General features: G+C 59.7%; 58 protein-coding genes (1 of these 58 only partly in view). 38 read left to right on the top strand and 20 right to left on the bottom strand.

Features of this window, described 5'->3' with window-relative positions; translation table 11 throughout:
- Window positions 1-11 precede the first annotated feature (11 nt).
- The 3 genes from JJD66_RS03980 (at window position 12) to zapE (ending at window position 3,187) form a co-directional block, all read left to right on the top strand.
- Complete coding sequence (locus JJD66_RS03980; RefSeq protein ID WP_073843252.1) at window positions 12-641, top strand: alpha/beta hydrolase; 630 nt, start codon at window positions 12-14, stop codon at window positions 639-641.
- A 16-nt stretch (window positions 642-657) separates the two neighbouring features.
- Window positions 658-2,013 (top strand): tryptophan--tRNA ligase, encoded by a 1,356-nt coding sequence (locus tag JJD66_RS03975; protein ID WP_198861699.1) that lies wholly within the window; start codon window positions 658-660, stop codon window positions 2,011-2,013.
- A gap of 79 nt (window positions 2,014-2,092) precedes the next feature.
- Window positions 2,093-3,187 (top strand): cell division protein ZapE, encoded by a 1,095-nt coding sequence (gene zapE / locus JJD66_RS03970; RefSeq protein ID WP_003188500.1) that lies wholly within the window; start codon window positions 2,093-2,095, stop codon window positions 3,185-3,187.
- Between the two features lie 138 nt (window positions 3,188-3,325).
- Here the strand turns inward: zapE and JJD66_RS03965 are convergent, their stop codons facing one another.
- Window positions 3,326-4,246: a GlxA family transcriptional regulator gene (locus tag JJD66_RS03965; RefSeq protein ID WP_169918830.1), complete on the bottom strand. Its 921-nt coding sequence runs from the start codon at window positions 4,244-4,246 to the stop codon at window positions 3,326-3,328.
- Window positions 4,247-4,466: 220 nt separating this feature from the next.
- On the opposite strand from JJD66_RS03965, the gene JJD66_RS03960 reads away from it, so the two are divergent.
- Window positions 4,467-5,603: an acyl-CoA dehydrogenase family protein gene (locus tag JJD66_RS03960; RefSeq protein WP_200647612.1), complete on the top strand. Its 1,137-nt coding sequence runs from the start codon at window positions 4,467-4,469 to the stop codon at window positions 5,601-5,603.
- 113 nt (window positions 5,604-5,716) lie between these two features.
- On the opposite strand, the gene JJD66_RS03955 is transcribed toward JJD66_RS03960, so the two are convergent.
- Window positions 5,717-6,757 (bottom strand): NADP(H)-dependent aldo-keto reductase, encoded by a 1,041-nt coding sequence (locus tag JJD66_RS03955; protein ID WP_200647611.1) that lies wholly within the window; start codon window positions 6,755-6,757, stop codon window positions 5,717-5,719.
- Window positions 6,758-7,007: 250 nt separating this feature from the next.
- On the opposite strand from JJD66_RS03955, the gene rplM reads away from it, so the two are divergent.
- The 8 genes from rplM (at window position 7,008) to JJD66_RS03915 (ending at window position 12,805) form a co-directional block, all read left to right on the top strand.
- A complete protein-coding gene (gene rplM, locus JJD66_RS03950) occupies window positions 7,008-7,436 on the top strand; it encodes a 50S ribosomal protein L13 (RefSeq protein WP_003188508.1) in 429 nt (142 codons plus the stop codon).
- A 14-nt stretch (window positions 7,437-7,450) separates the two neighbouring features.
- Window positions 7,451-7,843 carry a 30S ribosomal protein S9 gene (gene rpsI, locus JJD66_RS03945; protein WP_002555064.1) on the top strand — a complete coding sequence of 131 codons (393 nt, stop codon included), beginning with the start codon at window positions 7,451-7,453 and terminating at the stop codon, window positions 7,841-7,843.
- 266 nt (window positions 7,844-8,109) lie between these two features.
- Window positions 8,110-8,703 (top strand): ubiquinol-cytochrome c reductase iron-sulfur subunit, encoded by a 594-nt coding sequence (gene petA, locus JJD66_RS03940; RefSeq protein WP_003188524.1) that lies wholly within the window; start codon window positions 8,110-8,112, stop codon window positions 8,701-8,703.
- The gene (locus JJD66_RS03935; RefSeq protein WP_003188526.1) at window positions 8,703-9,914 is read left to right on the top strand and encodes a cytochrome b; all 1,212 of its coding nucleotides are present in this window, start codon (window positions 8,703-8,705) and stop codon (window positions 9,912-9,914) included. The genes petA and JJD66_RS03935 overlap by 1 nt, the downstream gene beginning before the upstream one ends.
- Window positions 9,914-10,693, top strand: coding sequence for a cytochrome c1 (locus tag JJD66_RS03930; protein WP_200647610.1), 780 nt, complete (start codon window positions 9,914-9,916; stop codon window positions 10,691-10,693). The genes JJD66_RS03935 and JJD66_RS03930 overlap by 1 nt, the downstream gene beginning before the upstream one ends.
- Window positions 10,694-10,841: 148 nt before the next feature.
- Window positions 10,842-11,459, top strand: a complete 618-nt coding sequence (locus JJD66_RS03925; RefSeq protein WP_003188529.1) for a glutathione S-transferase N-terminal domain-containing protein — start codon at window positions 10,842-10,844, stop codon at window positions 11,457-11,459.
- 17 nt (window positions 11,460-11,476) lie between these two features.
- Complete coding sequence (locus JJD66_RS03920) at window positions 11,477-11,896, top strand: ClpXP protease specificity-enhancing factor (RefSeq protein ID WP_014716912.1); 420 nt, start codon at window positions 11,477-11,479, stop codon at window positions 11,894-11,896.
- Window positions 11,897-12,055: 159 nt separating this feature from the next.
- Window positions 12,056-12,805 carry a FadR/GntR family transcriptional regulator gene (locus JJD66_RS03915; protein WP_034126291.1) on the top strand — a complete coding sequence of 250 codons (750 nt, stop codon included), beginning with the start codon at window positions 12,056-12,058 and terminating at the stop codon, window positions 12,803-12,805.
- Window positions 12,806-12,943: 138 nt separating this feature from the next.
- Here JJD66_RS03915 and JJD66_RS03910 read toward each other — a convergent pair whose 3' ends face one another.
- Window positions 12,944-14,101, bottom strand: a complete 1,158-nt coding sequence (locus tag JJD66_RS03910) for a phospholipase (protein ID WP_200647609.1) — start codon at window positions 14,099-14,101, stop codon at window positions 12,944-12,946.
- Window positions 14,102-14,334: 233 nt separating this feature from the next.
- Between JJD66_RS03910 and kdgD the strand changes: the two genes are divergently transcribed.
- From kdgD to JJD66_RS03885, 5 genes are all read left to right on the top strand, one after another.
- Complete coding sequence (gene kdgD / locus JJD66_RS03905; protein WP_003188537.1) at window positions 14,335-15,246, top strand: 5-dehydro-4-deoxyglucarate dehydratase; 912 nt, start codon at window positions 14,335-14,337, stop codon at window positions 15,244-15,246.
- Between the two features lie 54 nt (window positions 15,247-15,300).
- Complete coding sequence (locus JJD66_RS03900; RefSeq protein ID WP_200647608.1) at window positions 15,301-16,746, top strand: aldehyde dehydrogenase family protein; 1,446 nt, start codon at window positions 15,301-15,303, stop codon at window positions 16,744-16,746.
- Window positions 16,747-16,929: 183 nt separating this feature from the next.
- Window positions 16,930-18,294, top strand: coding sequence for an MFS transporter (locus JJD66_RS03895; protein ID WP_014716915.1), 1,365 nt, complete (start codon window positions 16,930-16,932; stop codon window positions 18,292-18,294).
- A gap of 10 nt (window positions 18,295-18,304) precedes the next feature.
- Complete coding sequence (garD, locus tag JJD66_RS03890) at window positions 18,305-19,858, top strand: galactarate dehydratase (protein ID WP_200647607.1); 1,554 nt, start codon at window positions 18,305-18,307, stop codon at window positions 19,856-19,858.
- Window positions 19,859-20,077: 219 nt separating this feature from the next.
- A complete protein-coding gene (locus JJD66_RS03885) occupies window positions 20,078-21,019 on the top strand; it encodes an AEC family transporter (RefSeq protein ID WP_034126295.1) in 942 nt (313 codons plus the stop codon).
- A gap of 109 nt (window positions 21,020-21,128) precedes the next feature.
- Here the strand turns inward: JJD66_RS03885 and JJD66_RS03880 are convergent, their stop codons facing one another.
- The 6 genes from JJD66_RS03880 to gatC all read right to left on the bottom strand — a co-directional run bounded on the left by JJD66_RS03880 (window position 21,129) and on the right by gatC (window position 26,355).
- Window positions 21,129-21,512: a carboxymuconolactone decarboxylase family protein gene (locus tag JJD66_RS03880; protein ID WP_200647606.1), complete on the bottom strand. Its 384-nt coding sequence runs from the start codon at window positions 21,510-21,512 to the stop codon at window positions 21,129-21,131.
- Window positions 21,509-22,588 carry a calcium/sodium antiporter gene (locus JJD66_RS03875; RefSeq protein ID WP_200647672.1) on the bottom strand — a complete coding sequence of 360 codons (1,080 nt, stop codon included), beginning with the start codon at window positions 22,586-22,588 and terminating at the stop codon, window positions 21,509-21,511. The genes JJD66_RS03880 and JJD66_RS03875 overlap by 4 nt, the downstream gene beginning before the upstream one ends.
- 26 nt (window positions 22,589-22,614) lie before the next feature.
- On the bottom strand, window positions 22,615-22,986 hold the full coding sequence (locus tag JJD66_RS03870) for a septal ring lytic transglycosylase RlpA family protein (protein ID WP_054897024.1): 372 nt from the start codon (window positions 22,984-22,986) through the stop codon (window positions 22,615-22,617).
- Between the two features lie 157 nt (window positions 22,987-23,143).
- Window positions 23,144-24,589, bottom strand: coding sequence for an Asp-tRNA(Asn)/Glu-tRNA(Gln) amidotransferase subunit GatB (gatB, locus tag JJD66_RS03865; RefSeq protein WP_105225777.1), 1,446 nt, complete (start codon window positions 24,587-24,589; stop codon window positions 23,144-23,146).
- 10 nt (window positions 24,590-24,599) lie between these two features.
- Window positions 24,600-26,051 (bottom strand): Asp-tRNA(Asn)/Glu-tRNA(Gln) amidotransferase subunit GatA, encoded by a 1,452-nt coding sequence (gene gatA, locus JJD66_RS03860; RefSeq protein ID WP_200647605.1) that lies wholly within the window; start codon window positions 26,049-26,051, stop codon window positions 24,600-24,602.
- 16 nt (window positions 26,052-26,067) lie between these two features.
- Window positions 26,068-26,355, bottom strand: coding sequence for an Asp-tRNA(Asn)/Glu-tRNA(Gln) amidotransferase subunit GatC (gene gatC, locus JJD66_RS03855; RefSeq protein WP_003188556.1), 288 nt, complete (start codon window positions 26,353-26,355; stop codon window positions 26,068-26,070).
- 210 nt (window positions 26,356-26,565) lie between these two features.
- Between gatC and mreB the strand changes: the two genes are divergently transcribed.
- The 8 genes from mreB to tldD all read left to right on the top strand — a co-directional run bounded on the left by mreB (window position 26,566) and on the right by tldD (window position 37,724).
- Window positions 26,566-27,603, top strand: coding sequence for a rod shape-determining protein MreB (gene mreB / locus JJD66_RS03850; protein WP_002555108.1), 1,038 nt, complete (start codon window positions 26,566-26,568; stop codon window positions 27,601-27,603).
- A 139-nt stretch (window positions 27,604-27,742) separates the two neighbouring features.
- The gene (mreC, locus tag JJD66_RS03845) at window positions 27,743-28,810 is read left to right on the top strand and encodes a rod shape-determining protein MreC (RefSeq protein WP_105225779.1); all 1,068 of its coding nucleotides are present in this window, start codon (window positions 27,743-27,745) and stop codon (window positions 28,808-28,810) included.
- Window positions 28,810-29,298 (top strand): rod shape-determining protein MreD, encoded by a 489-nt coding sequence (mreD, locus tag JJD66_RS03840; RefSeq protein WP_003188558.1) that lies wholly within the window; start codon window positions 28,810-28,812, stop codon window positions 29,296-29,298. Before mreC ends, mreD begins: the two co-directional genes overlap by 1 nt.
- Before the next feature lie 51 nt (window positions 29,299-29,349).
- Entirely contained in the window at window positions 29,350-29,946 is a 597-nt protein-coding gene (locus JJD66_RS03835; protein ID WP_054897022.1) for a Maf family protein, read from the top strand.
- 70 nt (window positions 29,947-30,016) lie between these two features.
- On the top strand, window positions 30,017-31,474 hold the full coding sequence (gene rng / locus JJD66_RS03830) for a ribonuclease G (protein ID WP_003188562.1): 1,458 nt from the start codon (window positions 30,017-30,019) through the stop codon (window positions 31,472-31,474).
- A 78-nt stretch (window positions 31,475-31,552) separates the two neighbouring features.
- Complete coding sequence (locus JJD66_RS03825) at window positions 31,553-35,368, top strand: YhdP family protein (RefSeq protein WP_200647604.1); 3,816 nt, start codon at window positions 31,553-31,555, stop codon at window positions 35,366-35,368.
- Window positions 35,369-35,416: 48 nt separating this feature from the next.
- Window positions 35,417-36,265: a carbon-nitrogen hydrolase family protein gene (locus JJD66_RS03820; protein WP_014716924.1), complete on the top strand. Its 849-nt coding sequence runs from the start codon at window positions 35,417-35,419 to the stop codon at window positions 36,263-36,265.
- Between the two features lie 16 nt (window positions 36,266-36,281).
- Window positions 36,282-37,724, top strand: a complete 1,443-nt coding sequence (gene tldD / locus JJD66_RS03815; protein WP_003188566.1) for a metalloprotease TldD — start codon at window positions 36,282-36,284, stop codon at window positions 37,722-37,724.
- Between the two features lie 45 nt (window positions 37,725-37,769).
- Here the strand turns inward: tldD and yjgA are convergent, their stop codons facing one another.
- Window positions 37,770-38,291: a ribosome biogenesis factor YjgA gene (gene yjgA, locus JJD66_RS03810; protein ID WP_003188568.1), complete on the bottom strand. Its 522-nt coding sequence runs from the start codon at window positions 38,289-38,291 to the stop codon at window positions 37,770-37,772.
- Between the two features lie 108 nt (window positions 38,292-38,399).
- Between yjgA and pmbA the strand changes: the two genes are divergently transcribed.
- The 6 genes from pmbA (at window position 38,400) to JJD66_RS03780 (ending at window position 43,652) form a co-directional block, all read left to right on the top strand.
- A complete protein-coding gene (gene pmbA / locus JJD66_RS03805) occupies window positions 38,400-39,746 on the top strand; it encodes a metalloprotease PmbA (RefSeq protein WP_198715666.1) in 1,347 nt (448 codons plus the stop codon).
- Window positions 39,747-39,892: 146 nt separating this feature from the next.
- A complete protein-coding gene (locus tag JJD66_RS03800; protein ID WP_003188570.1) occupies window positions 39,893-40,288 on the top strand; it encodes a hypothetical protein in 396 nt (131 codons plus the stop codon).
- Complete coding sequence (locus JJD66_RS03795; protein ID WP_072447087.1) at window positions 40,281-41,657, top strand: class II fumarate hydratase; 1,377 nt, start codon at window positions 40,281-40,283, stop codon at window positions 41,655-41,657. Before JJD66_RS03800 ends, JJD66_RS03795 begins: the two co-directional genes overlap by 8 nt.
- A 27-nt stretch (window positions 41,658-41,684) precedes the next feature.
- Complete coding sequence (locus JJD66_RS03790; protein WP_034126307.1) at window positions 41,685-42,113, top strand: hypothetical protein; 429 nt, start codon at window positions 41,685-41,687, stop codon at window positions 42,111-42,113.
- A gap of 1 nt (window position 42,114) precedes the next feature.
- Entirely contained in the window at window positions 42,115-42,726 is a 612-nt protein-coding gene (locus JJD66_RS03785; RefSeq protein WP_200647603.1) for a superoxide dismutase, read from the top strand.
- A gap of 32 nt (window positions 42,727-42,758) precedes the next feature.
- On the top strand, window positions 42,759-43,652 hold the full coding sequence (locus tag JJD66_RS03780; RefSeq protein WP_200647602.1) for a ZIP family metal transporter: 894 nt from the start codon (window positions 42,759-42,761) through the stop codon (window positions 43,650-43,652).
- Window positions 43,653-43,698: 46 nt separating this feature from the next.
- On the opposite strand, the gene JJD66_RS03775 is transcribed toward JJD66_RS03780, so the two are convergent.
- The 10 genes from JJD66_RS03775 to JJD66_RS03730 form a co-directional block, all read right to left on the bottom strand.
- Window positions 43,699-43,971 carry an HPr family phosphocarrier protein gene (locus tag JJD66_RS03775; protein WP_198715669.1) on the bottom strand — a complete coding sequence of 91 codons (273 nt, stop codon included), beginning with the start codon at window positions 43,969-43,971 and terminating at the stop codon, window positions 43,699-43,701.
- A 16-nt stretch (window positions 43,972-43,987) separates the two neighbouring features.
- Window positions 43,988-44,845, bottom strand: a complete 858-nt coding sequence (gene rapZ, locus JJD66_RS03770; protein WP_198715670.1) for an RNase adapter RapZ — start codon at window positions 44,843-44,845, stop codon at window positions 43,988-43,990.
- A gap of 2 nt (window positions 44,846-44,847) precedes the next feature.
- Window positions 44,848-45,312 carry a PTS IIA-like nitrogen regulatory protein PtsN gene (gene ptsN / locus JJD66_RS03765; protein ID WP_034126311.1) on the bottom strand — a complete coding sequence of 155 codons (465 nt, stop codon included), beginning with the start codon at window positions 45,310-45,312 and terminating at the stop codon, window positions 44,848-44,850.
- 10 nt (window positions 45,313-45,322) lie between these two features.
- Window positions 45,323-45,628, bottom strand: coding sequence for a ribosome hibernation-promoting factor, HPF/YfiA family (hpf, locus tag JJD66_RS03760; RefSeq protein WP_003171804.1), 306 nt, complete (start codon window positions 45,626-45,628; stop codon window positions 45,323-45,325).
- 75 nt (window positions 45,629-45,703) lie between these two features.
- Entirely contained in the window at window positions 45,704-47,197 is a 1,494-nt protein-coding gene (locus JJD66_RS03755) for an RNA polymerase factor sigma-54 (RefSeq protein ID WP_200647601.1), read from the bottom strand.
- 184 nt (window positions 47,198-47,381) lie between these two features.
- Window positions 47,382-48,107 (bottom strand): LPS export ABC transporter ATP-binding protein, encoded by a 726-nt coding sequence (lptB, locus tag JJD66_RS03750; RefSeq protein ID WP_003188582.1) that lies wholly within the window; start codon window positions 48,105-48,107, stop codon window positions 47,382-47,384.
- On the bottom strand, window positions 48,107-48,640 hold the full coding sequence (lptA, locus tag JJD66_RS03745; RefSeq protein ID WP_032893554.1) for a lipopolysaccharide transport periplasmic protein LptA: 534 nt from the start codon (window positions 48,638-48,640) through the stop codon (window positions 48,107-48,109). The genes lptB and lptA overlap by 1 nt, the downstream gene beginning before the upstream one ends.
- Window positions 48,627-49,199 (bottom strand): LPS export ABC transporter periplasmic protein LptC, encoded by a 573-nt coding sequence (lptC, locus tag JJD66_RS03740; protein ID WP_014716937.1) that lies wholly within the window; start codon window positions 49,197-49,199, stop codon window positions 48,627-48,629. The genes lptA and lptC overlap by 14 nt, the downstream gene beginning before the upstream one ends.
- Window positions 49,200-49,207: 8 nt before the next feature.
- Window positions 49,208-49,732 carry a KdsC family phosphatase gene (locus tag JJD66_RS03735; RefSeq protein WP_054897015.1) on the bottom strand — a complete coding sequence of 175 codons (525 nt, stop codon included), beginning with the start codon at window positions 49,730-49,732 and terminating at the stop codon, window positions 49,208-49,210.
- Window positions 49,733-50,707 (bottom strand): KpsF/GutQ family sugar-phosphate isomerase, encoded by a 975-nt coding sequence (locus JJD66_RS03730; protein WP_034126314.1) that lies wholly within the window; start codon window positions 50,705-50,707, stop codon window positions 49,733-49,735.
- A 310-nt stretch (window positions 50,708-51,017) separates the two neighbouring features.
- Here JJD66_RS03730 and JJD66_RS03725 point away from each other — a divergent pair, with 310 nt between their 5' ends.
- The 7 genes from JJD66_RS03725 to murA all read left to right on the top strand — a co-directional run.
- Complete coding sequence (locus JJD66_RS03725) at window positions 51,018-51,827, top strand: ATP-binding cassette domain-containing protein (protein ID WP_003188590.1); 810 nt, start codon at window positions 51,018-51,020, stop codon at window positions 51,825-51,827.
- Window positions 51,827-52,624 carry a lipid asymmetry maintenance ABC transporter permease subunit MlaE gene (gene mlaE, locus JJD66_RS03720; protein ID WP_003188592.1) on the top strand — a complete coding sequence of 266 codons (798 nt, stop codon included), beginning with the start codon at window positions 51,827-51,829 and terminating at the stop codon, window positions 52,622-52,624. Before JJD66_RS03725 ends, mlaE begins: the two co-directional genes overlap by 1 nt.
- Window positions 52,624-53,091, top strand: a complete 468-nt coding sequence (mlaD, locus tag JJD66_RS03715) for an outer membrane lipid asymmetry maintenance protein MlaD (RefSeq protein ID WP_200647600.1) — start codon at window positions 52,624-52,626, stop codon at window positions 53,089-53,091. Before mlaE ends, mlaD begins: the two co-directional genes overlap by 1 nt.
- A gap of 11 nt (window positions 53,092-53,102) precedes the next feature.
- Entirely contained in the window at window positions 53,103-53,750 is a 648-nt protein-coding gene (locus JJD66_RS03710) for an MlaC/ttg2D family ABC transporter substrate-binding protein (protein WP_054919319.1), read from the top strand.
- Window positions 53,747-54,052: an STAS domain-containing protein gene (locus JJD66_RS03705; RefSeq protein WP_105225788.1), complete on the top strand. Its 306-nt coding sequence runs from the start codon at window positions 53,747-53,749 to the stop codon at window positions 54,050-54,052. The genes JJD66_RS03710 and JJD66_RS03705 overlap by 4 nt, the downstream gene beginning before the upstream one ends.
- Window positions 54,053-54,166: 114 nt before the next feature.
- Window positions 54,167-54,406: a BolA family protein gene (locus JJD66_RS03700; RefSeq protein ID WP_003188597.1), complete on the top strand. Its 240-nt coding sequence runs from the start codon at window positions 54,167-54,169 to the stop codon at window positions 54,404-54,406.
- Window positions 54,407-54,429: 23 nt separating this feature from the next.
- On the top strand, window positions 54,430-55,127 hold the 5' portion of the coding sequence (gene murA, locus JJD66_RS03695; protein ID WP_034126315.1) for a UDP-N-acetylglucosamine 1-carboxyvinyltransferase. 568 nt of this gene lie beyond the right edge of the window; only the first 698 of its 1,266 coding nucleotides appear in the window; the start codon lies at window positions 54,430-54,432; the stop codon falls past the right edge of the window.

Genomic DNA, 55,127 nt, shown 5'->3' with positions numbered 1-55,127 from the left:
CATCCTTGCTCATGCGTGAAACCCCCGTTTTGATCGATGGCCCGGTGGGCCAATTGGAAGCCTTGTACCTGGATCACCCCGAACCACGTGGCCTGGCGCTGGTTTGCCACCCTAACCCGGTGCAGGGGGGGACCATGCTCAATAAAGTCGTCTCGACCCTGCAACGCACTGCCCGCGATGCGGGTTTGATTACTTTGCGCTTCAATTACCGTGGCGTGGGTGCCAGTGCCGGTACTCACGATATGGCCACCGGTGAGGTCGACGATGCTGAAGCGGCCGCCACCTGGCTGCGGGAAAAGCACCCGGACCTGCCAATCACCTTGCTGGGTTTTTCTTTCGGTGGGTATGTGGCCGCCAGCCTCGGCGGCCGCCTGGAAGCCAAAGGTGAAAAGCTCGCACACCTGTTCATGATCGCCGCTGCGGTGATGCGCCTGCGCGATACCGACGCGTTACCGCTGGGCTGCCCGTTGACCCTGATCCAACCGGAAAGCGACGAAGTGGTTGACCCGCAGCTGGTCTACGACTGGTCCGCCGCCCTCAAACGCCCCCATGAGTTGCTGAAAGTGGCAGAATGCGGACACTTTTTTCACGGCAAGCTGACCGATCTCAAGGATCTGGTGCTGCCACGCCTTTCGAATTGATGACAAGCGATCACCCATGACGACCCGTACCCGTATCCTCACCGGCATCACCACCACCGGCACGCCGCACCTGGGCAACTACGCCGGTGCGATTCGCCCGGCGATCCTCGCCAGCGAAGACGCGAATGCCGATTCCTTCTACTTCCTGGCCGACTACCACGCCCTGATCAAATGCGATGACCCGCAGCGCATCCAGCGCTCGCGTATGGAAATCGCCGCGACCTGGCTGGCCGGTGGCCTGGATGTGAACCGGGTGACCTTCTACCGCCAGTCGGACATCCCGGAAATCCCCGAGCTGACCTGGCTGCTGACCTGCGTTGCCGCCAAGGGCCTGCTCAACCGCGCCCATGCCTACAAGGCCTCGGTGGACAAGAACGTGGAAAACGGTGAAGACCCGGATGCGGGCATCAGCATGGGCCTGTACAGCTACCCGGTGCTGATGGCAGCGGACATCCTGATGTTCAACGCGCACAAGGTGCCGGTGGGCCGCGACCAGATCCAGCACGTGGAAATGGCCCGCGACATCGGCCAGCGCTTCAACCACCTGTTCGGCAACGGTAAAGAATTCTTCACCATGCCCGAGGCACTGATCGAAGAAAGCGTGGCCACCTTGCCGGGCCTGGATGGCCGCAAGATGTCCAAGAGCTACGACAACACCATCCCATTGTTCACCAGCGCCAAGGACATGAAGGACGCGATCTCGCGGATCGTCACCGACTCCCGCGCGCCAGGCGAAGCCAAGGACCCGGACAATTCGCACCTGTTCACCCTGTACCAGGCGTTTGCGACCAAGGCCCAGGAAGCCCAATTCCGTGGCGAGCTGCTAGAAGGCCTGGGCTGGGGCGAGGCGAAGAACCGTCTGTTCCAACTGCTCGACGGCCAGCTCGGCGAAGCGCGCGAGCGTTACCATCAACTGATGGCGCGCCCATCGGACATGGAGGACCTGCTGCAGGTCGGCGCCAAGAAGGCCCGCGCTGTGGCGGCACCGTTCCTGGCCGAGCTGCGTGAAGCGGTGGGCCTGCGTTCGTTCGTCAACCAGACGGCGGCGCCGGTCGCCACCAAGAAAAAAGCAGCGAAGGCTGCACGGTTTGTGAGCTTCCGCGAAGACGATGGCAGCTTCCGCTTCCGCCTGCTGGCGCCTAACGGTGAACAGCTTCTGGTTTCGCGCAAATTTTCTGATGGTAAGTTGGCAGGCGCTGCAACTAAAGATCTTCAGTCGGGTAAGGCACTGGATATTCGCGAAGAAGGAACCACCTTCAGCGTCTGGCTGGAAGGCTACTGCATCGCAGATGGGCCTTTCTTCGAAGAGATTTCATCTCGCGATGCCGCCATCGCCGCTTTGCGCGCTGCGTTGACCCCAATCGAGGATTAACCCGACCAAGGGTTGATTGCCATTATCCAGGGCCGTCGTTACAGTGTCGGCCCGTTTTTGTTGCCTTGCTAACGAAATTATGACGCCCCTAGAACGATATCAAGCTGATCTGAAACGCCCCGAGTTCTTCCACGACGCGGCCCAGGAAAATGCCGTGCGTCATTTGCAGCGCCTGTACGAGGACCTCGTGGCCGCGTCGCAAAGTAAGCCAGGGATGTTCAGCAAGCTGTTTGGCAAGAAAGACCACACGCCGGTCAAGGGCCTGTATTTCTGGGGCGGCGTGGGCCGGGGCAAGACTTACCTGGTAGACACCTTCTTTGAAGCACTGCCGTTCAAGGAAAAGGTGCGTACGCACTTCCACCGCTTCATGAAGCGCGTGCACGAAGAGATGAAGACCCTGCCGGGCGAGAAAAACCCGCTGACCATCATCGCCAAGCGTTTCTCCCAAGAGGCCCGGGTGATCTGCTTCGATGAATTCTTCGTCTCTGACATCACCGACGCCATGATCCTTGGCACGCTGATGGAAGAACTGTTCAAGAACGGTGTGACCCTGGTGGCCACGTCGAACATCGTGCCCGATGGCCTGTACAAGGACGGCCTGCAACGTGCGCGCTTCCTGCCGGCCATTGCGCTGATCAAGCAGAACACCGATATCGTCAACGTCGACAGCGGCGTCGACTACCGCTTGCGTCATCTGGAGCAAGCCGAGCTGTTCCACTTCCCGCTCAACGAAGCAGCACACGAAAGCCTGAAGAAAAGCTTCCGTGCCCTGACGCCGGAATGCACCCAGGCGGTGGAAAACGACAAGCTGATGATCGAGAACCGCGAAATCATCGCACTGCGCACCTGCGATGACGTGGCCTGGTTCGAGTTCCGCCAACTGTGCGATGGGCCGCGCAGCCAGAACGATTACATCGAGCTGGGCAAGATCTTCCACGCCGTGATCTTGAGTGGTGTGGAGCAGATGGGCGTGACCACCGACGATATCGCCCGACGGTTCATCAACATGGTCGATGAGTTCTACGACCGTAACGTCAAGCTGATCATCTCGGCGGAAGTCGAACTCAAGGACCTCTATACCGGCGGCCGCTTGAATTTCGAATTCCAGCGCACCCTGAGCCGCCTGCTGGAAATGCAGTCCCACGAGTTCCTGTCGCGCGGCCACAAGCCTTAATCAATCTCCGGCTCAATGGAGATCTAATGTGGGAGCCGGGCTTGCCCGCGATGGGGGTGTATCAGTCAACTATAGGCTGGCTGATACACCGTCATCGCAGGCAAGCCAGCTCCCACAATGGTTTGTGTTGGCCTGGAGTCAGGCGGCCTGCTGAAATTGCTGGCGATACTGGTTGGGCGACAACTCCGTGTGCTGCCTGAACAACCGCGCAAAGAAACTCGCATCGTCGTAACCCACCTCGTAGCTGATGGTCTTGATGCTCTTGCGGCTGCCCGAGAGCAGGCCCTTGGCGGTCTCGATGCGCAGGCGTTGCAGGTAATGCAGCGGCTTGTCACCGGTCGCGGTCTGGAAGCGGCGCATGAAGTTGCGGATGCTCATGCCGTGTTCCCGGGCGACGTCTTCAAAGCGGAATTTGTCGGCAAAGTGCTCTTCAAGCCAATGCTGGATCTGCAGGATGATCACGTCCTGATGCAGCTTCTGCCCGCCAAACCCGATCCGCCCCGGTGAATAGTTGCGCTGCACCTCATAGAGAATGTCGCGGGCCACCGCCTGGGCGATGTTGGCGCCGCAGAAGCGTTCGATCAGGTAGATATAAAGGTCGCAGGCCGACGTGGTGCCGCCGGCGCAATACAGGTTATCGGCATCCGTGAGGTGCTTGTCCTGGTTGAGCTGCACCTTGGGGAAGCGCTCGCTGAAGGCATTGAAGAAGCGCCAGTAGGTGGTCGCCTCTTTGCCATCGAGCAGCCCGGCTTCGGCCAGCCAGAACACCCCGGTGGCCTCGCCGCAGAGTACGGCGCCGCGGGCGTGCTGTTCGCGCAGCCACGGCAGCACCTGCGGGTAGCGGGAGCACAGGGCATCGAAGTCGTCCCAGAAAGCTGGCAGCACAATGATGTCGGCGTCTTCGAGGCCGCCGTCCACCGGCATGATCACATCGCTGAAGCTGCGCACGGACTGGCCGTCGGGGCTGACCAAGCGCGTTTCGAACCCTGGGGTCAGGCCCAGGCCTTGCTGTTTGCCATGGCGCAGGCTGGCGAGATGGAAGAAATCCTTGGCTTGCATGAGGGTTGAAGCGAATACCCGATCAATGGCCAAAATGCTGACGCGCCGCAACGGCGTGGAGATTTGGTTAGACATAATTTCATTTATTCTTATAGGGGAAAGTGGTCACCAGACGGCTGGATCGTCTTATTTTTTGTCGCATGTGTCCAGTGTCCCGTGACGCCTTCGGGGCATAGGCTCTGTGGGCTCGTCCTTGTCCGACAATCCACGCAGGTGACCCATGATCCCCAGAACCTTGTTCAGCTCGGAGCACGAACTCTTCCGTGAGAGCGTGCGCACCTTCCTCGAAAAGCACGCCGTGCCCTTCCATGGGCAATGGGAAAAGCAGGGCTATATCGAACGTAACCTGTGGAACCAGGCGGGGGAGGCGGGCATGTTGTGTTCCCACCTGCCGGAGGAATATGGCGGGCTGGGCGCAGATTTTCTCTACAGCGCGGTGGTGATCGAAGAAGTCAGCCGCCTGGGGTTGACCGGCATCGGCTTTTCCCTGCACTCGGATATCGTCGCGCCTTACATCCTGCATTACGGCAGTGAAGCACTGAAGCACAAGTACCTGCCCAAGTTGATCTCCGGGGAGATGGTCACGGCCATTGCCATGACCGAGCCGGGCGCTGGTTCCGACCTGCAGGGCGTCAAGACCACAGCGGTTTTGGACGGCGATGAGTACGTGATCAACGGCTCCAAGACCTTTATCACCAATGGCTACCTGGCCGATCTGGTGATCGTCGTTGCCAAGACCGACCCCAAGGCCGGCGCCAAGGGCACCAGCCTGTTCCTGGTAGAAGCCGACACGCCGGGCTTCGACAAGGGCAAGCGCCTGGAGAAAGTCGGCATGAAGGCGCAGGACACCTCGGAGCTGTTCTTCCAGGATGTGCGCGTGCCCAAGGAAAACCTGCTGGGCCAGGCGGGCATGGGCTTTGCGTACCTGATGCAGGAACTGCCGCAAGAACGCCTGACTGTGGTGATTGGCGCGCTGTCTTCAGCCGAAGCGGCGTTGCAATGGACCCTTGAGTACACGCGAGAGCGCAAGGCGTTCGGCAAGGCGATTGCCGATTTCCAGAACACCCGGTTCAAGCTGGCGGAGATGGCCACCGAGATTCAGATTGGCCGCGTGTTTGTCGATCAGTGCATGGCCTTGCATCTGGAAGGCAAGCTGGACGTGCCCACGGCGGCGATGGCCAAGTACTGGGCCACAGACCTGCAGTGCAAGGTGCTCGATGAGTGCGTGCAGTTACATGGCGGCTACGGCTTCATGTGGGAATACCCGATTGCCCGGGCCTGGGCGGATGCGCGGGTGCAGCGCATTTATGCGGGGACCAATGAGATCATGAAGGAGATCATTGCGAGGGCGCTTTGATGTTCTGGTGTTCTTGATGGCCTCATCGCAGGCAAGCCAGCTCCCACACTTGAATGCATTCACAGATCAAAATGTGGGAGCTGGCTTGCCTGCGATAGCGGTCTACCGATCAATCAAGGCGCTGGATTCGGATGATCCTTCTGAATCGCCTCAATCCCATCCAGCACCTCTTTCGACAATTTCAGTTCGGCACTGGCGATGTTGCTGTCCAGTTGTTCCAGTGATGTGGCCCCAATGATATTGCTGGTCACAAACGGCTGCTGTGTCACAAACGCCAGCGCCATCTGCGCCGGGTCCAGGCCATGCTCGCGCGCCAACGCCACATACCGGCTGCACGCCGCTTCCGATTGCGGGTTGAAGTAGCGGCTGAAACGGCTGTACTCGGTCAGGCGCGCCTTGGCCGGACGTGCGCCGTCTTCATACTTGCCACTGAGCATGCCGAACGCCAAAGGCGAATAGGCCAGCAAGCCGCACTGCTCACGAATGGCAACTTCCGCCAGGCCCACTTCAAAGCTGCGGTTGAGCAGGTTGTAGGGGTTCTGGATCGACACTGCACGCGGCCAGCCGCGGGCTTCGGCCAGGGCGAGGAACTTCATGGTGCCCCACGGCGTTTCGTTGGACAGGCCAATGTGGCGGATCTTGCCGGCCTTCACCTGTTCATCCAGGGCTTCGAGCGTTTCCTCCAGTGGCGTGAGGTCGTCTTCGTCCTTGTGCTTGTAGCTCAACTGGCCGAAGAAGTTGGTGCTGCGCTCCGGCCAATGCAGTTGGTAGAGGTCGATCCAGTCGGTCTGCAGGCGCTTGAGGCTGGCGTCGAGGGCTGCGCCGATGTGCTTGCGGTTGTGGCGCAGGTGGCCATCGCGGATGTAGTCGATGGTGTTGCCGGGGCCGGCGATTTTGCTGGCAAGGATCCAGTCGGCGCGGTCGCCACGGCTTTTGAAGTAGTTGCCGATGTAGCGCTCGGTGGTGGCATAGGTGTCGGCCTTGGGCGGCACCGGGTACATTTCTGCAGTGTCGAGGAAGTTGATCCCCGCGACCTTGGCCCGTTCGATCTGCGCGAAGGCCTCTGCCTCGCTGTTCTGCTCGCCCCAGGTCATGGTGCCCAACGCGATCGCGCTGACATTCAGATCGGTGCGGCCCAGCTGTCGGTAATCCATCGGGTACTCCTTCGGGGGAAAACAATCATAAAAGCAGGTTGAATTTTTTTTCGCAATCTGCATAATTGCCCACCTCTTTCTGCAGTGGAAGTGATGCGCCGCCTGCCGAAGAATCTTGCCGTTGAACGGACGCGCCGACCCGAGCCCCCGATAGCGTCTGTATCCGGCTGCCTTTGACCTTGTCAAAGTACGCACTATTCAGTAAGATCCGCCGTCTAAATTTACAGGCGGCCCCTGAGGCTATTAAAGAATGACAACTTTTACTGCAAAACCGGAAACAGTTCAGCGCGACTGGTTTGTCGTCGACGCCGCTGGTCAGACCCTGGGTCGTCTGGCCACTGAAGTCGCCAGCCGTCTGCGTGGCAAGCACAAGCCTGAATACACCCCGCACGTTGATACCGGCGACTACATCGTCATCATCAATGCTGAGCAGGTTCGTGTAACCGGCAACAAAGCAAGCGACAAAATGTACTACCGTCACTCCGGTTTCCCAGGCGGTATCAAGTCTTCCAACTTCGAAGGCCTGATTGCCAAGAAGCCTGAAGCCCCGATCGAAATCGCGGTCAAAGGCATGCTGCCTAAGGGCCCACTGGGTCGCGATATGTTTCGCAAGCTGAAAGTCTATGCGGGCGCTGTACACCCTCATGCTGCTCAGCAGCCCCAAGAACTGAAGTTTTAACGGAATAGTTCATTATGTCGGCGACTCAAAATTACGGCACTGGCCGTCGCAAAACCGCAACCGCACGCGTTTTCCTGCGTCCGGGCACTGGTAACATCTCGATCAACAACCGCTCCCTGGACAACTTCTTCGGTCGCGAAACTGCCCGCATGGTAGTTCGTCAGCCGCTGGAATTGACCGAGACCGTTGAAAAGTTCGACATCTACGTCACCGTTATCGGTGGCGGTGTAAGTGGTCAAGCTGGCGCAATCCGCCACGGTATCACTCGCGCTCTGATGCAGTACGACGAAACCCTGCGTGGCGCTCTGCGCAAAGCTGGCTTCGTGACTCGCGATGCTCGTGAAGTTGAACGTAAGAAAGTCGGTCTGCGTAAAGCGCGTAAGCGTCCGCAGTACTCGAAGCGTTAATTCGCTTTACGTTCCACAAAAACGCCCAGCCTCCTCACGGAGCTGGGCGTTTTTTATTGCCTGTGATTTATGCACTTTTTTCGCCGTGACAACTTGCCACATCCGTAGACCCCCTATACTACAAGGCCTGGAGACGGAGCTCCGGGCAATTCCCTTGTCATACGTGGGGCTTTTCATTACCATCCGTCAAAATTTTTATAAGTAAAGATTCAACACTTAGTAGACGCCTGATTTAACAGGCCAAAAAGCTGATGGGAGAGGACTGAATGAGCAATGACGGCGTGAATGCAGGCCGGCGTCGCTTCTTGGTAGCAGCCACATCCGTGGTGGGTGCTGCAGGAGCGGTGGGGGCTGCGGTCCCGTTCGTGGGGTCATGGTTTCCCAGTGCCAAGGCGAAAGCCGCAGGTGCACCGGTGAAGGTGAATGTCAGCAAGATCGAGCCAGGCCAGCAGATGATTGCTGAGTGGCGCGGCCAGCCGGTTTTCATTGTTCGTCGTACCGAGGAAATCCTGGGGAATCTGAAGAAGATCGAAGGCCAGCTGTCTGACCCGACATCCGAAAAGTCCGACCAGCCCGCCTACGCCAAGAACGAAGCACGTTCGATCAAGCCAGAGATTCTGCTGCTGGTTGGTCTTTGTACCCATCTGGGTTGCTCACCTACCTTCCGCCCGGAAGTGGCGCCTGTCGATTTGGGCAAAGACTGGGTCGGCGGTTATTTCTGCCCGTGCCACGGTTCCCACTATGACCTTGCGGGCCGCGTCTACAAGTCCCAGCCCGCCCCCCTGAACCTGCCGGTTCCTCCTCACAATTACGAATCTGACGACATCATTGTCATTGGCCTCGACAAGGAGAACGCGTGATGAGCAAGTTCATGGATTGGGTGGATGCGCGCTTCCCCGCCACTAAAATGTGGGAAGACCATCTCAGCAAATATTACGCACCGAAAAACTTCAACTTCTTCTACTTCTTCGGCTCCTTGGCCTTGCTGGTGCTGGTCAACCAGATCGTCACCGGCGTGTGGTTGACGATGAGCTACACGCCGTCGGCGGAAGAGGCGTTTGCTTCTGTCGAATACATCATGCGTGACGTCGAGTACGGCTCGATCCTGCGCCTGCTGCACTCCACCGGCGCGTCGGCGTTCTTTATCGTTGTCTACCTGCACATGTTCCGCGGCCTGCTCTACGGCTCGTACCAGAAGCCTCGTGAGCTGGTTTGGGTCTTCGGCATGTTGATCTATCTGGCGCTGATGGCCGAAGCCTTCATGGGCTACCTGCTACCTTGGGGCCAGATGTCGTACTGGGGCGCCCAGGTGATCATCTCGCTGTTCGGCGCAATCCCGGTGATCGGCAACGACCTGACCCAGTGGATTCGTGGTGACTACCTGATCTCCGGCATCACCCTGAACCGCTTCTTCGCCTTGCACGTGGTGGCCTTGCCGATCGTGATCCTGGGCCTGGTGGTATTGCATATCCTGGCGCTGCACGAAGTGGGTTCCAACAACCCGGATGGTGTGGACATCAAGAAGCACAAGGACGAAAACGGCATCCCGCTGGATGGCATTCCGTTCCACCCGTACTACACCGTGAAAGACATTGTCGGCGTGGTCGTGTTCCTGTTTGTGTTCTGCTCGATCGTGTTCTTTTTCCCGGAGATGGGTGGTTATTTCCTGGAGAAGCCTAACTTCGAACAGGCCAACGCCTTCAAGACACCTGAGCACATTGCCCCGGTCTGGTACTTCACGCCGTTCTACGCGATCTTGCGTGCGATCCCCGACAAACTCATGGGCGTGATCGCCATGGGCGCGGCCATCGCGGTGCTGTTCGTGCTGCCGTGGCTCGACCGTAGCCCGGTCAAGTCAATGCGCTACAAAGGTTGGCTGAGCAAGATCTGGCTGTGGGTGTTCTGCATTTCGTTCGTGATCCTGGGTGTGTTGGGTGTATTGGCGCCCACCCCTGAGCGGACGTTGCTGTCGCAGGTCTGCACCTTCCTGTACTTCGCCTACTTTATTCTGATGCCGTTCTATACCCGGCTCGAGAAGACCAAACCGGTTCCGGAAAGGGTGACTGGCTGATGAAAAAATTACTCGTTGCATTCGTGCTTGCGGCGCTGCCGCTACTGTCCTTCGCTGCCGAACATGGTGCGCAGCTGGAAAAAGTCGATATCGATGTGTCTGACAAAGCCGCCATGCAGGATGGGCTGCGTACATTCACCAACTACTGCATGGGGTGCCACAGCGCCAAGTTCCAACGGTACGAGCGCGTTGCCGATGACCTGGGCATTCCCCATGAAGTGATGCTCAGCCACGCGGTGTTCACGGGTGCCAAGATCGGCGACCACATGAACATCGGCATGCAGCCGGCCGACGCCAAGACCTGGTTCGGCGCCGCGCCGCCCGACCTCACCCTGGTGGCTCGTGTACGCGGTACCGACTGGCTCTACGGTTACCTCAAATCCTTCTACGAAGACCCTGCACGCCCCTATGGCGTGAACAACAAAGTCTTCCCGAACGTCGGCATGCCGAACGTTCTGGTCGGCCTGCAGGGGCGCCAGGTGGTAGGATGCAAACAGGTTCAGGTCGTTGAAGACGGCAAGAAGCAATATGATCCGTTGACCGGCACGCCGCTGACCCATGAAGCGTGCGATCAACTGACCATCGTGCCCAAGACCGGTACGCTGACCGAAGAGCAGTTCGACGAGAAGGTCAAGAACCTAGTGACCTTCCTGGCCTACTCGGCCAACCCGGTCAAACTGCAGCATCAGCGCATCGGTACCTACGTCTTGCTGTACCTGGCTTTCTTCTTTGTATTCGCTTATTTGCTCAAGCGTGAATACTGGAAGGATGTGCATTGATCCAACCGTAAGCAATTGCTGTTAATCTTGCGCGCCCAGCGGCATCTCTGAACACGTAGCGCCGGTTTGAACCGGACGTTACAGGGATGCTTTCTGGGCGCGCTCGTTTTTGAGCTTTCGATAATTTCAACAAGCGAGGAGGACCGCCATGGGCGTGACCAACCGGTTGGCCTGTTACTCCGACCCCGCCGACCACTATTCCCACCGAGTACGCATCGTGCTCGCAGAGAAGGGTGTCAGCGCCGAGATCATCAGTGTGGAGGCGGGCCGTCAGCCGCCGAAGCTGATCGAAGTGAACCCTTACGGCAGCTTGCCCACCCTGGTCGATCGTGACCTGGCGTTGTGGGAGTCGACCGTGGTGATGGAATACTTGGATGAGCGTTACCCTCATCCGCCTTTGCTGCCGGTGTACCCGGTGGCGCGTGCCAACAGTCGCCTGCTGATCCATCGGATCCAGCGTGACTGGTGCGGGTTGGTGGATGTGATCCTGGATTCGCGTTCCAAAGAAGCCGCTCGTGTGCAGGCGCGCAAGGAATTGCGCGAGAGCCTCACCGGCGTTTCGCCGTTGTTCGCCGATAAACCTTTTTTCCTCAGTGAGGAACAAAGCCTGGTGGACTGCTGCCTATTACCCATACTCTGGCGTTTGCCGATTCTGGGCATTGAACTGCCACGGCCGGCCAAGCCGTTGCTTGATTACATGGAGCGCCAGTTTGCGCGTGAGGCTTTCCAGGCAAGTCTGTCTGGTGCCGAACGTGATATGCGCTAAGGCTTAAGGAGCCGTTGATGAACTCCAGTCGACCTTACCTGGTCCGCGCGCTCTATGAGTGGATTGTGGACAACGATTGCACCCCGCACATGCTGGTCAATTCCGAATTTCCTGCGGTTCAGGTACCCCAGGGTTTTGCCAGTGACGGACAGATTGTGCTGAACGTATCGCCCAGTGCCGTGCGCCACCTGCACATGGACAACGAAGCGGTGAGCTTCGAAGGGCGTTTCGGCGGTGTGCCCCATACGCTGTTCGTGCCCATCGGCGCCATCCTCGGGATCTACGCCCGGGAAAATGGCCAGGGCATGGTGTTCGATCTGGAGTCGCCTTTGGAGGATGACGAAACGATCGAAGGCGAAGACGGTGATGATGTACCGCCACCGGATACCGAGCCGCCGCGCCCTAGCGGTCGGCCAAGCTTGAAAGTGGTGAAGTAGGCGGATTTCGCTTACAGATCCATCTGAAAAATGCCCCGACGTCTGTCGGGGCATTTTTTTTGCGTGAAGGATATGGATGAAAGTCGCGCCAGAACGGTGATCGTACAACCACCATGGGCTATGATGCGGTCTTTAGTTCGTCGAGAAAGATGGTTCATCATGGAAAACGCCAGCGCCGCCCCACGTCTTCCCCGCAAGCGCCGCAGCCTTGCCCAGGAATTGGTCACGGTGTTGTCCGAGCAGATCCGCGATGGCCAGCTCAAACGCGGCGACAAGCTGCCGACCGAGTCGGCGATCATGGACGCCCATGGCGTTAGCCGGACGGTGGTGCGTGAAGCCATCTCGCGCCTGCAGGCGGCGGGGCAGGTCGAGACTCGCCACGGTATCGGCACCTTCGTGCTGGACACGCCAAGCCCCAGCGGTTTTCGCATAGACCCGGCCACTGTGGTGACCTTGCGTGATGTGCTGGCGATTCTGGAGCTGCGTATCAGCCTGGAAGTGGAGTCTGCGGGCCTCGCGGCGCTGCGTCGCAGCGATGAGCAATTAGCGGCCATGCGTGCGGCCCTCGATGCCTTGAATGAAAGTGCCGCCCACGCCGGCGATGCGGTGGCGTCTGACTTTGCCTTCCACCTGGAAATTGCACTGTCTACCGGCAACCGCTACTTCACCGACATCATGACCCACCTGGGCACCAGCATCATTCCGCGTACCCGCCTGAATTCGGCACGCCTGGCCCATGATGATCAACAGCACTACATGAGCCGTTTGAGCCGCGAACACGAAGAGATTTATGAGGCGATAGCCCGCCAGGATTCGGATGCGGCGCGGGCTGCGATGCGCTTGCATTTGACCAATAGTCGCGAACGACTGCGTCATGCCCATGAAGAGGCAGAGGCGCAGCGGGTCTGAGGTCATTCATATCCCGTGTGGGAGCTGGCTTGCCTGCGATGGCGGTGTGTCAGTCACTTCGCTTGTCACTGAACAACTGCATTCGCAGGCAAGCCAGCTCCCACATTTGATCTCCGTTATCTGGAGTACCGCGTCTATTTAGCTGGCGGGTTGGTTTGGCTTGTAGTCTTTAAGCAGTAAATACGTACTCCACCCCCACCAATCATTGGTCCAGTGCTTGTCGTTCAAATCGTTGACGTCCTTGCGCCGCAGCACCTTGTCCCCCTCCATCTTGAACAGCGGCGAGAAGTTATTCGCCGGGTTTTGCGCGGCGTTCAGGTCGGGCACATACAGCGGTGCCTTGAACTCAGCCGGGGAGAGCGCGATACCGCTGATGAAGGTTTCGAAGATTTCATCTGCCGAGGCCTGTACCGCCCGTTTGACCTGTACGCGATTGTCGGCGTCGATGCTGTCGAAGTAGCGCTTGTCGCCGTAGGCATGCCACTGAGCGCCCATGGCATTGCGCACCTTGAGCCCGAATTTACTGTCTTCATCGTGCATGAAGCGGCTGATCAGCGAGCCGAGCTCCCCAGGCGTCACCACCGCTGCCAGTTGTTTACGCGGTACCCGCAGGTGGCCGGCGGAAAACAGGTCGGTCAAAAAATGATCGGCAAAGCTGTTCATGGCGTAGGCCAATTCCAGGGCCTGGTCGGTGCCGGTCTGATGGGCCACTACTGCCTGTTGCAAGGCTGCCGTATGGCCGGCCAAGTAGGCGGACAGGGCCCATTCACCGAAGTGGTCGGCGTTGTCCGCTGCCAGCTTCAGGTAGCGGCCCAGCGGGACGAGGGCCGAAACAGCACTGCCACCACCGGTAATGCGGTTCCACTCCTCCGACAACGTATCTCCCAGGGCGTCATAGGCTTCATGAGGCTGTTTGCCGTCCTTGATCGCCTGGTTGACGGCGTTGATCTCCTTTTGCATCACCGCCAGGATTTTTTGCGCTTCTTCCCGTGAAGCAGGCAACACGGCAAGAGAATTGAAGGCCGCGGTGAAGCGTTGCACGCGCTCGGCCGGAGAATTGCCATCGCTGATCGGTTGGCCGGGGATGCCATAGAAGTCGCCGCCCAGGGCGATCACTTGGCCATAGGTCAGCGCAAGCCCGTTGGGCAGGTGCAGTTCGACTTGGCGCGCAGGAATGGCCGGGGCGTCCTTGACGAAGCGAAGCAGGGTGTCATCGCCGATGGCGGTGTGTTCACCGCCTTCGAAGCGCAGGGTAGGTGGTGTTTTTTCGGGTGCTGCGAGTTCAAGACCTGACATGTTAGCTCCTTGCTATGTCGTAGGAATCTTTCGTGATAACTGTATATACATACAGTTATCTGAATCATAGGTGAGAAATTTCCTACGTCAAGAGCTACGTCTTAAGCCATCAAAGGATTACGCCGGATGAATTGCAGTTGACGAATTTATTTATAGTTGTACGATGACGTACGACATCATCAAAACCAACAACAACCTTTCGTTAGAAAGTCTTCGCCCAGGGTGTTCGAATAATGAATCCACAAGAACTGAAGTCCATCCTCTCCCACGGTCTGCTGTCTTTCCCGGTGACCGATTTCAACGCCCAGGGTGATTTCCACCAGGCGGGTTACATCAAGCGCCTGGAATGGCTGGCCCCTTATGGCGCCAGCGCCTTGTTCGCCGCAGGTGGCACAGGTGAGTTTTTCTCCTTGGCGGCCAGCGAATATTCCCAGGTGGTGAAAACCGCCGTGGATACCTGTGCGTCCAGCGTGCCGATCCTGGCCGGTGTAGGCGGTGCCACCCGCCAGGCCATCGAGTATGCCCAAGAGGCCGAACGCCTCGGCGCCAAAGGTTTGTTGCTGCTGCCGCACTACCTCACCGAAGCCAGCCAGGACGGGGTTGCCGCCCACGTTGAAGCCGTGTGCAAGTCGGTCAAGATCGGCGTGGTGGTGTACAACCGCAACGTCTGCCGCCTGACCGCACCGCTGTTGGAGCGTCTGGCCGAACGTTGCCCGAACCTGATCGGCTACAAGGATGGCCTGGGTGATATCGAGCTGATGGTGTCGATCCGCCGTCGCCTGGGCGACCGTTTCAGCTACCTCGGTGGCTTGCCGACCGCAGAGGTTTACGCCGCGGCCTACAAGGCCCTGGGCGTGCCGGTGTACTCCTCGGCGGTGTTCAACTTCATCCCCAAGACTGCGATGGATTTCTACCACGCCATTGCTCGCGAAGATCACGCCACCGTGGGCAAGATCATTGACGACTTCTTCCTGCCATACCTGGATATCCGTAACCGCAAGGCCGGTTACGCGGTGAGCATCGTCAAGGCCGGTGCGAAAATCGTCGGTTATGACGCAGGCCCGGTGCGCACGCCACTGACCGACCTGCTGCCGGAAGAGTACGAAGCCCTCGCCGCGCTGATCGACAAGCAAGGCGCGCAATAAATTATCCACAAGGCCGCTGAGCAATCAGCGGCCTTTTGCGTCAGGAGAAGATTCGTGTCCCAGGCAAAGCGTTTTGAGAACTACATCAATGGCGAATGGGTAACCGGCGCCGACTACTGCACCAATATCAACCCGTCGGATGTGTCCGACGCCATTGGCGAATACGCCAAAGCGGACGTGGCCCAAGTCAACGCAGCCATCGACGCTGCCCGCGCCGCGTTCCCGGCGTGGTCCACCTCCGGTATCCAGGCGCGTCACGATGCGCTGGATAAAGTCGGCAGCGAGATTCTCGCCCGTCGTGAAGAACTCGGCACCCTGCTGGCCCGGGAAGAGGGCAAGACCCTGCCCGAAGCCATTGGCGAGGTGACCCGCGCCGGCAATATCTTCAAATTCTTCGCGGGTGAGTGCCTGCGCCTGTCGGGCGATTACGTGCCTTCGGTACGCCCCGGCGTCAACGTTGAAGTGACCCGCGAAGCCCTCGGTGTGGTGGGCTTGATCACCCCGTGGAACTTCCCGATTGCCATCCCCGCGTGGAAAATCGCCCCGGCCCTGGCCTACGGCAACTGCGTGGTGATCAAGCCTGCCGAACTGGTGCCGGGCTGCGCCTGGGCCTTGGCCGAAATCATCTCCCGTGCCGGCTTCCCTGCCGGTGTGTTCAACCTGGTGATGGGCAGTGGCCGTGTGGTCGGCGACGTGTTGGTCAACAGCCCGAAAGTCGATGGCATCAGTTTCACCGGGTCTGTGGGCGTTGGGCGTCAGATCGCCGTCAGCTGTGTATCGCGCCAGGCCAAGGTGCAGTTGGAAATGGGGGGCAAAAACCCGCAGATCATTCTCGACGATGCCGACCTCAAGCAGGCTGTCGAGCTGTCGGTACAGAGTGCGTTCTACTCCACCGGCCAGCGTTGCACCGCGTCGAGCCGCTTGATTGTCACCGCGGGGATCCACGACCAGTTTGTCGCCGCCATGGCCGAGCGCATGAAGTCGATCAAGGTGGGCCACGCTTTGAATAGCGGCACCGACATTGGCCCGGTGGTATCCCAGGTTCAGTTGGATCAGGACCTGAAATACATCGACATCGGCCAGAGCGAAGGTGCCCGGCTGGTGAGTGGGGGCGGCCTGGTGACCTGCGACACCGAAGGCTATTACCTGGCGCCCACACTGTTTGCCGACAGTGAAGCTGCCATGCGCATCAGCCGTGAAGAGATCTTCGGCCCGGTGGCCAACGTGGTGCGCGTGGCGGACTACGAGGCGGCGCTGGCCATGGCCAATGACACCGAGTTCGGCTTGTCGGCCGGTATTGCCACCACCTCGCTCAAATATGCCAACCACTTCAAGCGCCACTCCCAGGCCGGGATGGTGATGGTCAACCTGCCGACGGCGGGGGTGGATTACCACGTTCCATTTGGTGGCCGTAAGGGCTCCTCCTACGGTTCGCGTGAGCAGGGTCGCTATGCGCAAGAGTTCTACACCGTGGTGAAAACCAGCTACATCGGTTCGTAACACGCAGCACCCCGTGGCACCGGCTCCAGGTGGGCGCTGGTTAGCCTGCGATAGCATCACCTCGGTCTGGCTGACACACCGAGGTGCCTGCATCGCGGGCAAGCCCGGCTCCCACATAGAGCGGTTTCCACGGCAAAAAAAATGATTACCCGCAAAAAAAATAATTAGTGGGAGTACTTCTACATGCAAGCGACCAAGCCGACCCACGTCCGCTATTTGATCCTGCTCATGCTGTTCCTGGTGACCACGATCAACTACGCCGACCGGGCCACCATCGCTATCGCCGGCTCCAGCCTGCAAAAAGACCTCGGTATCGACGCGGTCACCCTCGGTTATATCTTCTCTGCATTCGGTTGGGCCTACGTGGCCGGGCAAATTCCCGGTGGCTGGCTGCTCGACCGTTTCGGCTCGAAAAAAGTCTATGCCCTGAGCATCTTCACCTGGTCGCTGTTCACCGTGCTGCAAGGCTATGTCGGTGAGTTTGGCGTCTCCACTGCGGTGGTCGCGCTGTTCATGCTGCGCTTCATGGTGGGCTTGGCCGAGGCGCCGTCGTTTCCGGGAAATGCCCGCATTGTTGCGGCGTGGTTTCCTACGGCTGAACGCGGCACTGCGTCGGCGATCTTCAACTCGGCCCAGTACTTCGCCACGGTGCTGTTCGCGCCGTTGATGGGCTGGATCGTCTATCGCTTCGGCTGGCAGCACGTGTTTATCGTGATGGGTGTGATCGGCATTGTTTTCTCGCTGATCTGGCTGAAAGTTATCCACAGCCCGCGCCAACATCCGATGATCAACGAGGCCGAGTTCAATCACATCGCCGCCAATGGCGCGATGGTCGATATGGATCAGGACAAGGGCAAGGGTAAAAAAACCGACGGGCCGAAGTGGGATTACATCCGTCAGCTCCTGACCAACCGTATGATGCTCGGCGTCTACCTGGGCCAGTACTGCATCAATGGCATCACTTACTTCTTCCTGACCTGGTTTCCGGTGTACCTGGTGCAGGAGCGTGGCATGACCATCCTCAAAGCCGGCTTCATTGCCTCGTTACCGGCGATCTGTGGCTTTATCGGCGGGGTGCTCGGCGGGGTGATTTCCGACTACCTGCTGCGCAAGGGTCATTCGCTGACCTTCGCACGCAAGGCGCCGATCATCGGTGGCCTGCTGATTTCCAGCAGCATCGTGGCTTGCAATTACGTGGACATCGAATGGATGGTGGTGGGCTTCATGGCCTTGGCCTTCTTCGGCAAAGGCGTTGGCGCACTAGGGTGGGCGGTGGTGTCCGACACCTCGCCGAAACAGATCGCCGGGCTCAGTGGCGGCTTGTTCAACACCTTCGGTAACCTGGCGTCGATCACCACGCCGATTGTGATTGGCTACATCATCAGCACCACCGGCTCGTTCAAATGGGCGCTGGTGTTCGTCGGCGCCAACGCGCTGGTGGCGGTATTCAGCTACCTGGTGATTGTCGGCCCGATCAAGCGCGTGGTGCTCAAGGAGCCGCCTACCAAAGGCCCGGAGTTGACCAATCTTTCCCAAGCGCATTCCTGAGGTTCGTGTGATGCAGTTGATTGAACATGCTGACTCGCCGCGCTCGATCCGTTTGCACGAGCGCGACAATGTGGTGATCGTGGTGAACGATCAAGGGGTACCCGCCGGTACCGAGTTTCCCGACGGCCTGGTCACCGTGGATTTCATCCCGCAGAGCCACAAGGTGACCCTGGAAGACATCCCCGAGGGCGGCCAGATTATTCGCTACGGCCAGACCATCGGTTATGCCCTGGCGCCGATTCCTCGCGGCAGTTGGGTGCAGGAGGACCAGTTGCGCATGCCCACCGCACCGCCGCTGGACAGCTTGCCGCTGTCCACCGAGGTGCCTGAAACCCAGGCGCCCCTGGAGGGGTTTACCTTCGAGGGCTATCGCAATGCGGACGGCACCGTGGGCACGCGCAACATCCTCGGCATTACCACCACCGTGCAATGCGTTACCGGCGTGCTGGACCATGCGGTCAAGCGCATCAAGGACGAGTTGCTGCCTCAATACCCGCATGTCGATGACGTGGTGGCGCTGACCCACAGCTACGGTTGCGGCGTGGCGATTACGGCGACGGATGCCTACATCCCCATCCGCACCGTGCGCAACCTGGCGCGCAACCCCAACCTGGGCGGCGAAGCCTTGGTGATCAGCCTGGGCTGTGAAAAGCTCCAGGCCGGCCAGGTGATGCACGACAACGACAGCTCCGTGGACCTGAGCGAGCCGTGGCTGTATCGCTTGCAGGATTCCAGCCATGGCTTTACCGAAATGATCGAGCAGATCATGGCCCTGGCCGACGTGCGCTTGAAAAAACTCAACCAGCGCCGCCGCGAAACCGTGCCGGCCTCCGAGTTGATCCTGGGCATGCAGTGCGGCGGCAGCGATGCGTTTTCCGGCATCACCGCCAACCCGGCGCTGGGGTTGGCCTCGGATCTGTTACTGCGCGCCGGCGCGACGGTGATGTTTTCCGAAGTGACTGAAGTGCGCGATGCGATTTACCTGCTGACCTCACGCGCGCAGAACCCGGACGTCGCCCGCGAGCTGGTCCGGGAGATGGACTGGTATGACCGTTACCTGGCCAAGGGCGAGGCAGACCGCAGCGCCAATACCACGCCGGGTAACAAGAAGGGCGGGCTGTCGAATATTGTCGAGAAGTCGTTGGGCTCCATCGTCAAATCCGGCAGCAGTGCCATCAACGGCGTACTTGGCCCTGGCGAGCGCTTCAAGGAAAAGGGCCTGATCTTCTGCGCCACACCGGCCAGTGATTTTGTCTGCGGCACCTTGCAACTGGCAGCGGGTATGAACCTGCACGTGTTCACCACCGGGCGCGGCACGCCGTATGGGCTGGCGATGGCGCCGGTGGTGAAGGTTTCGACCCGCACCGAACTGGCCCAGCGTTGGCCGGACCTGATCGATATCGACGCCGGGCGCATTGCCACGGGGCGGGCGAGTATCGAGGAGCTGGGTTGGGAGCTGTTCCACTTCTATCTGGATGTGGCCAGCGGCAAGAAGCAGACCTGGGCAGAGCGGCATAAGCTGCATAACGACATCACGCTGTTCAACCCGGCGCCGATTACCTGAAACCAGGCGCTAACCCTGTAGGAGCGAGCTTGCTCGCGAAAGACGCCAACGATAACGCGTGTTAACTGAATGAACGCGGCGCCTGGGAGTTTCTCGCGAGCAAGCTCGCTCCTACGAGGGCAAGCCAGCTCCCACATTTGAATGGCGTTGCCCACACGAACCCGCTCGTACTGGCTTATCATTAGCCAACTAACGACGCCCACCAAGGTTCTCCCCGGCATGCTGGCAATCTTCCTCACCACCCTCACCATCACCGCGCCGGTGTTTGCCATGCTGTTCCTGGGCGTGTTTCTAAAGCGCATCAACTGGATCAATGACAACTTTATCCACACCGCATCGTCCCTGGTGTTCAACGTGGCCATGCCGGCGCTGCTGTTCCTTGGCATTCTGCATGCCGACCTGCACTCGGCGCTCAAGCCGGGCCTGCTCATCTACTTCTGCGTCGCCACCCTGGTGAGCTTTGCCGTGGCCTGGGGTTGGGCGATCTTTCGCTGCAAGCGCGAAGACCGAGGCATCTACGCCCAAGGCGCGTTTCGTGGCAATAACGGGGTCATCGGCCTGGCACTGGCGGCCAGTATGTACGGCGATTACGGCATATCCCTGGGCGCGATCCTCGCCGCGCTGGTGATCCTCTTTTACAACACGCTGTCGACCATTGTGCTGGCGGTCTATAGCCCGGTGATCAAGTCCGACCCGTGGAGCATCTTCAAAAGCGTATTGGCCAACCCGCTGATTATCAGCGTGATCGTCGCTACACCGTTCGCGTACTTCCAGATCGGCGTGCCCGGTTGGCTTGAGAAATCCTTGCAATACCTGTCCGATACCACGCTGCCGCTGGCGTTGATTTGCATCGGTGGCACCTTGTCCATGGCCGCGCTACGCAAGAGCGGCAACATGGCGTTGAGCGCGAGCCTGATGAAGATGATCTGGCTACCGGTGATCGCCACCCTGGGCGCGTGGTTGCTGGGGTTCCGAGGGCCGGAGTTGGGGATTCTGTTCCTGTATTTCGGAGCGCCGACCGCCGCCGCAAGCTTTGTGATGGCCCGGGCGGCGCAGGGTAATCATGAGCTGGCGGCCGCGATTATCGTGATCACCACGCTGATGGCGGCGGTGACCACGAATATCGGGATTTTTGTGTTGCAGGCGGGTGGTTGGATCTGAAATAGGCGGGCAGCTTGAGGCCCCATCGCAGGCAAGCCAGCTCCCACACTAGGACGCGTTCACACATCCATATGTGGGTGCTGGCTTGCCTGCGATAGCCACAGGACAGTCACTGCTGATCGGCCTGATACGCCTCAATCACTTCCTGCGCCGCCCGAAACGCATCAATCGCTGCCGGCACCCCTGCATACACCGCGCAATGCAGCAGCGCTTCGCTAATCTCCTCCACCGTACAGCCATTATTCAGCGCACCGCGCACATGGCCCTTGAGTTCCTGCGGGCACTTGAGGGCGGTGAGGGCGGCGAGGGTGATCAGGCTGCGGGTCTTGAGCGGTAACCCTTCGCGGTTCCAGACGCTGCCCCACGCGTGCTCATTGACGAAGTCCTGCAGCGGCTGGGTGAACGCCGTGGCATTACCCAGGGCGCGGTCGACGAACGCATCGCCCATGACCTGGCGACGTACTTCAACCCCGGCTTTTTTCTGATCGGTCATTGCGATTCCCTCTTGTGTTGGCGGTGCCAGGCGCGCAGTGAGGTGAACAACAGCAGAGCCCCTAACGCCGGCAGGACGTAATACAGCATCAATTGTTCAAGCTTGTTGGCCAGCGGCATGCCAGTGGTGAAGGCCATGACATGCAGACCGTACGCCAGGTACAGCCCCAGCAGCACCAGCCCTTCGATGCGTGTTACCCGATAGCCGGTATAGAACACCGGCAGGCACAGGATGATTGTGCCGAGCATCACCGGTAAATCGAAGTCCAGGGCGTTGGGCGAGACCGACAGCGGCGTCGGCGCCACCAGTGCGGTAAAGCCCAGCACGCCGAGCAGGTTGAACAGGTTGCTGCCGATCACGTTGCCCACGGCGATCTCCCGTTCGCCACGCAACGCGGCGATCAGCGACGTGGCAAGACACGGCAGCGAGGTGCCGACGCCGATCAGCGTCAGGCCGATGACGCGCTCCGACAGGCCCAGGTCGCCCGCCACCTCCACCGCTGCACCGAGCAACAAATGCCCAGCCAGCACCAGCACCAGCAAACCGCCGAGCATCAGCAGCACACTGCTCAGCCATGGCGCCTTCGCCACGGTGTCCAGAGTGCGCGGGCGGCGGGAATGACGCGTCTGGTAATGCAATACGCCAAGGTAGGCCACCAGCGCCACCAGCAGCACGGCGCCATCGAGGGGCGTCAGCATTTCGTTAGCCGCCAGGATAAATACCAGCAGGCCGGCGACGATCATCACCGGGATATCCACGCGCACCAGTTGCCGCGAGACCCGCAACGGAATGATCAGTGCGGACAAGCCCAGGGTCACGAGGATATTGAAGATACTGCTGCCGATGACACTGCCCACGGCGATATCCGTGTTGCCGGCCAGAGTGGCCTGAAGGCTGACGGTCATCTGCGGCGCACTGCTGCCGAAGGCGACAATGCTCAAGCCGATGATCAATGGCCGCACCTTGAGGCTCGCTGCCAGGCGTACCGCGGCGCGTACCAGGATTTCAGCGCCGATGATCAGCAAGATCAGGCCACCCACCAGTTCGAGCAGGCTCCAGGGTGAGAGGGCGTTCAATCCGAAAATGCTCAAGGCTGCCTCGATCAGTTGTTCAGGGCTTGCACGCGTACCCGTGCGGTACCGCTGCGCAGCATGCGCAGTTGCTCGGCAGCCTTGCGTGAAAGGTCGATCAGGCGGCCACGGGTATGCGGGCCGCGATCATTGATACGCACCACGACAGAACGGTTGTTGTCGAGGTTGGTCACCTTGACCTGCGTGCCGAAGGGCAGGCGCCGATGGGCGGCGGTCAAGGCGTTCTGGTTGAAAGGTTCACCGCTGGCGGTTTTCTTGCCATGGTGCTTGGCGCCGTAATAGGACGCGGTGCCGGTTTCGTCGTAGCCGTTGGGGTCGATGAGGCCGCTGGCGCAACCGGCCAGCAGGGAGGACAGGGCCAGGAGGCCGAGTAGACGCTTCATTGTCAGGAAGTCCCAGATGTAAATGTGGGAGCTGGCTTGCCTGCGATAGCATCGGCGCGGTGTAACTGAAACACCGAGGTGTCTGAATCGCAGGCAAGCCAGCTCCCACAAAAGGTCGGGGTGTAGGTGAAACTCCACTCCGACCATTTCACCGCAATCAGCCTTCGAGCTTGCTTTTGAGCAGTTCGTTCACCTGTTGCGGGTTGGCTTTGCCCTTGGAGGCTTTCATGGCCTGGCCGACAAAGAAGCCGAACATCTTGCCGCGCTTGGCTTCGTCTGCGGCGCGGTATTGCTCGACCTGTTCGGCATTGGCCGCGAGCATTTCATCGAGGACGGCCGAGATCGCGCCGCTGTCGGTGACTTGCTTGAGGCCACGCTTCTCGATGATCTCGTCGGCATTGCCTTCACCGGCGGCCATCGCTTCGAACACGGTCTTGGCAATTTTGCCGGAGATGGTGTTGTCCTTGATGCGCAGCAGCATGCCACCCAGTTGTTCGGCGGTGACCGGCGCTTCGTCGATTTCCAGGCCCTGTTTGTTCAACAGGCTGCCCAGCTCGACCATCACCCAGTTGGCCGCCAGCTTGGCGTCGCCGGCAATGCTCACGACTTTTTCGAAGTAGTTGGCTTGTTCACGGCTGGAGGCCAGGACGCTGGCATCGTAGACCGACAGGCCGAACTGCTCCTGGAAGCGCTCGCGTTTTTGCTGCGGCAGTTCCGGCAGGGTGGCGCGGATATCATTGAGGAAGGAATCCTCCAGCACCACCGGCAACAGGTCCGGGTCGGGGAAGTAACGGTAGTCGTTGGCTTCCTCTTTACTGCGCATGGCGCGGGTTTCGTCTTTGTTCGGGTCGTACAGGCGCGTTTGCTGGATCACCTTGCCGCCGTCTTCGATCAGCTCGATCTGGCGACGTACTTCGCTGTTGATCGCTTTCTCGATGAAGCGGAAGGAGTTGACGTTCTTGATCTCGCAGCGGGTGCCGAACTCGACCTGGCCTTTGGGGCGGATCGACACGTTGCAGTCGCAACGCAGCGAGCCTTCGGCCATGTTGCCGTCGCAGATGCCCAGGTAGCGCACCAGCGCGTGGATGGTCTTGACGTAGGCCACGGCTTCCTTGGCGCTGCGCATGTCCGGCTCGGACACGATCTCCAGCAGCGGCGTGCCGGCACGGTTCAGGTCGATACCGGTAGCGCCCGGGAATTCTTCGTGCAGGCTTTTGCCGGCGTCTTCCTCCAGGTGTGCACGGGTGACGCCGACGCGCTTGATGGTGCCGTCTTCCAGGGGAATGTCCAGGTGGCCCTTGCCGACAATCGGCAGTTCCATCTGGCTGATCTGGTAGCCCTTGGGCAGGTCCGGGTAAAAGTAGTTCTTGCGCGCAAACACGTTGTGCTGGCCGATTTCGGCGTCAATCGCCAGGCCGAACATCACCGCCATGCGCACCGCTTCCTGGTTCAGCACCGGTAGAACGCCGGGCATGCCCAGGTCTACCAGGCTGGCCTGGGTATTGGGTTCTGCGCCGAACGTGGTGGCGCTACCGGAGAAAATCTTCGATTGGGTGGCGAGCTGGGTATGAATCTCCAGCCCGATAACAACTTCCCATTGCATAGTGTTCTCCTCAGAAGCCGGTAGGGGTGCGGGTGTGCCAGTCGGTATTCAACTGGTACTGGTGCGCCACATTGAGCAGGCGGCCTTCCTGGAAATATGGGGCGAGCAATTGCACGCCCACCGGCAGGCCATCGACGAAACCTGCGGGCATGGACAAGCCCGGCAAGCCCGCGAGGTTGGCGGTGATGGTGTAGAGGTCTTCCAGGTATTCGGCGATCGGGTCGCCGGTCTTGGCGCCGATCTTCCACGCCAGGTTTGGCGCGGTCGGGCCGAGGATCACATCGACTTCTTCAAAGGCGGCCATGAAGTCGTTCTTGATCAGGCGACGGATTTTTTGCGCCTTGAGGTAGTACGCGTCGTAGTAGCCGGCCGACAGGGCGTAGGCCCCGACCATGATCCGACGCTGCACTTCACTGCCGAAGCCTTCACCGCGGGAGCGTTTGTACAGGTCGGTGAGGTCTTTCGGGTTCTCGCAGCGGTAGCCGAAGCGCACGCCGTCGAAACGCGACAGGTTGGAAGAGGCCTCTGCTGGCGCGATCACGTAGTAGGCGGGAATCGCGTGCTGGTTGTTCGGCAGGCTGATTTCCTTGATCACGGCACCAAGCTTTTCCAGCTCTTTGATGCTGTTTTGCACCCGTTCGGCGATACGCGGGTCGAGGCCGGCGCTGAAGTATTCCTTCGGCACGCCGATGCGCAGGCCCTTGATCGAGGTGTTCAGGCTGGCGCTGTAGTCCGGCACTGGCTCGTCGATGCTGGTGGAGTCCTGTTTATCGAAACCTGCCATGCCTTGTAACAATATCGCGCAGTCTTCAGCCGTGCGTGCCAGAGGGCCGCCCTGATCGAGACTTGAGGCGTAGGCGATCATGCCCCAGCGGGAAACGCGTCCGTAGGTCGGCTTCAGGCCGGTGAGGTTGGTGAAGGCGGCTGGCTGGCGGATCGAACCGCCGGTATCGGTGGCGGTAGCGGCCGGCAGGAAGCGTGCGGCCACGGCCGCAGCCGAACCACCGGACGAACCACCCGGGACGTGTTCCAGGTTCCACGGGTTTTTCACCGCACCGTAGTAACTGGACTCGTTGGCCGAACCCATGGCGAATTCGTCCATGTTGGTCTTGCCCAGGGTCACGGCGCCGGCGGCGGCCAGCTTGGCGACCACAGTGGCGTCGTAGGGCGCCTTGAAGTTGTCGAGCATCTTCGAGCCGCAGCTGGTGCGAATGCCCTGGGTGCAGAACAGGTCCTTGTGGGCGATCGGTGCGCCGAGCAGCGCGCCGTTCTCACCGTTGGCGCGACGGGCGTCGGCGGCCTTGGCCTGGCTCAGGGCCAGCTCCTCGGTGAGGCTGATGAAGCTGTTGACCTTCGGATCGAGCGCGGCGATACGCGCCAGCAAGGTCTGGGTCAGCTCTTCGGAAGAAAACGATTTGTCGGCGAGACCGCGGGCGATCTCGGCCAGAGTCATGTGATGCATGAAAGGCTCTTTCCCTTTAGTCGATGACTTTCGGAACCAGGTACAGGCCGTTTTCGACCGCTGGCGCGATGGACTGGTAGGCCTCGCGATTATTGCGTTCGGTCACGACGTCTGCGCGCAGGCGCTGGCTGGCTTCCAGTGGGTGAGCCAGGGGCTCGATGCCGTCGGTATTCACGGCCTGCATTTGGTCGACCAGCCCGAGAATGCTGTTCAGGGCTGCGGTGGTCTGTGGAAGATCGGCATCATTAAGGCCAAGCGAGGCCAAATGTGCGATTTTTTCCACGTCGGAGCGTTCAAGCGCCATGGGATTCTCCAGTGGAAAACAGAACGGAGGGCGTCCGTGTGTTAGATTGTCGGAACACTACCGCATTTCTACGGTCATAAGGCCGCGATTGTGGGGGTTGGTGCACAGAAAGTCGGCCAATTTAGCACATTGGCGCCTTGCCCAAAATCCCTGTCGTTGTTAGAGTTTGCCGCACTTTTTTACCCACGCGTTGCCTAGGGTCCTTTCCCCATGTTCAAGAAACTGCGTGGCATGTTTTCCAGCGATCTCTCCATTGACCTGGGCACTGCCAACACCCTTATTTACGTGCGCGAGCGCGGTATCGTTCTGAATGAGCCATCGGTTGTGGCCATTCGGACCCATGGTAATCAGAAAAGTGTCGTTGCCGTTGGCACCGAGGCCAAGCGCATGCTCGGCCGTACACCAGGCAATATTGCTGCCATTCGTCCGATGAAGGATGGCGTGATCGCCGATTTCAGCGTCTGCGAAAAGATGCTGCAGTACTTCATCAACAAAGTTCACGAAAACAGTTTCCTGCAGCCCAGCCCTCGCGTGCTGATCTGCGTTCCGTGCAAGTCCACCCAGGTGGAGCGTCGCGCCATCCGTGAATCGGCCCTTGGCGCCGGTGCCCGTGAAGTATTCCTGATCGAAGAGCCAATGGCGGCTGCGATCGGTGCCGGCCTGCCGGTGGAAGAAGCGCGCGGTTCGATGGTGGTGGATATCGGTGGTGGTACTACCGAAATCGCCCTGATTTCCCTGAACGGCGTGGTGTATGCCGAATCCGTGCGCGTGGGCGGCGACCGCTTCGACGAAGCGATCATCACTTATGTGCGTCGTAACTACGGCAGCCTGATCGGCGAATCCACCGCCGAGCGCATCAAGCAGGAAATCGGCACCGCTTACCCAGGCGGTGAAGTGCGCGAAGTCGATGTGCGCGGTCGCAACCTGGCCGAAGGCGTTCCACGTGCCTTCACCCTGAACTCCAATGAAGTGCTGGAGGCTCTGCAAGAGTCCCTGGCCACCATCGTTCAGGCGGTGAAAAGTGCCCTGGAGCAATCGCCGCCGGAGCTGGCTTCCGATATTGCCGAGCGTGGCCTGGTACTGACCGGTGGTGGCGCCTTGCTGCGCGATCTCGACAAGTTGTTGGCCCAGGAAACCGGTCTGCCAGTGATCGTCGCCGAAGACCCGCTGACCTGCGTTGCCCGTGGCGGTGGTCGTGCGCTGGAAATGATGGATAAACACACCATGGACCTGCTCTCCAGCGAATAAGATTGCCTGGATGGTTCATGCTTCGTCGGCAGGCAGCACTTTGCAGTGCTGCCTGTTGGCGTTTATCTTCTTCAATCTGCATCCAGGCCGGTTTGATGCCGTATGAATAAAGAGAACATTTGCCTGGGAGGAGCGGCTTATTAAACCGCTTTTCGCCAAAGGCCCCTCATTGGGTGTGCGCTTATTGGTGCTGACCGTGCTTTCGGTCGCGCTGATGGTGGTCGATGCCCGCTTTGCACTGCTCAAGCCGGTGCGCAGCCAGATGTCGCTGGTGTTGATGCAGACCTACTGGATCACCGACCTGCCGCAACGTCTCTTCCAGGGCGTGTCCAGCCAATTTGGCAGCCGCACCGAACTGGTCGCCGAGAACGAAAAACTCAAGACTGAAAACCTGCTGTTGCAGGGGCGCATGCAAAAGCTGGCGGCCCTCACCGAGCAGAACGTTCGGCTGCGCGAGTTGCTCAATTCTTCCGCGCTGGTCAACGAAAAGGTCGAAGTGGCCGAGCTGATCGGCATGGACCCCAACCCCTTTACCCACCGCATCATCATCAACAAGGGTGAGCGCGACGGTGTGGTGCTTGGCCAGCCGGTGCTCGATGCCCGTGGCCTGATGGGCCAGGTGGTGGAGTTGATGCCCTACACCTCGCGGGTGCTGTTGCTGACGGATACGACCCACAGTATTCCGGTACAGGTCAACCGTAACGGCTTGCGCGCAATTGCCAGCGGCACCGGTAACCCGGAACGCCTGGAGCTGCGCCATGTGGCGGACACCGCTGACATCAAGGAAGGCGACCTGTTGGTCAGCTCTGGCCTGGGCCAGCGCTTCCCGGCGGGTTATCCGGTGGCGACGGTCAAAGAGGTGATCCACGATTCCGGCCAGCCGTTCGCTATCGTTCGGGCGGTACCGACTGCCGCGCTGAACCGCAGCCGGTACCTGCTGCTGGTGTTCAGCGACAACCGCACCCCGGAAGAGCGCGCTAACGACGCTGCCCAAGCCCAGGAAGCGGAGGACCAGCAGAATGGCACCGCGCCTATCGTGCCGGCCACGGTGCCAAAACCTGCTTTTGTTGGTCCGCCTGCACCTGCGCCAGCCACGTCACCTGCACCGGCAACGGCAGCACCTGTGGCGACACCGGCCAAACCTGCAGCGCAGCGCCCGGCTAAACCAACCGCCGCTCCGGCCACCACACCGCAGAGGGGGGACTAATGGCGGGTACTCATTCACGCAATGGCTGGATCGTCTGGCTGACCTTCGCCATCGGCTTGCTGCTCAGTGTTTCGCCGCTGCCGCAGTTCATGGAAATCCTGCGCCCGCTCTGGCTGGCCTTGTTGCTGGCGTTCTGGTCATTGAACCTGCCGCACAAGGTGGGCATGGTCACGGCCATGTGCCTGGGCTTGGCCGAAGATGTGCTGTATGGCACCTTGCTGGGCCAGAACGCGTTGATCCTGACCCTGATTACCTTCCTGGTGCTGTCGTTGCAACAGCGCTTGCGCATGTTCCCGATGTGGCAGCAGTGTTTGGTGATCCTGGTGATCTTCGGCCTGGCGCAGTTAGTGCAACTGTGGCTCAGCGCGTTGACCGGCAACCGCCAGCCGACCCTGGCGCTGGTCTTGCCGGCGCTGGTCAGCGCCTTGTTATGGCCCTGGATCAGTTTTGGCCTGCGTGGGCTGCGTCGTCGCTATAAAATCAATTGAATGGATTGCGAGGCTCTGCCTGGTTATCGAACCCCACAGGGAGAGTCTGCAATGAATTCGCTTTATCTGGCCTCTGGCTCCCCGCGGCGACGTGAACTGCTGGCCCAGATCGGTGTGCCCTTCACCCTGGTCAGCGCCGCTATTGATGAAACTCCCCTGAACGACGAACCTGCCGTTGCCTATGTCGAGCGCCTTGCGCGGGGCAAGGCGACGGCAGGTTTTGTCGCGCTTGGTCATACCTCGGGCACCTGCGTATTGGGAGCCGACACGGCGGTGATTGTCGACGGGCGGATCCTGGGCAAGCCGGTGGACCAGGCTGATGCACTGGCCATGCTGATGGCTCTTTCCGGCCGCGAGCATGAAGTACTCACCGCCATCGCCCTGACCGACGGCCAGCAATGTGAAACCCGATGTGTCAGCAGCCGTGTACGTTTCCGCGAGGTTTCTGTGCGGGAGGCTACCACCTACTGGCACAGTGGCGAACCGCAGGACAAGGCCGGCGGCTATGCTATCCAAGGGCTGGGTTCGGTGTTTGTGGCCGGGCTGAATGGCAGTTATTCCGCCGTGGTTGGCCTGCCAGTCTGCGAAACCGCGCAACTGCTCGCCCAATTCGGCATACCCTGTTGGCAAAACCTTACCGTGTGCTGAACGCCGTATTCCAGCGCCAAGCCTTAAGCGACCGGTCACTATTGTGAAAACGCCTGAACGAGACCCAGCCATGAGTGAAGAGATTCTGATCAATATCACGCCGATGGAATCGCGCGTGGCGGTGGTAGAGAACGGTGTTCTGCAAGAAGTGCATGTCGAGCGCACCCAGAAGCGCGGGATCGTCGGCAATATCTACAAAGGCAAGGTGGTGCGCGTATTGCCGGGCATGCAGGCGGCCTTCGTCGACATCGGCCTGGACCGTGCAGCGTTTATCCATGCCTCGGAAATTTCCTTGCGCGAGGGCCCTGCGGTGGAAAGCATCAGCGCTCTGGTGCACGAGGGCCAGAGCCTGGTGGTGCAAGTCACCAAGGACCCCATTGGTTCCAAGGGCGCCCGCTTGACCACCCAGTTGTCGATTCCCTCGCGCTACCTGGTGTACATGCCGCGCACTGCCCATGTGGGCATTTCCTTGAAGATCGAAGATGAAGCCGAGCGCGAGCGCCTGAAGAAGGTGGTCAGCGACTGCGTCGCCGCCGAGGGTATCAAGGAAGCGGGCGGGTTTATCCTGCGCACCGCCGCCGAAGGCGCTGGCGCTGACGAGATCCTCATGGATATTCGCTACCTGCGGCGCTTGTGGGACCAAATCGACGCGCAGATCAAGACCATCGGTGCGCCCAGCGTCATTTATGAAGACCTTGGCCTGGCGTTGCGCACGTTGCGCGATCTGGTCAGCCCGAAGATCGAGAAAATTCGCATCGACTCACGGGAAACCTTCCAGCGCACCACGCAATTTGTCGCTGAGTTGATGCCAGAAATCGCTGATCGCCTGGAACACTACCCTGGCGAGCGGCCGATATTCGACCTGTATGGCGTCGAAGACGAAATCCAGAAAGCCCTGGAGCGCAAGGTGCCACTCAAGTCCGGCGGCTACCTGGTGGTGGACCCGGCAGAAGCCATGACCACCATCGACGTCAATACCGGTGCCTTCGTGGGCCATCGCAACCTTGAAGAGACCATCTTCAAAACCAATCTCGAGGCGGCTACCGCTATCGCCCGCCAACTGCGTCTGCGCAACCTGGGCGGCATCATCATCATCGACTTCATCGACATGGAAGATGAAGAGCACCAGCGCCAGGTGCTGCGTACGCTTGAAAAACAACTGGAGCGCGATCACGCCAAGACCAACATCATCGGCATCACCGAGTTGGGCCTGGTGCAGATGACCCGCAAGCGCACCCGTGAAAGCCTGGAACAGGTACTGTGCGAGCCGTGCAGCAGTTGCCAGGGGCGCGGCAAACTGAAGACCCCGGAAACGGTTTGCTACGAGATTTTCCGCGAGATCCTGCGCGAGGCACGCGCCTATCAGGCCGAAGGTTATAGAGTGCTTGCCAATCAGAAGGTGGTGGATCGCCTGCTGGACGAAGAGTCCGGTAACGTCGCCGAGCTGGAAAGTTTTATCGGTCGCACCATTCGCTTCCAGGTCGAAACCATGTATTCACAGGAACAATACGACGTGGTGTTGCTCTGATCCCCAACTGTGCACTTTCTTCGAGACCGGCAGACCTTGATCTGCCGTCCGCTAACTGTTTTTTGAGGGTCGCCTGACATGGAGCGTCTGATACGCTTTTTTGCCGCTTTGACCCGTTGGAGTCTGGGCCTGTGTGCGTTGTTGCTGGTATTGGCGGCGGTGTACGTGAGCCTGGGGCGCGAACTCACCCCGCTGGTGGCCGAATACCGCGCCGAAGTCGAGGCCAAAGCCCAGGCTGCGCTGGATACGCCGCTGCATATCGGTAGCCTTGAAGGCCGCTGGAGCGGGTTTGCCCCGGTATTGCTGGCCCACGACGTCATGGTCGGCGAGGGCAGCAGTGCCTTGCGCCTGGACCAGGTGGAAGTGGTGCCGGATATGTGGGCCAGCCTGTTGGCCCGCGAAGTGCGTATCGCCCATCTGCAAGTCAGTGGCTTGCAACTGAGTGTCAAGGAAGACCAGGACGGCCGCTGGACCCTGCAAGGCTTGCCGGTGCAGGACGACCAGCCGTTGGACCCGCAACAGCTGCTGACGCGCATGCAAATGGTCAAGCGCGTGTCGGTGCTGGACAGCCAGGTGACCCTGCAACCCTTCGACCAGGCACCAGTGACCGTGACTTATGTGGGCCTGAGCCTGCATACCGGCATGAGCCAGCAGCGTCTGGACGCTCGCCTGACATTGCCCGATGGCCAACCGTTGGCGGTCAGCCTGCGTAGCCGCATTCGTGCCAGCCAGTGGCAAGACGCTGAGGTCGATGCCTACCTGAGCCTGCCGCAGAGCGACTGGGCAAAGTGGATTCCCGCCAAACTGACCCAGCAATGGAAGCTGACGCAATTGAAGGCCGGCGGCGAGTTTTGGCTCAGTTGGGCCAAAGGCACGGTGCAAAGCGCGGCGGTACACCTCAATTCGCCCCAAGTGAAGGGCAGTTACGCCGACCGTAAGCCGGTGCATCTTGAAAACCTGGCCCTGACCGCCTACCTGCAGCGCAGTGACGCTGGCCTCAAGGTGCTGTTTGATTCCCTGGCGATGAACATTGGCGAAACCCGTTGGGAGTCGCGCCTGCAATTGCAGCAAAGCCTGGCCACCGACAAGGAACAGGAAGTGTGGAAATTGCAGGCCGACCGCCTCGACCTGACGCCCATTACCCCGTTGCTCAACGCCTTGGCGCCGCTGCCAGACGGTTTCGCCAAGGCCGTCGAACACCTCAAAGCCACTGGCCTGTTACGCAATGTGCTGGTGGACTTCCGACCGCAAGACACCACCGACCGCAAACTCAGTTTTGCCGCCAACCTGGAGCGTGTCGGCTTCGATGCCTACTTTGGCGCGCCGGCCGCACGCAATGTGTCCGGCAGCATCAGTGGCGACCTGGGCCAGGGTGAGTTGCGCATGGACAGCAAGGACTTTTCCTTGCATCTGTATCCGATCTTCGCCAAACCTTGGCAGTACATCCAGGCCAATGCGCGCCTGACCTGGAAGTTGGACAAGCAAGGCTTCACCCTGATCGCCCCGTATATCAAGGTCCTGGGGGAGGAAGGCAAGGTGGCGGCGGACTTCCTGATTCGCCTGCATTTTGACCACAGCCAGGAAGACTACATGGACCTGCGGGTCGGCATGGTCGATGGCGATGGCCGTTTCACCCCCAAGTACCTACCCGCCGTGTTGAGCCCGGCGCTGGATGAATGGCTGCGCACGGCGATCCTCAAGGGCGCGGTGGACGAAGGCTTCTTCCAGTACCAGGGTTCGCTCAGCCACAATGCGCTGCCCGCATCGCGCAATATCAGCCTGTTCTTCAAAGTGCATGATGCCGAACTCGCCTTCCAGCCGGGCTGGCCTCATGTGAACAAGGTCAATGGCGAAGTGTTTGTCGAGGAGAGCGGCGTACGCATTCTGGCGAGCAAGGGCCAGTTGCTCGACACCCAGGTCAAGGATGTCTACGTCAATATCCCCCACGCCCCAGCGGGCGGGGACAGTCATCTGCTGCTCACGGGCGGGTTCTCCGGCGGTTTGGGCGACGGCCTGAAGATCCTTCAAGAAGCCCCTATCGGCACGGCGTCTACGTTCGCCGGCTGGAAAGGCGAGGGCGACCTGCAAGGTAGCCTGGACCTGGACGTACCGCTGGCCAAAGGCACTGAGCCCAAGATCGTGGTGGACTTCAAGACCGACAAGGCGCGCCTGCAATTGGCCGAGCCGCCGCTGGACCTGACCCAGCTCAAGGGTGATTTTCGCTTCGACAGCGCCAAGGGCCTGAGCGGGCAGAAGATCTCGGCCCAGGCGTTCGACCGCCCCATCACGGCGCAGATCTTTGCCGAAGGCAAACCGGGCAATATCAGCACGCGGGTGACTGCCAATGGCCAGGTCACCGTCAAGCGCCTTACGGACTGGTTGAAAATCAGCCAGCCGTTGCCGGTCTCCGGCGATATTCCGTACCAGTTGCAAGTGATCCTGGACGGCGCGGACAGCCAGTTGATGGTCAATTCCAACCTCAAGGGTGTCGCAGTGGACCTGCCGGCACCGTTCGGCATGCCGGCCAGCCAGGGACGTGACAGCACCTTCCGCATGACTTTGCAGGGCGCTGAACGCCGTTACTGGTTTGATTACGGCGAGCTGGCTAACTTCACCTTTGCTGCGCCGCCGGACAAGTTCAATGATGGCCGTGGCGAACTGTTCCTCGGCGACGGTGATGCCGTGTTGCCCGGTGCCAAGGGCCTGCGCATTCGTGGCGTGCTGTCGGAACTGGATATCGATCCCTGGAAGAAACTTGTGGATCGCTACGCGGGCAATGATCCAGGTGGCAACGCCAAGCAACTGCTCAGCGGTGCGGACTTCAAAGTGGGCAAGCTGACCGGGTTTGGTACCCAGTTTGACCAGGTCAGCTTGCAGCTCGATCGCAAACCAGCGGCCTGGGGCCTGCAACTCGATAGCCAGCAAGCCAAGGGCGCGGTGAACCTGCCGGACGCCAAAGGCGCGCCGATTGCGGTCAACCTCAAGTATGTGAAATTGCCTGCGCCAGACCCGACCGCGCAGGCGGACGAAAACGCGCCGGACCCGCTGGCCGATATCGACCCCAAGAGCATTCCGGCACTGGATATTGCCGTCGACCAGCTGTTCCAGGGCTCGGACCTGATCGGGGCCTGGTCGCTGAGAATCCGCCCCACCGCCAAGGGCCTGGCCTTCAATAACCTCGACCTTGGCCTCAAGGGCATGCTGCTCAAGGGCGCTGGGGGTTGGGAAGGTGCGCCAGGCGCCAGCAGCAGTTGGTACAAGGGCCGCCTCGATGGGCGCAACATTGCCGACGTGCTCAAGGGCTGGGGTTTTGCGCCTACGGTGACCAGCGAAGACTTTCATCTGGACGTGGATGGCCGCTGGCCGGGCTCGCCTGCCTGGGTCGGGCCCAAGCGGTTTTCCGGCAGCCTGGATGCCGCGTTCCGTAAAGGTCAGTTCGTCGAAGTGGAGGGCGGGGCCCAGGCATTGCGAGTGTTTGGCCTGCTTAACTTCAACTCCATTGGCCGGCGTTTGCGTTTGGACTTTTCCGACTTGTTCGGCAAGGGCTTGAGCTACGATAGGGTCAAAGGCTTGTTGGCCGCCAGTAATGGCGTGTTCGTGACCCGCGAGCCCATCACCATGACCGGGCCTTCCACCAATCTGGAGCTTAACGGCACCCTGGATCTGGTTGCCGATCGCGTCGACGCCAAATTGCTGGTCACCTTGCCTGTGACCAACAACCTGCCGATTGCGGCGCTGATTGTCGGTGCGCCGGCCATTGGTGGTGCGCTGTTTTTGATCGACAAGCTGATCGGTGACCGGGTTTCGCGCTTCGCCAGTGTGCAATACAAGGTGCAAGGCCCCTGGAAGGATCCAAAAATCACCTTCGACAAGCCATTTGAAAAGCCAAACTGAGAGCCTGTGGAGTAGCATGGCCCCATGCCCTGTCTGGAGTGTCGGCCCATGTCCTTTGCGGTAATTCAAATGGTCAGCCAGAGTGACGTGCTGGCCAACCTCGCCCAGGCGCGTCGCCTGCTGGAGCAGGCGGCGGCCGATGGCGCGAAACTCGCGGTGCTGCCAGAGAATTTCGCCGCCATGGGGCGCCGCGATGTGGCCGACATTGGCCGCGCCGAGGCGTTGGGGCAAGGCCCTGTGCTGCCCTGGTTGAAACAGGCCGCCCGCGACCTCACCTTATGGATAGTGGCCGGCACCTTGCCGCTGCCACCCAAGGACCAGCCCCACGCCAAACCCAATGCTTGCTCGCTGCTGATCAACGATCAGGGTGAAATAGTCGCTCGCTACGACAAACTCCACCTGTTTGATGTGGACGTAGCGGATGCTCGCGGTCGTTATCGCGAATCTGACGACTATGCTTTCGGTAACCAAGTGGTGGTGGCGGATACGCCGGTGGGCCGTGTGGGGTTAACGGTGTGTTACGACCTGCGTTTCCCCGAGCTGTACAGCGAGTTACGCGCGGCGGGGGCTGAACTGATTACCGCGCCCTCGGCCTTCACGGCGGTGACCGGGGCTGCGCATTGGGATGTGCTGATTCGCGCACGTGCCATCGAAACCCAGTGCTACCTGCTGGCAGCTGCCCAGGGCGGTGTGCACCCCGGCCCACGGGAAACCTTTGGCCACGCGGCGATTGTCGACCCTTGGGGCCGAGTGCTGGCGCAACAGGATCAAGGCGAAGCGGTGTTACTGGCCGAACGCGATAGCAGTGAACAGGCGTCGATACGGGCGCGCATGCCGGTGGCCAATCACCGGCGCTTTTTCTCGCAGGGCGCGCAGCGGCCTGCTTCAGAACGATGAATTTAAGGCCAAACCTATGAGCGAGTTGTTGTCCTCAGTCAGTGATCACCTCCTGGCACCCGGTGGCGTGACCATCGAAAGCCTGCAAACCGTGCTCGGCGATCTGGCCGGGCCGGGTATCGATGCGGCTGACCTGTATTTCCAGGGGCAGATTTCCGAGTCCTGGGCGCTGGAAGATGGGATCGTCAAGGAAGGCAGTTTCAACCTTGACCAGGGCGTAGGCGTTCGCGCGCAATCGGGTGAGAAAACCGGCTTTGCCTACAGCAATGCGATCACCCTGGAGGCCCTGGGCCTGGCGGCGCGTGCCGCCCGTTCGATCTCCCGTGCCGGGCAGAATGGCACGGTGCAGGCGTTCAGTACCCAGGACGTGGCGCAGTTGTATGCGCCGGATAACCCCTTGGAAGTGATCAGCCGTGCGGAAAAGGTCGAGCTGCTCAAGCGTATCGACGCAGCCACCCGTGCCCTGGACCCGCGTATCCAGCAAGTGACCGTGAGCATGGCTGGCGTGTGGGAGCGCATCCTCGTGGCGTCCACCGACGGTGGGCTGGCGGCGGATGTACGGCCGCTGGTGCGTTTCAATGTGAGTGTGATCGTCGAACAGAACGGGCGCCGCGAGCGCGGCGGACATGGCGGCGGTGGGCGCACCGACTACCGTTATTTCCTTGCTGACGACCGTGCCATGGGCTATGCCCGTGAAGCGCTGCGCCAGGCATTGGTCAACCTGGAAGCGATTCCGGCGCCGGCCGGCACCTTGCCGGTGGTGCTGGGTTCGGGTTGGTCTGGCGTGTTGCTCCACGAAGCCGTGGGCCATGGCCTGGAAGGCGATTTCAACCGCAAGGGCAGTTCCGCCTACAGCGGGCGCATGGGCGAAATGGTTGCGTCCAAGCTGTGCACCATTGTCGATGACGGCACCCTGGCCGGCCGTCGTGGTTCGCTGAGTGTCGATGACGAAGGCACTCCGACCGAATGCACCACCCTGATCGAGAACGGCGTGCTCAAGGGCTACATGCAAGACAAGCTCAACGCCCGCCTGATGGGCGTGGCGCGCACCGGTAACGGCCGTCGTGAATCCTATGCGCATCTACCAATGCCGCGCATGACCAACACCTACATGCTCGGTGGTCAAAGCGATCCGGCAGAAATCATTGCCTCGGTAAAACGCGGTATCTACTGCGCCAACCTCGGCGGCGGCCAGGTGGACATCACCAGCGGCAAGTTCGTGTTCTCCACCAGCGAGGCGTACCTGATCGAAGACGGCAAGATTACCGCGCCGGTCAAAGGGGCGACGCTGATTGGTAACGGGCCGGAAGCCATGAGCAAGGTGTCGATGGTCGGTAACGACCTGTCGTTGGACAGCGGCGTGGGCACGTGCGGCAAGGATGGGCAGTCGGTGCCGGTAGGTGTCGGCCAGCCAACGTTGAAAATTGATGCGATTACCGTGGGTGGCACGGGATCGTAGGAGCCGGAGCTTCGGGTGGCGAAGACCGCCACCCGGGGAAGAGGATCAGCGCAGACCGCGTTGAGTCTCGTCCAGCTCACGGATGTACTTGAAGATTTTACGGCTGGTGGCCGGCGCCTTGTTATGCGCCAGTTCGTGCTGGGCCTGACGGATCAGGGAGCGCAATTGCTGGCGGTCCGCGTCCGGGTAGTCCAGTACGAATTTCTCCAGCACCGCGTCATCGCCCGAGATCAGGCGGTCACGCCAACGTTCCAGGTTGTGGAAGCGTTCGTTGTACTGGCGAGTGGAGGCATCGGTTTGATCGAGCAAAGTCAGAATGGCGTCAATGTCTTGGTCGCGCATCAGTTTGCCGATAAACGAGATGTGCCGTTTACGCGCGATATTCGCGGTGTGCTTGGGCGCATCGGCCAGGGCCCGACGCATTTCGTCGGTCAGTGGCAGTTTGGCAACCAAATCTTTTTTGAGCGTTGTAAGGCGCTCGCCAAGGTCAACCAGAGCATGCAGCTCACGTTTGACCTGGGTTTTGCTTTTCTCCCCATCGAGGGAGTCGTCGTAAGAATCAACCATGGTGGCAGTCCGCAAAGAAACGCCGCCATGATAACCAGTCGGGGGCCGCTTGTCCGGCCCGGTCGCTCGATGGCCTTAACCGAAAGCAGAATTTGAGTGGAGAAAACCATGAGTGCAGCCCAAAGCGTCGGTCCACAAGCGTTACCGGCACTGCAGGAACAAGTCGAGCAGATCCTTGCCGAAGCCAAGCGCCAGGGGGCCAGCGCCTGTGAAGTGGCGGTATCGCTGGAGCAAGGGTTGTCGACTTCGGTGCGCCAGCGTGAAGTGGAAACGGTTGAATTCAATCGCGACCAAGGGTTTGGCATTACCTTGTATGCAGGCCAGCGCAAAGGCTCGGCCAGCACCTCGGCCAGTGGTCCGGAGGCGATTCGCGAGACCGTCGCCGCAGCACTGGCGATTGCCAAGCACACCTCCGAGGATGAAAGCTCGGGCCTGGCCGACAAGGCGCTGATGGCCAAGGATGTGCAGGATTTCGACCTGTTCCATGCCTGGGATATCACCCCTGAGCAAGCCATCGAGCTGGCGCTGACCTGCGAAGCGGCAGCCTTCGATGCCGATGCCCGCATCAAGAATGCGGACGGCACCACCTTGAGCACCCATCAGGGTTGCCGCATCTACGGCAACAGCCATGGTTTTATCGGTGGTTATGCCTCCACGCGTCACAGCCTCAGTTGCGTGATGATCGCCGAAGCCAATGGGCAGATGCAGCGTGATTACTGGTACGACGTAAACCGCCAAGGCGATTTACTGGCAGACCCCGCAAGCATTGGCCAGCGTGCGGCGCAACGGGCTGCGAGCCGCCTGGGCGCGCGCCCGGTGCCGACCTGCGAAGTGCCTGTGCTGTTTTCCGCAGAGCTGGCCGGTGGTTTATTCGGCAGCTTCCTGGGCGCGATTTCCGGTGGCAACCTGTATCGCAAGTCTTCGTTCCTGGAAGGCGCCATCGGCCAGAAACTGTTCCCTGAGTGGCTGACCATTGACGAGCGCCCGCATCTGATGCGCGCGATGGGCAGTTCGTCGTTCGACGGCGATGGCCTGGCGACCTATGCCAAGCCGTTTGTCGAGAAGGGTGAGCTGGTGTCCTATGTGCTGGGCACTTATGCCGGTCGCAAGCTGGGCCTGCCAAGCACCGCTAACGCGGGCGGCGTGCATAACCTGTTCGTGACCCACGGTGATGAAGACCAGGCGGCGTTGTTGCGGCGGATGGGGCGCGGGTTGCTGGTGACTGAATTGATGGGCCATGGCCTGAATATGGTCACCGGTGACTACTCGCGTGGTGCGGCGGGCTTCTGGGTGGAGAATGGCGAGATTCAGTTCGCCGTCCAGGAAGTGACCATCGCCGGCAATATGCGCGATATGTTCAAGCAGATCGTTGCCGTGGGTAACGACCTGGAACTGCGCAGCAATATTCGCACGGGTTCGGTGCTTATCGAACGCATGACGGTCGCTGGCAGCTAATCCCTCCCGCACGTCCTGAAAGGCGCGCCATCGCAAAGATGGCGCGCCTTTTTTATTGCCTTGTCACAGCAGGATTAATGGGCTGCTCTTGTTTTGATTCTCAATATCATTTAATAATAAATATCATTACCGAATGAGTGTGGCTCATGAGTTCTGTCCTGCATGAGGATCCCTATCTGGAAAGCTGGCGTTGGATGAGCCGCCAGATTCGCTGTGGCCTGGATCCCAATGAACCCCGCCTGATTGAGCACTACCTGAACGAAGGTAGGTATCTGGCGTGTTGCACCGCAACCCATCCGTGGACGATCGCTGAAACCTCATTTCGTTTGTTGATCGACACCGCCGCTGATGTCGCATTGCCCTGGCATTGGCGTTCCCTGTGCCTGGACCAAGCCTGGCGGCCACTGCGCGACCTGGAAAAACTCTCCCACTGTGCCTGCCGCCTCAAGCGCTGGCAGACTTTTGCCTGGCAATTGGCGAGCTGCGAATTACTGCCTTCGATTTCCGTTTCTGACTTGGTGCAAGGATCTAATGATGAGTGACACCCGTATCGAACGAGACAGCATGGGCGAACTGCATGTGCCGCAAGAAGCGTTGTATGGCGCGCAAACACAGCGTGCGGTGAACAACTTTCCCATCAGTCATCAACCCATGCCGGCGCAATTCATCCGCGCCCTGATCCTGGCCAAGACAGCCGCGGCCAAGGTCAACGTCGAGCTCAAGCAAATCAGCGAAGGGCAGGGCAAGGCCATTGTCGATGCCGCCCAAGGCTTGCTGGAAGGCGACTACATGCAGCACTTCCCGGTGGATATCTTCCAGACCGGCTCCGGCACCAGCTCCAACATGAACGCCAATGAAGTAATCGCGACCCTTGCCAGCCGTTTGCTGGGCGAGGCGGTCAACCCCAACGATCATGTGAATTGCGGCCAGAGCAGCAACGACATCATCCCAACTACCATTCACGTCAGTGCCGCGTTGGTGCTGCATGAGCAAACGCTGCCGGCCCTGCTGCATCTGGTGCAAGTCATCGAGCAAAAAGCCGAGGCGGTTCACCCGTTCATCAAGACCGGCCGCACGCATTTGATGGACGCCATGCCGGTGCGCATGAGCCAGGTGCTGAACGGCTGGGCGCAGCAACTCAAGGCCAATATCGGTCACTTGCAGGACCTGCTACCGGCGCTGCAAGCATTGGCTCAGGGCGGCACGGCGGTCGGTACCGGGATCAACGCGCATCCCGAGTTTGCCGGGCGCTTCAGCCAGCAGCTGAGCCTTTTGACCGGGGTGAAGTTCACGCCCGGTAAAAACCTGTTTGCGCTGATTGGCTCCCAGGATACCGCCGTTGCAGTCTCTGGCCAGTTGAAAGCCACGGCGGTGTCGCTGATGAAGATCGCTAATGACCTGCGCTGGATGAACTCCGGGCCATTGGCCGGCCTGGGTGAAATCGAACTGGAGGCGCTGCAGCCAGGCTCTTCGATCATGCCGGGCAAGGTCAACCCGGTCATTCCGGAAGCGACCGCCATGGTAGCCGCCCAGGTCATCGGCAATGACACAGTGATCACGGTGGCCGGCCAATCGGGTAACTTCGAGCTGAATGTGATGCTGCCGATCATTGCCCAAAACCTGCTCAGCAGCCTGGAATTGCTGGCCAATGCCAGCCGGTTGCTGGCGGACAAGGCCATTGCCAGCTTCAAGGTCAATGAGCCCAAGCTCAAGGAAGCGCTGTCGCGCAATCCGATCCTGGTCACTGCACTCAACCCGATCATCGGCTACCAGAAAGCCGCTGAAATCGCCAAGAAGGCGTATCAGCAAGGCCGCCCGGTGATCGATGTCGCCCTAGAACACACCGACCTGCCTCGCAGCCAACTGGAAGTCCTGTTGGACCCGGAAAAGCTCACCGCCGGCGGCGTGTAATCAACGACCCTGCTTTGGAGGCTCACCATGGAGCACTGGAAACGCACGATCGAACGGGCCAATCGCTGCTTTATGGCAGGTGAGCTGGTTGACGCTCGCGAGGCCTATCTGCAAGCCCTGGCCCTGGCCCAAGTGTTGTTCGAACGCTGGGCGGATGCCGACGAAGCAGTGGCGGCCTGTGTCATTTCCCATCACAACCTGGCGGACCTGCACTTGCGCCTGAACCAGCCTGAGGAAAGCGCCGAATACCTCTGCGCTATCCATCAGCGCCTCTTACAGACCATGCAGGACCCACGCCTCAGCCCGTCATTGCGCGAGGCCGCGTTGCGCCAGAGCAGCAAGACCTACGTCGAGCTGCTGAATTTCATCAGCGATCACGGTGAATACCCACGCACTCATCGGCTGCTGGGCAGTGCTGCGACGCCACCGTCCACGTCCCACTATGGAGCACATTGATATGACCTATACCTTGCCGGCCTTGCCTTACGCCTACGATGCCCTCGAGCCGCATATCGACGCGCAAACCATGGAAATTCACTACACCAAACACCATCAGACCTACATCAATAACCTCAATGCCGCGGTCGAGGGCACTGAGTTCGCCGGCTGGCCGGTGGAGAAGCTGGTGTCCAGCGTCCAAACATTGCCGGAGAAATTACGCGCTGCCGTGGTCAACCAAGGAGGCGGGCATGCGAACCACTCGTTGTTCTGGGCTGTCATGTCACCTACAGGTGGCGGCAAACCCGAGGGCGCGCTGGGCAAGGCTATCGACGAGCAATTGGGTGGTTTCGACAGCTTCAAGGAGGCCTTCACCAAGGCAGCGTTGACGCGTTTCGGTAGCGGCTGGGCCTGGTTGAGTGTTACGCCGCAGAAAACGCTGGTGGTGGAAAGCAGCGGCAACCAGGACAGCCCGCTGATGAGCGGCAATACACCGGTCCTGGGCCTGGACGTTTGGGAGCACGCCTACTACTTGCGATATCAAAACCGACGACCTGAGTACATCAATGCCTTTTACAGCGTCATCAACTGGCCGGAAGTTGCCGCGCGCTATCAGGCGGCCTTGGCCTGACACTCACTCCATAACAAGATCTAAGGCCGACTATGGGCACTCAAACACTGGCGATCGGTAGCGTACGAATGTTTCGTTATGCGTTTGGCACGCTGCTGCTATTGGCAGGTATTGCGTTATTGGTGGCCCATGGGCTGGCCTGGTTGAACCTGGAGCCGCGCATCCTGCGCGCTTTGCAGGGTGGAGCGATCTGCGCGCTGGGCACGGCGCTAGGCGCGGTGCCGGTGTTGGTGATTCGGCGCATGCCGATGGCGCTGAGCGATACCCTGCTGGGCTTTGGTGCCGGTGTGATGCTGGCGGCGACCGCTTTTTCCCTGGTCGTGCCGGGTATCGCCGCCGCTGAAAGCCTGGGGCTTTCACCTTGGGGCGCCGGTGGCTTGATCAGCTTCGGCATCATGCTCGGGGCGTTCGGCCTGTACCTCGTAGACCGCAAGGTTTCTGGCGCCAGCCCGGAAATGCTGATGGGTACACCGGATAAACCGGTTATCCCGCCGCGTATTTGGTTATTCGTGTTTGCCATCATTGCGCACAATATCCCGGAAGGCATGGCTGTAGGTGTTTCCGCGGGCGGAGGCATGGCGGATGCCGACAGCCTCGCCATGGGCATTGCCTTGCAGGATGTACCCGAAGGGCTAGTGATTGCGTTGGTATTGGCTGGGGCGGGAATGTCGCGGATCAAAGCCTTCCTGATTGGCGCTGCATCGGGCTTGGTTGAACCGGTATTTGCGGTGCTCTGCGCATGGCTGGTGAGCCTTGCCGAAGTGTTATTGCCGCTGGGTTTGGCGCTGGCCGCCGGGGCAATGTTGCTGGTAGTGACTCATGAAGTCATCCCCGAATCGCGCCGCAATGGCCATGAAAAGCTCGCCAGCCTTGGGCTGTGCCTCGGGTTTTGCCTAATGATGGTGATGGATACGGCGTTGGGCTAAGGGTGGTTCCATGTAGGAGCGAGCTTGCTCGCTCCTACAGTAGGGGTTATTCGCCTTCGTCGAAGTAGTTGTTGATCAACTCGACCAGCGCGGCCATTGCTTCGTCTTCTTGCTCGCCTTCGGTGCGCAGATGGATTTTGGTGCCTTTGCCGGCCGCCAACATCATCATCGCCATGATGCTTTTGCCATCGACCATGGACTCTGGCGTACGCCCAGCACGGATCTGGCAGGGGAACTGGCCGGCCACGCCGACGAATTTAGCCGACGCCCGGGCGTGCAAGCCCAGCTTGTTGATGATTTCAATTTCCCGAGCCGGCATCGCAGTGGTGTTCCTTTCAGCTAAGGTCGCGGTGGCGAACCTGGACGTTCTTGAGGGTTTGTTGCAGCACCTGGCCCAGGCGTTCAGTCAGATAGACCGAGCGGTGGTGGCCGCCAGTGCAGCCAATGGCAATGGTGACATAGGCTCGATTGCTGGCGGCAAAGCGCGGCAACCATTTGAGCAGGTAGGTGGAGATATCCTGGAACATCTCTTCTACGTCCGGTTGTGCGGCCAGGTAGTCGATCACGGGCTGATCCAGCCCCGACTGGTCGCGCAACTCCGGCTTCCAGTAAGGGTTGGGCAGGCAGCGCACATCGAACACAAGGTCGGCATCTACCGGCATGCCCCGCTTGAAGCCAAACGACTCGACCAGGAACGCCGTCCCCGGCTCAGGCTGGTTCAGCAGGCGCAGCTTGATTGCGTCGCGCAACTGATACAGGTTGAGATGGGTGGTGTTGATCTTCAGGTCGGCCAGGTCAATGATTGGCCCGAGCAGCTTGGTCTCGTCCTCGATGGCTTCAGCCAGGGAGCGGTTGGCGCTGCTGAGGGGGTGACGTCGACGGGTTTCGGAGAAACGCTTGAGCAAGGTTTCTTCGTCGGCATCCAGGTACAGCACATCGCAATGAATGTGCTTGGCACGCACTTCTTCCAACAGTTCCGGGAAGCGCGAGAGGTGGCTGGGCAGGTTGCGCGCATCAATCGAGACCGCAACCAGCGGCTGCGCCAATTCGGTATGGATCAGTGCACGTTCCGCCAGCTCTGGCAGCAGGCCGGCGGGCAGGTTGTCGATGCAATAGAAGCCGTTGTCCTCAAGTACATTGAGGGCGGTGCTCTTACCGGAGCCGGAGCGACCGCTGACGATGATCAAACGCATGATTACTGCCCGTTTTGTTCATCCAGGACAACTTGGTACAACGCTTCATTGCTGGAGGCGCTGCGCAGTTTGTCGCGTACATCCTTGCGGTCTAGCATGCTGGCGATCTGCCGTAGCAGTTCCAGGTGCGCATCGGTGGCGGCTTCCGGGACCAGCAGCACAAACAGCAGGTCGACCGGGGCGCCGTCGATGGCGTCGAAATCAATCGGAGCGTCCAGGTGCATCAGCGCGCTCACAGGTTTATCACAACCTTTGAGGCGGCAGTGGGGGATCGCGATGCCGTTGCCAAAACCGGTGGAGCCGAGTTTTTCACGGGCAATCAGAGCTTCGAAGACATCTTGCATCTCCAGATCCGGAATTTCCCGGGCGATCAGGTTGGCAATTTGTTCGAGGGCGCGCTTTTTACTGCCGCCCGGCACGTTCACGAGGGAACGGCCGGGGGTCAGGATGTTTTCAAGTCGGATCATGGGGGGAGAGTTAACGACCTGTACCTTGCATCAGGTGCAGATTCTTTTCCTTATGCTTTATGAGTTGGCGGTCGAGCTTGTCGTAGAGGGAGTCAATGGCCGCGTACATATCTTCATGTTCCGCATTGGCGACGAGCTTGGCATTCGGTACGTGCAGGGTGGCCTCGATTTTCTGCTTGAGCTTATCGACCTCCATGATGACCTGCACGTTGGTGATCTTGTCAAAATGCCCCGCAAGCTTGTTCAGTTTGCTCTCGGTGTATTCACGCAGGGGCTTGGTGACTTCCAGCTGGTGTCCACTGATGTTGACTTGCATACAGCTTCTCCTTCGTTGCCAGTGCATAAAGCGGTGGGCAGGGATACCCACCACTGGAACGCTGTGGCCCGCCCGTCACATCAACCGCTTACGCTCGCTGGAAGGCGCGATCCCTAGGGACTCGCGGTACTTGGCGACGGTTCGACGGGCGACCTGAATGCCTTGTGCCTCCAGTAAACCAGCGATCTTGCTGTCACTCAACGGCTTTTTCTGATTTTCAGCGGCAACCAGTTTTTTGATGATCGCGCGGATCGCCGTGGACGAGCATTCACCGCCTTCAGAGGTGCTGACGTGGCTGGAGAAAAAGTATTTCAGCTCATAAATACCCCGTGGGGTATGCATGAATTTCTGCGTGGTAACCCGGGAAATCGTCGATTCATGCATGCCGACGGCTTCGGCGATGTCGTGCAGCACGAGAGGCTTCATGGCCTCGTCGCCGTACTCCAGGAAACCGCGCTGGTGTTCGACGATCTGGGTTGCGACTTTCATCAGGGTTTCGTTGCGGCTTTGCAGGCTCTTGATGAACCACCGCGCTTCCTGCAACTGGTTGCGCATGAAGGTGTTATCGGCGCTCGTGTCGGCGCGGCGCACAAAACCTGCGTATTGCGGGTTGACCCGCAGGCGCGGTACCGACTCCTGGTTCAGCTCCACCAGCCAGCGTTCGTTGTCCTTGCGCACAATGACGTCGGGCACCACATATTCGGCTTCGCTGGACTCGATCTGCGAGCCCGGACGCGGGTTGAGGCTTTGCACCAGCTCGATGACCTGGCGCAAGTCATCTTCCTTGAGCTTCATACGGCGCATCAGTTGGCTGTAGTCGCGACTGCCCAACAGGTCGATGTAGTCACTGACCAAGCGTTGCGCTTCGGTGAGCCATGGCGTCTTGGCCGGTAATTGGCGCAGTTGCAGTAACAGGCACTCGCTGAGTGTGCGTGCGCCGATGCCTGCGGGCTCGAATTGCTGGATGCGGTGCAGGACGGCTTCGATTTCGTCCAGTTCGATATCCAGTTCCGGGTCGAAGGCCTCGAGGATCTCGTCGAGGGTTTCGTCCAGGTAACCCTGGTTATTGATGCAATCGATCAGGGTGACCGCGATCAGGCGATCGGTATCGGACATCGGCGCCAGGTTCAGTTGCCACAGCAAGTGGCTCTGCAGGCTCTCGCCCGCCGACGTGCGGGTAGTGAAATCCCACTCGTCATCATCGCTGCTTGGCAGACTGCTGGCGCTGGTCTGGTAGACGTCTTCCCAGGCGGTGTCCACGGGAAGCTCGTTGGGAATGCGTTCGTTCCAGTCGCCTTCCTCCAGGCTGTCCACCGTCGGGGCGGTTTCCTGATAGGAGGGTTCCTGCACGTCGGAATTGGGTTTTTGCTCGATGTTATCGGCCAGAGGATCTGCGTTATCGAAGTCGTCGCCTTCTTCCTGGCGTTCGAGCATCGGATTGGACTCCAGGGCCTCCTGGATTTCCTGTTGCAGGTCCAGGGTCGACAATTGGAGCAGGCGGATGGCCTGTTGCAGCTGCGGTGTCATCGTCAGCTGCTGGCCCATTCTCAGGACTAGCGATGGTTTCATGGCAGGGGCTTAACACCTTATTCGCCGGCGCAATGCGCCATCCACGACAGGGCGCGTGAGCGCCAAACATAAGCAAATTATATGCCTGATCTCGGTGCCTTTGCCTAGAGCGTGGTAACAATAAAAAAAACGAGGTTTCTATTGACTCCCGCGCGCTCCAGGTAAAAGCGCGATACCCCTGTGTTTACAGGCGGAACTCGTGACCCAGGTACACTTCCTTCACCAGCTCGTTGGCCAGAATGGTTTCGGCATCGCCTTCGGCAATCAACTGGCCATCATTGACGATATAAGCGGTTTCACAGATATCAAGGGTCTCGCGCACGTTGTGGTCGGTGATCAGCACACCAATGCCCTTGGCCTTGAGGTGATGGATGATCTGCTTGATGTCACCTACCGAAATCGGGTCGACACCGGCAAAGGGCTCATCCAGCAGGATGAATTTCGGCGCGGTCGCCAGGGCGCGGGCGATTTCCACGCGACGACGTTCACCACCGGACAAGCTCATGCCGAGGTTGTCGCGAATATGGTTGATGTGGAATTCCTGCAGCAGGCTTTCCAGCTCCTGGCGGCGGCCATCGCGATCGAGTTCCTTGCGGGTCTCGAGGATCGCCATGATGTTGTCGGCTACCGACAGTTTACGGAAGATCGACGCCTCCTGCGGAAGATAGCCGATACCTGCCCGTGCACGACCGTGCATGGGTTGGTGGCTGACGTCCAGGTCGTCGATCAATACGCGACCCTGGTCCGCCTGGACCAGCCCGACGATCATATAGAAGCAGGTGGTTTTGCCGGCACCGTTAGGGCCGAGCAGGCCGACGATCTGGCCGCTGTCGATCGACAGGCTGACGTCGCGTACCACCTGGCGGCTTTTATAGGCCTTGGCCAGATGCTGGGCTTTCAGGGTTGCCATTACTCGGCCTTCTTCTTCGGCTGGATAACCATGTCGATGCGTGGGCGGGGTGCGGTGACCTTGTTGCCGTTGGCGCGACCGGCGTTAGCGATCTGCTTCACGGTGTCATAGGTGATTTTTTCACCTTCCGTGGAGTTGCCGTCCGGGCTCAGCACCTTGGCCTGGTCAATCAGTACGATGCGGTTCTGCTGGGCGTGATACTGGATAGTCTTGCCGTAGCCTTTCATGGGGCCCGTATCGGTAGCGGACTGCTTCTGCTCGAAATAAGCCAGATTGCCGACCGAAGTCACCACATCGATATCGCCGGTCTTGGTACGAGTCAGGGTCACCGTGTTGCCGGTAATCTTCATCGAGCCCTGGGTGATGATCACGCCGCCGGTGTAGGTGGCGACACCTTGCTTGTCATCGAGCTGCGCATCGTCAGCCGAGATGTGGATCGGTTGCTGGCTATCGTTCGGCAGAGCCCAGGCGCTCACGCTTCCCAGTGCTGCGCCCAGACCGAGCAAAATAGGGAGAGTTTTAACGAGCCTCATACTGTCCTCTTACGTTCGATAGCAGGTGTATCCTGCTTTCTTTCAAATACGCTTTCATTCCCTTGCCAGTCGATACACCGCCAGCGCCGTCGATTCTAACGTCTTGCTCGGTCTGCGCATATTGCTTCTGTGGGAATACGGTCATGCGACTGCTGGTAATGATGGTGTCGCGGTTCTGCGCGTCTGTACGTGCGACGCGAACCGAGTCGATCAGTTCAACTTCGGTGCCGTCAGGGTTGACTTCGCCACGCTTGCTGGTCACGTGCCAGGGAAATTCGGTGCCGCGATACAGGTTCAGGTCCGGATTGGTCAGCAGGCTGACTTCGGAAGCCTTCAAGTGCTCGACCTTGTCCGATGTCATCTCATACTGCACCTTGCCGTCGGGCAGATACTGAATGCTGTAGGCATTGGTGGCGTAATAGTCGATAAGGCCTTCGTCAACCTGCGCAACAGGCTTGTCGAGAAAGCGCTCCGGGCTGATATTCCAGTAGCCCACCGCCAGGAGCAGCGCGGCGATGACCCCGAATAACAGGAAGTTGCGAATCTTTTTACTCAGCATATAACGCTCTATAGGTAGGCGGCGTGGGCCGCTTCAAGACTGCCCTGGGCACGCAGGATCAACTCGCAGAACTCGCGGGCGGCACCTTCGCCGCCACGGGCGGTGGTGATGCCATGGGCGTGTTCGCGGACAAACGCCGCGGCATTTGCGACGGCCATGCCCAGGCCCACCCGGCGAATCACCGGCAGGTCTGGCAGGTCGTCGCCCAGATAGGCGACTTGTTCATAGCTTAGGTTGAGTTGGCCAAGAAGCTCGTCCAGCACCACCAGTTTATCCTCGCGGCCCTGATACAGGTGAGGAATACCGAGGTTTTGTGCACGGCGTTCCACAACCGGTGTTTTTCGACCGCTGATAATTGCGGTTTGCACGCCCGCTGCCATCAGCATCTTGATGCCTTGGCCGTCGAGGGTGTTGAAGGTCTTGAATTCGCTGCCGTCTTCGAGGAAGTACAGGCGGCCATCGGTCAGCACGCCGTCAACGTCGAAAATCGCCAGCTTGATGTCTTTACCGCGTTGCAACAGGTCGCTGTTCATTTACATCACTCCTGCGCGCAGCAAGTCGCCAAGGTTAAGGGCCCCGATCGGCCGGTCATCGTCGTCGACCACGATAAGAGCACCTATGCGGTGATCTTCCATGATTTTCAACGCTTCGGCCGCGAGCATTTCGGCGCGCGCGGTCTTGCCGTGAGGGGTCATCACTGCGTCGATGGTCGCGGTATGGATATCAATGGTGCGGTCCAGGGTGCGACGCAGGTCACCGTCGGTGAATATCCCTGCCAGTCGGCCATCGGTTTCGACGATGGCAGTCATGCCCAGGCCCTTGCGGGTCATTTCCATCAGCGCATCCCTGAGCAGGGTGCCGCGTGGAACGCTCGGCAGCTCGGCGCCGCGATGCATGACATTTTCCACTTTCAGCAGCAGGCGACGGCCCAGTGCGCCACCCGGATGGGAAAATGCGAAGTCCTCGGCCGTAAACCCGCGGGCCTCCAGCAGTGCCACCGCCAGGGCATCGCCCATTACCAGCGCGGCGGTAGTGGAGGAGGTGGGCGCCAGGTTCAGCGGGCAGGCCTCATGGGCTACGTGCACGTTCAGGTTCACGTCGGCGGCCTTGGCCAGCGTTGACTCAGGGTTGCCAGTGAGGCTGATCATCTGGATGCCCAGGCGCTTGATCAGCGGCAGCAGGGTCACGATTTCGTTGGTAGTACCGGAGTTGGACAGGGCGAGGATCACGTCGTCCTTGGTGATCATGCCCATGTCGCCGTGGCTGGCTTCGGCCGGGTGCACGAAAAACGCGGTGGTCCCGGTGCTCGCCAGGGTCGCTGCGATCTTGTTGCCAATGTGGCCGGACTTGCCCATGCCGACCACCACAACGCGGCCCTTGCTGGCCAGAATCATCTCGCAGGCGCGCACGAAATCCGCGTCGATATGCGCCAGCAAGCCCTCTACGGCTTCAAGCTCAAGGCGTATGGTGCGTTGTGCGGATTGAATAAGGTCGCTGGATTGGCTCATGTCTGAAATCGTATAGCCTGACGAAAAGTCGGCGATTATAGCGGTAATGATCAATTCCCTCACGCAAGTTCGTCAGGCTTTGTGCGCGGGATAACTGAAAACCACCGTCGGTAACATAGCAAGCAACGTTTTTTCCCTGTCTCAAATCTGAACCAGCGCTGTTCCGGCCTTGGGGGCTCTGTACCAGCAGTGATATAGTTCGCCGCCAGTTCGGTCCGCCCAACCCATGTGCTCAACTATTGCGCATCTGTTGAAAACCAAAGTCGCACACATGGTGTCTGAGTGAAAGGCTGCATCCCAAGGAGATTAGATGAGTGCCGATAACGCCTACGCGGTCGAGCTGAAGGGTCTTACCTTCAAGCGCGGTACGCGCAGCATCTTCAATAACGTCGATATTCGCATTCCTCGCGGCAAGGTCACGGGCATCATGGGGCCTTCCGGTTGCGGCAAGACCACCCTGTTGCGTCTGATGGGCATGCAATTGCGCCCCAGTGCCGGGGAAGTGTGGGTCAACGGCCAGAACCTGCCAACGCTGTCGCGCAGCGATCTGTTCGATGCGCGCAAGCATATGGGCGTGCTATTTCAGAGCGGCGCGCTGTTCACCGACCTCGATGTGTTCGAAAACGTAGCCTTCCCGCTGCGGGTGCACACCCAGCTGTCCGATGAGATGATTCGTGACATCGTGTTGTTGAAACTGCAGGCCGTAGGGCTTCGCGGCGCCATCGACCTGATGCCGGACGAGTTGTCCGGCGGCATGAAGCGCCGTGTCGCCTTGGCGCGGGCGATTGCCCTCGACCCACAGATCCTCATGTATGACGAGCCATTCGTAGGTCAGGACCCGATCGCCATGGGCGTGTTGGTGCGCCTGATCCGCCTGCTCAACGATGCATTGGGGATCACCAGTATCGTGGTTTCCCACGACCTGGCCGAAACCGCGAGCATCGCCGACTACCTGTATGTAGTGGGTGATGGTCAGGTGCTGGGGCAGGGTACGCCTGAAGAGTTGATGAACGCCGATAACCCGCGCATTCGCCAATTCATGACCGGCAACCCCGATGGCCCGGTGCCTTTTCACTTTCCGGCAGCGGACTACCGCTCAGATCTTCTGGGGAAGCGCTGATGCGCAAGACATCTCTTATCGAGAAGGTTCGCCTTTTCGGTCGCTCGGGCATCGACATCGTCGAAGTGCTGGGGCGTTCGACCATTTTCCTGTTTCACGCCTTGCTGGGGCGCGGCGGTATCGGCGGCGGCTTTGGCCTGCTGGTCAAGCAGCTGCACTCGGTGGGGGTGATGTCCCTGGTGATCATCGTGGTCTCCGGCGTATTCATCGGCATGGTGCTGGCGCTGCAGGGTTTCAATATCCTGTCCAGCTACGGCTCGGAGCAGGCGGTAGGGCAGATGGTGGCCCTGACCCTGTTGCGTGAGCTTGGCCCGGTGGTTACCGCCTTGTTGTTCGCGGGGCGTGCAGGTTCGGCGCTGACCGCTGAAATCGGCAATATGAAATCCACTGAGCAGCTGTCCAGCCTGGAAATGATCGGCGTGGACCCGCTCAAGTACATTGTTGCCCCGCGCCTGTGGGCCGGCTTCATTTCCCTGCCACTGCTGGCAATGATCTTCAGTGTGGTGGGTATCTGGGGTGGTTCGTGGGTGGCGGTTGACTGGCTGGGGGTCTACGACGGCTCCTACTGGGCCAACATGCAAAACAGCGTGACCTTCACCGGTGACGTGCTCAACGGCATCATAAAGAGCATTGTCTTTGCCTTTGTGGTGACCTGGATTGCCGTATTCCAAGGCTATGACTGTGAGCCCACTTCAGAGGGGATCAGCCGTGCCACTACCAAGACCGTTGTATACGCTTCGTTGGCGGTACTGGGCCTTGACTTCATTTTGACCGCCTTGATGTTTGGAGATTTCTGATGCAAAACCGCACTGTGGAAATCGGTGTCGGCCTTTTCTTGCTGGCTGGCATCCTGGCTTTACTGTTGCTTGCCCTGCGAGTCAGCGGCCTTTCGGCCAGCCCTACCGCCGATACCTATAAACTTTACGCGTACTTCGACAATATCGCCGGTTTGACGGTCAGATCCAAAGTGACCATGGCCGGTGTCACCATCGGCAAGGTCACGGCAATCGATCTGGATCGCGACAGCTTTACCGGTCGGGTGACGATGCAACTGGACAAGAAGGTAGATAATCTGCCAACTGACTCCACGGCATCTATCCTCACTGCGGGTTTGCTGGGCGAGAAGTACATCGGGGTCAGCGTGGGTGGGGAAACAGCCCTGCTCACGGATGGTTCGACCATCCACGACACACAGTCGTCGCTGGTGCTCGAAGACCTGATCGGGAAATTTTTACTCAATACGGTCAATAAAGACGCTAAATGAGGAATCTGTTCATGATCTCTACCTTGCGACGTGGCCTGCTGGTACTGCTTGCAGCATTGCCGATGATGGCCAACGCGGCAGGTTCTGCCCACGATTTGGTACAGGACACCACCAGCAAAATGCTGGCTGACCTCAAGGCTAATAAAGAACAGTACAAGCAAGACCCTTCCAGGTTCTACAACGCGCTCAACACGATCGTTGGCCCTGTGGTCGATGCTGAAGGCATCTCCAAAAGCATCATGACGGTCAAATATTCGCGCAAAGCTACGCCTGCGCAAATGCAGACGTTCCAGGAAAACTTCAAGAAGGGGCTGTTCCAGTTCTACGGTAACGCTCTGCTGGAATACAACAACCAGGGCATTATCGTTGATGCGCCCAAGGACGAGTCGGGCGACCGTGCCGAAGTCGGGATGAAAGTCTCCGGCAGCAATGGCGCCGTGTACCCTGTGTCCTACACCCTGACGAAGATCAACGGTGAGTGGAAACTGCGTAACGTGATCATCAACGGTATCAACATCGGCAAGCTGTTCCGTGATCAGTTCGCCGACGCGATGCAGCGCAATGGCAACGATCTGGACAAGACCATCAATGGTTGGGCCGGTGAAGTGGCCAAGGCCAAGGAAGAAACCGACAAAGCTGCCGGGAAGCCTGCGCAATGACCGAGTCGGCTGTTCGTATCGGCGACGCCGGCGAGCTGTTCCTCAGCGGCGTGCTGGATTACCGCACCGGGCCTGACCTGCGCAAGCAGGGCCAGGCGCTGATCAAGGCCTGCAAGGCGCCAGAGCTGGTGCTTGATTGCTCGGCGGTGACCAAGTCCAGCAGCGTCGGCCTGTCGTTGTTACTGTGCTTCATGCGTGATGCCGAGGCGGCGAAAAAGCCGGTCAGCATCCGTGCGTTACCAGAAGACATGCGCGAGATTGCCGAAGTTTCCGGTTTGACCGAGCTGCTGGCGCATCCCTGATACACATTATTAAAGAAGCCCTCCGTCAGAGTCCTGCTATGCGGGGTTCGCAGGCGCGGGGCTTTTTTGTATGATGTGCGACCCGTGCGCACTGGGCGCCGATAGAGGTTGAGCATGCAGGCCCTAGAAGTTAAGAGCTTCCTTGAAGGAAAGCTGCCTGAAACGACTGTAGAAGTCGAAGGCGAAGGCTGCAATTTCCAGCTGAACGTGATTAGCGATGAACTGGCGGCATTGAGCCCGGTCAAGCGTCAGCAGCAGATCTATGCCCATTTGAACCCATGGATCACCGATGGCAGCATCCATGCGGTCACTATGAAATTTTTCAGCCGCGCGGCCTGGGCCGAGCGCACCTGAGCCCCCAAGGCGTCGAGATTCTTATGGATAAATTGATTATTACCGGCGGTGCCCGCCTTGATGGCGAGATTCGCATTTCCGGTGCGAAAAACTCCGCCTTGCCGATCCTGGCAGCGACCCTGCTGTGCGATGGCCCGGTGACTGTGGCCAACCTGCCGCACCTGCACGACATCACCACCATGATCGAGTTGTTCGGTCGCATGGGCATTGAGCCGGTGATCGACGAGAAGCTGGCCGTCGAAATCGACCCACGCACCATCAAGACCCTGGTCGCTCCGTACGAACTGGTGAAAACCATGCGTGCGTCGATCCTGGTGCTGGGCCCTATGGTTGCCCGTTTCGGCGAAGCCGAAGTAGCCTTGCCTGGCGGTTGCGCCATTGGTTCGCGTCCGGTCGACCTGCACATCCGTGGCCTTGAGGCCATGGGCGCAGTCATTGACGTCGAAGGCGGCTACATCAAGGCCAAGGCGCCGGAAGGCGGCCTGCGCGGCGCGAACTTCTTCTTTGATACCGTCAGCGTCACCGGTACCGAGAACATCATGATGGCCGCTGCCCTGGCCAACGGTCGCAGCGTGTTGCAGAACGCCGCACGCGAGCCGGAAGTGGTCGACCTGGCCAACTTCCTCAACGCCATGGGCGCGAAGGTTTCCGGTGCTGGCACCGACACCATCACTATTGATGGTGTAGAGCGTCTGCACACCGCCACCTACAAAGTCATGCC

Origin of the sequence: Pseudomonas sp. MF6751, from assembly GCF_016613265.1 — a bacterium.
GTDB lineage: Bacteria > Pseudomonadota > Gammaproteobacteria > Pseudomonadales > Pseudomonadaceae > Aquipseudomonas > Aquipseudomonas fluorescens_BV.
Note: the sequence above shows the minus strand (reverse complement) of the source record. Positions and strands in the feature narration are given on the sequence as shown.

What these genes read in the sequence shown, in the direction of transcription:
- JJD66_RS03820 (WP_014716924.1), top strand. Translation starts at nt 35,417, where the DNA reads ATGTCCTTTGCGGTAATTCAAATGGTCAGCCAGAGTGACGTGCTGGCC.
- JJD66_RS03825 (WP_200647604.1), top strand. Translation starts at nt 31,553, where the DNA reads ATGGAGCGTCTGATACGCTTTTTTGCCGCTTTGACCCGTTGGAGTCTG.
- JJD66_RS03725 (WP_003188590.1), top strand. Translation starts at nt 51,018, where the DNA reads ATGAGTGCCGATAACGCCTACGCGGTCGAGCTGAAGGGTCTTACCTTC.
- JJD66_RS03780 (WP_200647602.1), top strand. Translation starts at nt 42,759, where the DNA reads ATGGGCACTCAAACACTGGCGATCGGTAGCGTACGAATGTTTCGTTAT.
- rplM (WP_003188508.1), top strand. Translation starts at nt 7,008, where the DNA reads ATGACAACTTTTACTGCAAAACCGGAAACAGTTCAGCGCGACTGGTTT.
- JJD66_RS03935 (WP_003188526.1), top strand. Translation starts at nt 8,703, where the DNA reads ATGAGCAAGTTCATGGATTGGGTGGATGCGCGCTTCCCCGCCACTAAA.
- gatC (WP_003188556.1), bottom strand. Translation starts at nt 26,355, where the DNA reads ATGGCGCTTGAACGCTCCGACGTGGAAAAAATCGCACATTTGGCCTCG.
- mreB (WP_002555108.1), top strand. Translation starts at nt 26,566, where the DNA reads ATGTTCAAGAAACTGCGTGGCATGTTTTCCAGCGATCTCTCCATTGAC.
- petA (WP_003188524.1), top strand. Translation starts at nt 8,110, where the DNA reads ATGAGCAATGACGGCGTGAATGCAGGCCGGCGTCGCTTCTTGGTAGCA.
- mreD (WP_003188558.1), top strand. Translation starts at nt 28,810, where the DNA reads ATGGCGGGTACTCATTCACGCAATGGCTGGATCGTCTGGCTGACCTTC.
- rapZ (WP_198715670.1), bottom strand. Translation starts at nt 44,845, where the DNA reads ATGCGTTTGATCATCGTCAGCGGTCGCTCCGGCTCCGGTAAGAGCACC.
- kdgD (WP_003188537.1), top strand. Translation starts at nt 14,335, where the DNA reads ATGAATCCACAAGAACTGAAGTCCATCCTCTCCCACGGTCTGCTGTCT.
- rpsI (WP_002555064.1), top strand. Translation starts at nt 7,451, where the DNA reads ATGTCGGCGACTCAAAATTACGGCACTGGCCGTCGCAAAACCGCAACC.
- JJD66_RS03960 (WP_200647612.1), top strand. Translation starts at nt 4,467, where the DNA reads ATGATCCCCAGAACCTTGTTCAGCTCGGAGCACGAACTCTTCCGTGAG.
- lptB (WP_003188582.1), bottom strand. Translation starts at nt 48,107, where the DNA reads ATGGCAACCCTGAAAGCCCAGCATCTGGCCAAGGCCTATAAAAGCCGC.
- JJD66_RS03785 (WP_200647603.1), top strand. Translation starts at nt 42,115, where the DNA reads ATGACCTATACCTTGCCGGCCTTGCCTTACGCCTACGATGCCCTCGAG.
- JJD66_RS03915 (WP_034126291.1), top strand. Translation starts at nt 12,056, where the DNA reads ATGGAAAACGCCAGCGCCGCCCCACGTCTTCCCCGCAAGCGCCGCAGC.
- JJD66_RS03800 (WP_003188570.1), top strand. Translation starts at nt 39,893, where the DNA reads ATGAGTTCTGTCCTGCATGAGGATCCCTATCTGGAAAGCTGGCGTTGG.
- JJD66_RS03965 (WP_169918830.1), bottom strand. Translation starts at nt 4,246, where the DNA reads ATGCAAGCCAAGGATTTCTTCCATCTCGCCAGCCTGCGCCATGGCAAA.
- JJD66_RS03925 (WP_003188529.1), top strand. Translation starts at nt 10,842, where the DNA reads ATGGGCGTGACCAACCGGTTGGCCTGTTACTCCGACCCCGCCGACCAC.
- JJD66_RS03755 (WP_200647601.1), bottom strand. Translation starts at nt 47,197, where the DNA reads ATGAAACCATCGCTAGTCCTGAGAATGGGCCAGCAGCTGACGATGACA.
- JJD66_RS03790 (WP_034126307.1), top strand. Translation starts at nt 41,685, where the DNA reads ATGGAGCACTGGAAACGCACGATCGAACGGGCCAATCGCTGCTTTATG.
- lptC (WP_014716937.1), bottom strand. Translation starts at nt 49,199, where the DNA reads ATGCTGAGTAAAAAGATTCGCAACTTCCTGTTATTCGGGGTCATCGCC.
- JJD66_RS03880 (WP_200647606.1), bottom strand. Translation starts at nt 21,512, where the DNA reads ATGACCGATCAGAAAAAAGCCGGGGTTGAAGTACGTCGCCAGGTCATG.
- JJD66_RS03870 (WP_054897024.1), bottom strand. Translation starts at nt 22,986, where the DNA reads ATGAAGCGTCTACTCGGCCTCCTGGCCCTGTCCTCCCTGCTGGCCGGT.
- ptsN (WP_034126311.1), bottom strand. Translation starts at nt 45,312, where the DNA reads ATGATCCGACTTGAAAACATCCTGACCCCCGGCCGTTCCCTCGTGAAC.
- JJD66_RS03705 (WP_105225788.1), top strand. Translation starts at nt 53,747, where the DNA reads ATGACCGAGTCGGCTGTTCGTATCGGCGACGCCGGCGAGCTGTTCCTC.
- yjgA (WP_003188568.1), bottom strand. Translation starts at nt 38,291, where the DNA reads ATGGTTGATTCTTACGACGACTCCCTCGATGGGGAGAAAAGCAAAACC.
- JJD66_RS03885 (WP_034126295.1), top strand. Translation starts at nt 20,078, where the DNA reads ATGCTGGCAATCTTCCTCACCACCCTCACCATCACCGCGCCGGTGTTT.
- JJD66_RS03980 (WP_073843252.1), top strand. Translation starts at nt 12, where the DNA reads ATGCGTGAAACCCCCGTTTTGATCGATGGCCCGGTGGGCCAATTGGAA.
- JJD66_RS03835 (WP_054897022.1), top strand. Translation starts at nt 29,350, where the DNA reads ATGAATTCGCTTTATCTGGCCTCTGGCTCCCCGCGGCGACGTGAACTG.
- JJD66_RS03775 (WP_198715669.1), bottom strand. Translation starts at nt 43,971, where the DNA reads ATGCCGGCTCGGGAAATTGAAATCATCAACAAGCTGGGCTTGCACGCC.
- gatB (WP_105225777.1), bottom strand. Translation starts at nt 24,589, where the DNA reads ATGCAATGGGAAGTTGTTATCGGGCTGGAGATTCATACCCAGCTCGCC.
- garD (WP_200647607.1), top strand. Translation starts at nt 18,305, where the DNA reads ATGCAGTTGATTGAACATGCTGACTCGCCGCGCTCGATCCGTTTGCAC.
- mlaD (WP_200647600.1), top strand. Translation starts at nt 52,624, where the DNA reads ATGCAAAACCGCACTGTGGAAATCGGTGTCGGCCTTTTCTTGCTGGCT.
- JJD66_RS03895 (WP_014716915.1), top strand. Translation starts at nt 16,930, where the DNA reads ATGCAAGCGACCAAGCCGACCCACGTCCGCTATTTGATCCTGCTCATG.
- gatA (WP_200647605.1), bottom strand. Translation starts at nt 26,051, where the DNA reads ATGCATCACATGACTCTGGCCGAGATCGCCCGCGGTCTCGCCGACAAA.
- hpf (WP_003171804.1), bottom strand. Translation starts at nt 45,628, where the DNA reads ATGCAAGTCAACATCAGTGGACACCAGCTGGAAGTCACCAAGCCCCTG.
- JJD66_RS03730 (WP_034126314.1), bottom strand. Translation starts at nt 50,707, where the DNA reads ATGAGCCAATCCAGCGACCTTATTCAATCCGCACAACGCACCATACGC.
- rng (WP_003188562.1), top strand. Translation starts at nt 30,017, where the DNA reads ATGAGTGAAGAGATTCTGATCAATATCACGCCGATGGAATCGCGCGTG.
- JJD66_RS03910 (WP_200647609.1), bottom strand. Translation starts at nt 14,101, where the DNA reads ATGTCAGGTCTTGAACTCGCAGCACCCGAAAAAACACCACCTACCCTG.
- JJD66_RS03955 (WP_200647611.1), bottom strand. Translation starts at nt 6,757, where the DNA reads ATGGATTACCGACAGCTGGGCCGCACCGATCTGAATGTCAGCGCGATC.
- JJD66_RS03795 (WP_072447087.1), top strand. Translation starts at nt 40,281, where the DNA reads ATGAGTGACACCCGTATCGAACGAGACAGCATGGGCGAACTGCATGTG.
- JJD66_RS03700 (WP_003188597.1), top strand. Translation starts at nt 54,167, where the DNA reads ATGCAGGCCCTAGAAGTTAAGAGCTTCCTTGAAGGAAAGCTGCCTGAA.
- JJD66_RS03920 (WP_014716912.1), top strand. Translation starts at nt 11,477, where the DNA reads ATGAACTCCAGTCGACCTTACCTGGTCCGCGCGCTCTATGAGTGGATT.
- pmbA (WP_198715666.1), top strand. Translation starts at nt 38,400, where the DNA reads ATGAGTGCAGCCCAAAGCGTCGGTCCACAAGCGTTACCGGCACTGCAG.
- JJD66_RS03930 (WP_200647610.1), top strand. Translation starts at nt 9,914, where the DNA reads ATGAAAAAATTACTCGTTGCATTCGTGCTTGCGGCGCTGCCGCTACTG.
- lptA (WP_032893554.1), bottom strand. Translation starts at nt 48,640, where the DNA reads ATGAGGCTCGTTAAAACTCTCCCTATTTTGCTCGGTCTGGGCGCAGCA.
- mlaE (WP_003188592.1), top strand. Translation starts at nt 51,827, where the DNA reads ATGCGCAAGACATCTCTTATCGAGAAGGTTCGCCTTTTCGGTCGCTCG.
- tldD (WP_003188566.1), top strand. Translation starts at nt 36,282, where the DNA reads ATGAGCGAGTTGTTGTCCTCAGTCAGTGATCACCTCCTGGCACCCGGT.
- JJD66_RS03975 (WP_198861699.1), top strand. Translation starts at nt 658, where the DNA reads ATGACGACCCGTACCCGTATCCTCACCGGCATCACCACCACCGGCACG.
- JJD66_RS03735 (WP_054897015.1), bottom strand. Translation starts at nt 49,732, where the DNA reads ATGAACAGCGACCTGTTGCAACGCGGTAAAGACATCAAGCTGGCGATT.
- JJD66_RS03710 (WP_054919319.1), top strand. Translation starts at nt 53,103, where the DNA reads ATGATCTCTACCTTGCGACGTGGCCTGCTGGTACTGCTTGCAGCATTG.
- zapE (WP_003188500.1), top strand. Translation starts at nt 2,093, where the DNA reads ATGACGCCCCTAGAACGATATCAAGCTGATCTGAAACGCCCCGAGTTC.